This window comes from Methyloversatilis sp. RAC08, assembly GCF_001713355.1.
Lineage (GTDB): Bacteria > Pseudomonadota > Gammaproteobacteria > Burkholderiales > Rhodocyclaceae > Methyloversatilis.
In genome coordinates this window covers 2,149,273-2,206,943 of record NZ_CP016448.1, presented here as the reverse complement: position 1 = coordinate 2,206,943, position 57,671 = coordinate 2,149,273, and the positions used below count along the sequence as shown (strand labels likewise).

Below are 57,671 nucleotides of genomic sequence, written 5' to 3'. Positions count from 1 at the left end.
ATGGATGCCTGCGGCGCGTGCCTTCACGCCAAGCCTCTGCACCGCGGCGCTAACAGCGCCCTTATAGCCATCGTCAAGCATCCAGTCAGCGAATTCGTCGTGGATAAGGAAAACCATGGGCAAACGAGCGTCGGGGGCTGCCTTTGCGTTAAACGTGGCCAGGTCTCGCGCGCGAGCTTGGGCGAACGCCCTGTATCGGCTCTCCATCTCCTCGACCAGTGCTCCCAACACTTCTGTCGAGCGATCCTTGGTCGTGATGATCGCCTCGCGCATGTGCGGTAAGTCCTCCAACGCCGCATAGTCCACGCCCATCTTGGGATCAATGAGGATGATCTGGGCCAGCTCCTTCGGGTTGGTCGCGGCAATATCCAAAAGAATCGCTTGGATCAGCACCGACTTGCCGCTGCCCGTGGCCCCGGCCACCAGAGAATGCGGTTCATGCGAGGACAGGCCGCCGAACTCGCCGCCGAGATTCAAATAGAGCAGCGAGCCATTAATTTCTTGAAGCCCCAGGACGAAGGAAGTGTTGATGCCGGCCATGTTGCGGTTGAGCTGCCGCTTGGCCCATAAGTCCCAAAGCGACACCGCCTGCCTCTTGACCCCGGCAATCGTCACCACGATCTCGCCTGGCTTCGGCTGAACCGTCACCAGGTTGATGGCGTGGGTGGTCAGAAGTTGAGTGCGCTTGGCCTCAATGTCCTCGACCCTGAGACGATCAGAACCCGCCAGGCGTACCAAGCAGCCATTGGGCGTCTTGCGCGTGCCCAAGACCGCAGCCTGCAAGCCGTAGCTGTTCAATGCTGTCTTGAGCTTCTTGGTGGTCTCCTGCGCCCAAGCTTCGCGCTCGTCGTCCGCCACGGCCAAGCCCGCTTGCTTGGCGGCGATCAAAGCCGACAAATGCGCCCCCATCGCGACCGCGACTGGCGATGGCGCGACTACGGCAGCGCTTTCAGTGGCGGGCGCCGCGGAGGCGGTCTGCGCCGGAGCGGGCACTGGCTGGACCGACGGGGGCTGCTTAATCGGCTCAGGCGCGCCAGCGGCTTCCTGCGCCTGTTCCGGCTGCGGCCCGAGCTGCTCCATCATGGCGTGCCAAGCCACGCGCGCGGCCGGGCGGTTGAACGCGACGGACGTCCAAGGCTCTGAGCCGCCCAGCTGTGCCCGAGCGCCGGTTGCGCCTGTTCCCGCCGCATAGGCTTCCACCAGTTTGCGCAGTTCTGGCCGGTCAAACACCTCTTGCCAGGCTTGGACGCCATCCGTATTGTCGATCTCGATCTGCTCGGACGCCGATTGGGACTGGCCTGCTTCGGCCGAATGGACGAAGACCTGGGAATAGCCACGCAAGCCGATGTCCACGTCGCCTTCCCGCAGCTTCGAGCGTGCCCGCTCCAACAGGCCGGAGAGGCCTGGCGGAATCTCAGCGTCGATCAGCAAGTCGGCCAGGCGCGAGAGCCACACATCGCGGTCAAGGCGGCCAGGGTCGCCAAACAAGGCCGCCCGGAAGGTCGTCAACGTCGCCATGAGTTGCGCCTTCGATGAGCGCTTCGCATCAGCTAAGCCATCGGCGGCAACGTATTTGGATTCGACCACTGCGATGCGCAGCCGAATCCCGTCGTCCGCCTCTTCGACACAAAGGGCCAAGATGTCGGCGATGCGACTTTCGCGCTGGGCCAACCAATCGGCGTAGTCGTCCAGCAGAAAGAATACGCTGAACGATTGGCCCACGCAGGCCTGGGCTGCAAACTCCTCGGCAACCAGGTGGCAGCTGAGGACAAGCCCGAGCATTTCGCCGGCAGAGACGCCGCGCTTGGCGGCGCGCAGAACGATGTCGCCGGAGACGGACAAGGCATCCTTCTTCATCCGGGCGGCCACGGCATCAAGCTCATCGGAGCCAAGAGAGAGACCCAGCTCGCCGAGGCGTCGGCGAATCAGCACGCCGAGCAGGCGCAGCTCGGATGTCGAGCTCACGATCATGTTGCGGCCGTTGGTGGACGCTCGGCGATACCGGACCACCGTGATGCCGTTGTGCTGCAGTTGCCGCTTATCAAGCAGCTCATCATAGGTGGCGACCCACTCGGCCAACGCGTGCGCGTCGTTCATGGTGGAAGCCAGCGCCTCATGCTGCAACGAAATGCGGCGGGCGGGCAGGTAGCGTGCTCCAACCGGCGCATCGGCTTGGCGATGCACCGCCGCCACCGCGCCGACATAGGCCCATCCCGAAGCCGTCTGCCACGGGCAAGTCAGGAAGGTGGTTGATTTGAGCTCGTTTTCGCCGGATACGCTTCGATAGGACCAGCGCGATGGAGCGTGCTCCAGACTAGGCCGGTCGTTGGTCCAGTCCACGGAGAGCCACTCTTCAACCGCCGTGCGCGACACTACGTCATGCAAGAACGCGACGTCGAAGGGCTTGAAGCCGCCTTCGTCTTGCCCTGGCGTGGCCGACGCCGGAGTCACCGCGATGCGCAGCTTGGAGATGAAGTTGTCCGAGGTCTCGCTGACCACTGGCAGCTCCGGGTCGTCGCACGCCTTGTTGACCAGCTCGGCATAGACCCGGCGCAGCTTGGCCGAATCGCTGTGCCTGACCGACACATTGCATTGGAAGTCGTCCTCGGTTTGCAGGCTAGCAAGTTCGCGCACGGTGGCCAGCGGCAGCTCAGCCGCGTCGGCGTTGTAGAGCAAAACGCTGAGGTTAGCCGCCTCGTGGGGCTGCAGACCGATGTAGCGCTCCAAGAGCTCACGAGCCTGCTTGGCGGCGGCCGTCGGATCAACATCGGTCATTGAGTCCTCTTCGCCGCGGACCGGCCGCTCAAACAGGCTGTATCCGTTGACGGTGCTGCTCTCGGCGACAAGCAGCGGCTCGCTCCCGCGCTGCAGGACGGCGATCTCGGGATAAAACGGATGTGCGAGCTCCTCTGAGAACTCCCGGAAGAAGATGTCGCGGTGCCCAAAGAACACGCTGTCGTTGGTGAGCAAGTGGGTCACCAAACCCGCAACGCGGCGAGTCTTGACCGCCAGCGCCTTCATCCGCTCGGGATGCCAAGGCGGAATGATGAGCGACGGCTGCGCGCCCGAAATGCGGGCCGTGCCAATCGAGAGCACTTCGGCGACTAGCCTCGCGCGGCACACATCACCTCGTGCGTGCACCATTAGCGCGTTGAGGAGCGTCGAGAACGACTCAGCCTGCCGTAGGACGGATTCGCCTTGCAGGCCCGTGTCGATGAAGTCCTTCAAAGCCAAGATATAGTCAGCCTCGAACGCATCCCATGCAGCGCGCAACTCGTCGCGCTGCTCCATGGTCAGGCGTCCCTCATTAGCAAGCTCCTTCATCCGGTCCTTGATCTCGGCCCGCAAGCTGCGCAGCTTGTTGGCTGGGGGAATCAGCGAGCCGGCGTCGCGGGAGAACGTGGCCTCCAGCGTCCCAGTGTCGAGCAGCGAGACGCTTTGAACGCCGCCTTTCTTGCTGACCAGGCGGCGCGGAACTTCGGTGCAACCGACCGCACCCTTTTCCAGTAACCGCCGCATGTCCGAAACCAACGCCAAGCCAATGGATTCAGGCCGGTAGCTCCACACAAGCTGCGACTTGTCGATGACATTCTCGCGTTCGCCAATGCGCTGCACGAGCGCCACGTCGAACTTGATCTGCACCGCGTTTCGGGCCAGCGACGATACGGGCTTGAGCGTCGCGCCGCGAAGCTCCTTCTCCTTGGCGAAAAACTTCTCATAGTGGAACAGCGGGTCGGGAAGGTTGCCCACGCCCATGCCCTTGACCTCCCACTTCACCCGGGAGCCCATCAGCTCCTGGATGCCGCGATACATCGCCGAGAAATAGCACCCCACGTCATGATTGAAGCGAGTGCGCCACTCAGTCCGGCCCTTGTTCACCGTAAACCGCAGGAGCCGCTCGCCGGCCATATCGTCGGCGCCAGCCAAAAGGTGGTGAGCCACGCTCGCAAAGCCATCAAGAAAGTCATTGCACTCGATGGCCTTGCCGAAGATCGCCTTCTCCCAGCGGGAATGAAGCTGCCGCGATGGCTCCATGAAGCGGCGGTGCAGCTCGAAGAAGACCTTGTCGTCATCATTCCACTCGGAGCGCTTCTCTCGCGCCTTGAGATCTTCAAGGTGGCGCTTCCACTTTTCGTCAAGGGCTTCTGCGTCGTCGCAGTCATGCTCGAAAAACCGCAACGTGTGCTCGGCAAGACCTTGGAGCTTTTCCTTCGGCTTGTCGAAGATGTGGCACACACCATCGGTTTCCCATTCGAGCTCTGCCACGTCAGCAGCGGGCTGGTTCTCGCCCATAGGTGCGTTGATGAACGCCTCCAAAGCGACACGCGCGGCATCGGTGATGCTGGCCGCGTTGTCCTCCAAGCGCTGGCGCATTTCGTCGGGGTCCAGCGGCTGGCCGTTGGGCCGCAAGCGCAGCAGCAGCGGAGCGCGGTGGGCGAAGAGCTTCTCGAACGCCTTCTTCCATGGCTTGTAGGACGCACCGTAGGTTTTCGCGCTGGCGAAGAAAGCGGTGTCCCGAGGCAAGCCAACCTTCGGCAGCGACCAGCCAATAGCGTCGCGAATTGGCAGGCCGCGCGTCGCCGACATTGCTTCGGTTACGTGGGCGCAGAAATCGCCAAGCTGAACCAATGACAGGTCGTAGGCAGAGATCAGGCCTCTGAGGGCAGAGCGGAACACCTGCCGATCATCGGGAACCGGCGCCATTCCAGCGACATGGCATGTCGCATCGACCCATGCCTCTTCGTTCGCGCGCAGCTCCTTGGCCCCCAAAGCGGTAACGTGGCCCAAGGTGTCGGCCAGGTTATGCTCGTTGCCGTTGGCCGTGAGGATCGCCTCTTTGCTCGTCTGGGCGTTGTTGCGCACGAAGCCAGCGTTGTGCTGGATCAGAGCCTCGGGAGGCAAGCCCTGGCCCTCGACCAGCGCCTCGGGAATCATGAGATCAACGCGCGCGGCCAAGTCGTGGTTGGCAAGCACCGCGCGGACCACCGAGGCGACCTGGGAAGAAGACAGCTTGTCGAGGCGGAACAGCGCCGCCGAGTCGTGCGCCGAGCCGTCGGCCTCGCGAGCGTCACTGATGCGCTTAGCCAGTATGTCCGCGCCGACGCGCCCAATGATTCGATCGGTCAGCAATTTTCTTCCCCCTTGAACCCAAACGGGTTTTCCACGAACGAGCAGGAGTCGGACAGCCGCCGCACCAGCCCAAGCCCCACCAGCCGCGCTTCGAGGTTGGCGCGGTTCTCGCTGAGCACTTCCTGGTCCACCTTCTTGTCGGCGACCAGGCGCGAGCCCTCCGCGTCGCCAATGACGATCCCATAGCGGCGCTTGGCCTCGGTAAGGAACTCGTCGAACTGCATCCGGTCATCGACAATGGTGACCACCAGTGTCTTGATGAGCCGGTCATTTGGTGCATACCGCGTTCGCCGCGCAAGGCGACGGGAGCTCAGCCCAACGGCGCGCGACCACGACGCGTGAATCTTGTTAACGTGCTGCTCATGGCGCGAAATCGCCATCTCCACGAGCTTCTCGATAAGCTTGTCGCCAGACATGCACGTGTAGTCGGCTTCGTCGTCCGAATCGGCCGACGGCCACTGGAACAGCTCGCGCATGATGCTGGCCTGCGCCGCGTCGGGGTAATCCGATTTGGACGCAGCCTCCCACTCGGGCAGCAGGCGGGTTTGCTCGATGGACGCGCGAATAGCCTTGACCGAGAGCCCTTGGTTGAGCTGGTAGCTGTCCCCCGACAGGGCGCGAACCTTTGTGCGCTCTTTGGAGACGATCTCGCAGACGAACTCCACGGGTTCGGCGTCGCCGGCCTGCGTCTTAGCCTGCTCCAGGAAATACAACAGGAGATTGAGGCCCGCCGACGTGATCAAGTGCTCCAAGGCGTCATAGATGGGCATGTCCTTGGCCAAGATCGCCAACCAGTCCTCGCACAGCTGATCAAAGCGCGGATGGGACGCGTGGGGCAGGTAGCCAACATCACGCGAATTCGACGCCAACTGGGGCTCGCCCTGCATTGCCCGCACGAGGCGGTTCATCGGAGCGGAGCGGTTGAACAGGCGCTGCGAGAGCTGAGCTCCGAGCTGCGGGCCGCGGGCCGCGCGGCTGAGCATCAGGTAGAGCAATTCGCCCGTGCGGGCAAAGAACCGGCGGTCGTTACTCGCGCCGCCCGAGTCAATCCGCAAGTCCTCGAACAACGCGTCAGGACCGAAGGGAAAGACGAACTTAGAGCTCCAACGCTTGTTGCTGCGGGCCTCGAAGGCCGACGAGCGCAGCAGTTCGATGGCCTTGGCGAAGTCGTCAAAGCTGGAAAACGCCTTGCGCAGGTAGCCCATGTCGTGGTCGCCGAGCTTGGTGGCGTCCTGGGCGAACAACGCGCTCCACTCGCGCCACTTCTCGTCGTCGGGGATCGATCGCTCGCGGATGGCCTCGACAAAGGGGTTGTTGAACAGCAGACCGCGCAGGCGGATTTGATGCTGCGGCCGATATCGCACCTTGTCGCTCGGCGTGGCGACCAACGGGCCGTCAAGGTTTGAGCCCAGCACGCCCAAGAACTCGAGCACCGTCAAATGCGGCAACTGCTCGTCATAGAGGCGGTGACCCCAAATGTGCTCGTCGACAGCGAAATCGACCCGGTCAATGTCAATGCGCTGCCTCATTCGGAAATCCTCACGGTGATGGGCCGAGAGAACCCGTGGCCGCCCTGCTCGATGTCGATGAAGTTGAGCGTCAGCGAGCCGCTATCAGCCCCTGCCTCCTCGTCGTCGTCCTGCTGGCTCCGGTTACGGATGAGCTCGGCCTTGCGCAGCAGCTTGGCCTTGAACGCCAGCATGTCCTCCAAGCACTCATTGGAGAAGCTGCCCGGCAGCGCGCCCTCGGAGACCCGCGAGAGAAACTCAAAGCGCACGGGCGTGAGGTCGAAGGCCACGGAATCGACTGCGCCTTGGACCAGTGACACCTCCAGACAGGGACGGCCCGTCTTCGCCTCGAGCTTGACCGCCATGCCGACCCCATTGAGCCGGCGCGACGGAGCCTCGGTGTCGCACAGCACGCTTACGCGCGACTGGGTGAATCCGCCAGAGCTGGCGACGAAGATGCGGTCCACGTTGTCGACCAAGAGGCCTGTCATCACGCGATTGAGCCCGCGCACGAGTCGGCCGCGCGCGGTCTCGGCGACGGGCTTCTTGTCGAGCAGGGCCGCACGCATCTCCAAGTATTCGCCCGCGAAGCGAAACACCGTCATGGACCAGAAGGGATAGCCTTTCTCATCCGGCGGCAGCGTGAAAAACAATCTGCGGCGCTGCTCCTGCAACAGGTCCATGAAGCCGGCCGCGCCGCCGTCAATGCGGGCGGCCTCCTCGCCTTCGAGATACTTGTCTTGGGCGCTCAACAGCCTCGGCGTCGCCCCATAGACCGGATCGCTGCCGATCAAGCGGGCAAACGCCGGCGCGAGCTTCACGTCATCTTTGCCATAGACCAACAAGCCGTCCGCGCCATTGGTGGTTTCATCGCCCACGCCGAAGGCCGCCATCGCCTTGAACACCGGCCGTTCGCCAAGACGGCTCTTGGGCAGGTTCGCGCCGAAGGCATTGCTGTAGACACTCGCCCGGTCCACTGCCCCTTGCTCCTGAATCCACGCAACCTCGGCGCAGGACATCAAGCCGTCCTTTGCGTCGCGATGGCCCAAGATTATGTTGGCGCACAGCGCAAGCAAGTCCCGGACTGGCAAATGCTGCCCGTTGAGCCTGGCGATCTCGACGAGGTCGCCAAGGCGGCGCCCGAGCTGCGCGCCATCGCCGGTCCCGAGCAAACGCTGCCGATTCTCGAAGATCGGGCAGACCTTGCCACTGGACTTCAAAGAGCACCGATCGCAGTTGTTCCACTCGGCATGGTCGGCGACCGCCGCGACCACTTCCTCCAAAGCCATGCGCCCTACGCTGCGGCTTAGATCGAATACAGCGAGGCGATCTGGCTCCTGCGCCGCCTGCAAAAAGAACTCTTGAAGCGGCTTGCGCAAGGGATGATTGCGCCCTTGCCGGCGCCCGAGGTCGCGAAGCCGGTCGAGCACTTGGCCATGGTTGGCTGCCAAGATAACTATTTCACTGTCGTCGTCGCCGAGCACCGACTTTTCGAGGCGCGCCAAAGGGGCGTCGCTCTCTTCGCCATTGAACTCGCTGAGGTCCTTGATAAACACTGCCAAGCGGCCATCGACCAAGCGATACTCCTTGATGTTTCCCTTGGCGGCCCAAGCGCGAGAGTCACCTCCTATAGCTGTCCACAGCGCGCGACAATGATAGGTCTTGCCATCGCCGGCTGTGCCCGCGATCAAGACTGAGCCGGGTTTGCCCGAGGCGACATGCGCCTTCATCGGTTCTAGCATCGGCGTGCTCAGTGCGATAGGCTGCACCTTCGCTCGGCCCACAGCCCCAGCCACATATTCGTCATACATCGTCAGATTGTTGGGTGTTGGGCCATACGTGCGTAAGAAACGTACCCACGTACTTGATGGAGGCTGCATATACGGTTCAATGGACATGATTGGTTGATCTTGCAATTGTGGTTTATCCATGACAAGCGTTTTCGCAGTTTTGGCTGAGACCTTCCGTGCGCTGCGATCTTGTACTCGGCATCTCGGATGTTTTTTCATGCAAGCGCCGGGAGCTTGCTGAAATGGTTCACGTTCAACTTCATATACACCGCTTTGCATCTCGCGACCGATACGCGCGAGGTCTGACCCACCCTCAGTGACGGTGAATACGCTCATGGCGATACGCCGTTGTAACGACATTGCCTGAGTCGCTGATAACGACATAGACGTCAAGGTGGGACTCAATCGCCTTGGCCAGCGGCCCTGCGAAAGACTTAACTCGGCGACGCGCTCGCTTGTCGAGGTAAAGCTTACTTGTGCCGTTGCCCGCGGGCTCAGCTGTTCCGAACCGCAAGATCAACTCAACGATCAGGGCAGGGATGGCCCGCTGTTGCATCCTCACTGCAGCGTGATCGGAGTAGTTCATCGTCCGCTCCCTTTGTCATTTTTCACTTCAAAGAGAAAGTCTTCGAACTCCTCCATCGTATGCTTCAGCTTCTTGAACTTACTTGTCGTTGGCACCATTGCATCATCGACGAAGCAAGTTGCCCACATCAGCCCTGGTAGTTCGACGAGGTAAAGCCCGAGCCCATGTTTAGCCAATATCGCCTGCCGAAGGTAAAAGAACGGGTCATCACGCACTTCTTCCATCGCTTTCATGGGGCTCGTCGAGAAGGGCGCGCCGTAGTCATTCATTCCACCTGTAGTCGATGAGACGCCAAGTCTTTTCAGCATCCTGTCTTGCCCGCGGAACAGGATGAGCAATCGGCAGAAGAAAGCATCCCGAACCAGGTTGTGCCGCTTTACAGCTGCATTGAGCCGGTCGGCGGTTGTCTTCTGAATCTCGATGTTGACCGCCTTGAGCTCCATTTTTTCATTTTGGTAATTTTGAGCTCTATGGAGGGCCTCGCTGATGAAGCGATTTCCACGAACGCTTAGGCTCATACCCTCGAGATCATCCTCGAGATGTGGGATCTCGCGCGAAAGTACGTGATCGAGGAAGGGCGCGCGTTTTAAAAACAAGCCATCAGCCTGCGTTGAGAAGGCATCCCACAAGGGCACTGGGACGCGGAAGGTAACTTTCGTCTTAGTCATGTTCTTGATTCCAAGTGATTGAGCTGACACCCTCAAATTAGCAAAGCATTTTCTGTAAAGGAATTCCTTTATTTAAAGGGCGAGCGACAAAATAAGCACATTTGCGCGTCTAGCGTGCGTCACCGCTCTGCCACTACTTGAACTTGGCGTGCTTCAAGTCGGGTCTCTTTCGATCGGCTCCCCCCTTACGCGAACAGAGTGACCTGCTCCCGACTTTTCGGACCACTTGAAACTTGAGAGGATGGCTTCCGACTGCAGAGAGGAAGTCATGCGAAAGAGTCGTTTTTCGGAAGAGCAGATGGTCAAGATCCTTCGCGAAGCGGACAAGGCGCCGGTGGCGGAGGTGTCGAAGAAGCCCGGGGTCAGCGAGCAGACGATCTACACACGGAGAAAGGGCTTCGGCGCGATGACCGCCGACGAGGTCAAGGGTCTGCGTCAGCTCGAAGTGGAGAACGCGCGGCTCAAGAAGATGCTTGCTGGACGCGACCTTGAGATCGACGTGATGAAGGAGATCGCGTGAAATAAATGGTGAGCACCTGCGCCCGTCGGGCGCAGGTGCTGCTTGCAGAAGGTAAAGGACTATCGAGACGGCGTGCCTGCGCGCTGCTCAACGTATCGCGCTCCGGTCTGGGTTATGTGTCGCGGCTGGATGTTCGGGATCAGCCGGCGATTGAGCAAATGCAGAAGCTGGCGGGTCAGTACCCACGGTACGGATATCGGCGCATTCGTATCTTCCTGCGCCGTGCCGGACTCAGCCTGAGCATTGGCCGCCACCTGGCGGCTGTGGAACAAGGCGGGCTTCCAGGTGCAGCGTGCGCCCGCAGCAAACCATGCGTGGGCGTACGACCTTGTGTTCGACACTTGCGCCAACAGTCAGCAACTCAAGTGCCTGACGGTGATCGACGAGCGCACGCGGGAGGCACTGGCGATCGATGTGGCGGGCAGCATTCGTTCGGAGCGTGTGGTCGAGGTACTGAGCCGGTTGATCAGCGAACGCGGTGCGCCGAAGTTTCTGCGCTCGGACAACGGCCCGGAGTTCGTCTCGACCCGATTGTTGCAGTGGGCTGCAGGCGAGGGCTTGCAGATGGCGCTGTCGCAGCCGGGCAAACCTTGGCAGAACGGTACCGATGAGAGTTTCAACGGCAAGTTTCGCGACGAGTGCCTGTCGATGGAATACTTCCGAAACCGCACGGAAGCGCGGGTCGTGATCGAACAATGGCGGCGCCATTACAACGCAGTACGACCACACTCTGCACTGGGCTACCTGACCCCTGCGCAGTTCGTCTATTCCCTGTCAGGCAAGGACCACGAAGCTACTTCTTTCAAGTAATTCATGGTCCGAAGAATTGGGGCAGGTCACGGTGTCGCGAAAACAAGTGGCAGAGGATGAGGAATGCAAAAGGGGCACTTTATTCAAGTGCCCCTTTTTTGTTGCGTCTGACTTCCCGGGCAGCCCGGCAATGTTCGCTTTTGCAGCTCAATCACTCGACGAGATTGATGATCACTTTAGCCAGGTCCTTTACTGCCTGTTGATATCGCATGTTGTCTTGATCAACTTTCCCGACACCTTCGAGTTTGTAATCCGTACTGTTGGAACCTGTGTCTGCGTCGTAAAGATCAGAACCATCGCCGGCATAGCTGCCGTACGACTGAAGATACTCATCGTCATCAAATTCTTGCTCGACTGCCGACAGCTTTGCTTTTGCTTTTTTTACCATGATGAATCCTTTGCGCTGATAAGTTATGTTTTAAAGAACTTGAGGCCCATCTGCGGTTACAACCACCTCTGGCCAAGCCAGACGGCCATTTGGAAGTTTTACCGGGACAAACCCGTAATAGGACCCGCGTTCGCACAACCGACGCCTTACCGTTTGCGCCTTGACCTTGAATCTCTCCGAAAATTCGAAGGTGGCCAGCGGAAAATGTTTTGCGTGGCTTTCACTTTTTAAAACCATCATCTATCCCCCTAAAGGGTTGTTTATCGTGCTCTAAATGTAATCAAAGACTGACTAATGCACCATTATAAAAGTAATAATCCAGCGAAATATTTTTTCTTGACCGCGATTCCCTCTGATTTTAAAGGGGTTTACACACACAAAGAATGATGCTCTACTGCGGCCATTGTGAGGTCATGATGGCGCTGCGGAACATTCTTCTAGACAAGATCTTCGATGATCACGAGGTTTTTCGTGCGTATTCCGCCCAGGTTCAGCGCACTGAATTCCCGTGGTCTATGCAGTTTTCCATCGAATTCCTCCCTGGCCACGTATCGATCGTTCTTGATGCACTGAATGAATTTCGGGTGATCGTAGGCGACGCCCGTGTTAACGACATCTCCGCCTTCATCTTTTGGGCCTACGGTGCGTACGGACCATCCGTTTTCATGTTTATCAAGGACTTGGATGAGGCAAGGACTGCGGCGCTCACGGAACGGTGTCGACATTTCCGCTATCTGGCTGCGTATTCCTGTAACGCTTGTGGAAGTCCTCTGGAGAGGGAGAACAACAAATTCTGCGAGGAGCATTCTTATCTTGAGGGGTTAAAGGTTGCGGCATGGTTTGATGCAACCGATCCTCAATCTTCAAGTGCCATCCCTCTTTTTTCTTCCAGCGATTGTGTTGATTCTTTCGTTGGTGACGTTTCGTCTCTTTCGACGGAAGAGGGGGATGCCCAGCATCCGCCTGACGTCGAAGAAGCAGGCTTGGCCGTTATGAAGCGCGAAGAACTTGTTGATGTGTGGGAAGAGAAGGGTGTTGAGCTTTTGGAGATGCGGGTCAGTGGACGAGACTATGACGCGAAGGTGCGCATTCGTGGCATCGTTGTCGGGTTGAAGGCGCACAGTTCAAAAAAGCCCCTGAGACAGTTTTCAGGTGTCATTCACGGTCTTTTTACTGAATTAAGAGCCTTATTTCCAAATTTCACTTCAGTCACTGATTACATCGAAGGCCAGTGCGCGCTGTCCTTGGCGACTGGACGAGCCATTGCGCTGGATCCGGTTCTGATCCATAGCCGGCCGGGCCTGGGAAAGACGCTGTATCTGCAACATTTGGCAGACGGATTACGTCTTGCTCCCGTGCTGTTGGTGGACATGGCCAGCGCACAAAGCGGTGCCGCCCTCGCCGGGAGTGAGACTTTCTGGGCGAACTCTCACGAAGGCCGGCTTTTCTGGCACCTCGTCACTTCCCCGGTCGCCAACCCCGCTGTGGTGCTGGAAGAGATCGACAAAGTGAGCAGTATTAGTGGCGGACGCGGAGAAAAGGCTGCGCTTGGGGCGCTGCACCTGTTGCTTGAACGAAGTACTGCCAGACGTTTCTGTGATCTGTCGCTCCCCGAGTTGCTTCTTGATGCGAGCCGCGTCCTGTGGTTTGCGACCTGCAACCACATCGAACTCGTTCCCGACCCCATCCGGCAGCGATTCGTCACCTTCGAGATCCCGAGTCCGAAAGAGAATGAAGGCCGGCAAATTGCAACCCACGTGTTCGCTCACTTTCTCGACGAGCGTGGCTTGACCGACGTGCTGGATCGACACCTGAGCGACGAAGTGTTGACGGTTCTTTCAGCCTTACCGCCGCGCGAAATGAGAAAGCGGCTCACATCTGCCGCGGGTCGGGCGGTACTGACGGGGCGTAGTCACCTGATCGCCGAAGATCTGCTCGGGCGGGATCTTTGCGCTGACACTGCAACACTCGCCATTCACTGACGAGCATGAATATCGTCCTCGTCAAAAAGTTGATTAACCGCTACCCGCTCCTTTTCCGGGAGATCAGAGAGCAGGCAGAGCATGAGTGGCGATGGCATCTGGACTGCGGTAACGGGTGGTTCGATCTGGTCGATCAGGCATGCACGGGCATCGAAGCCGAGTGCCTTTACGCGATGGAGATTCGAAAAGCGCCGGTAGGGAACATCCCACTTTTGAAGGGCGTCACGCAAAAATTCTGGCAACTCAAGTTCCGAATCGGCATGAGTACGGAACACTCTCGACGCGTAGTGGAAATCGCCCGAAAGGAGTCGTCCTTTGTCTGCGAGCACTGTGGAGCGCCCACGTTGCACCATCAAACGTGCTGGACGACGCTCTGTGACTGGTGTCGAAGGGTAGGCGGCTCATCGGTATGCGGCCAATGAACGACCGTTTCTCCGAAAATCCGATTTTTGAGCGCAAAAACCCGAAAATTCTGGGTCTATTCGCATGAAATCGAGATCCATCCTCCTTTTTGGGGATGTTCATGGGCGGTTTGACCAAGCCATCCATGAAGCGCTGGCGCGTCGTCCCGCTGGTGTCGTCTTTCTGGGCGACATCGAACCCACGAGGAGCATGTGCGAGATCCTTGCTCCACTGAAGGAAGAGGGCATTCAAACCTGGTGGATACGCGGCAACCACGACACAGAACTCGTCACCACGTGGCTCAACCTCCTCACCGCGCTGGATGAAAACCTCGATCAGCGCGTGGTTGAAATGAAAGGCATCCGACTCGCGGGCTTCGGGGGTGTTTTCCGAAAAACCGTCTGGTCGCCGGATTTGCAGCAATTCGACGGCAAAACAGCGAGTTTTAAGAGCTTTAAAGAGTTTGCCACGCAACGAATCCTCGCCACACCCAACCCGGCCCGGTTCAAAGAGCAGGGGATCACCGCTGAACAAGCCGTCGCTTCCCTTGACGATCCCTTATTCCACGCAAACGTGCTCTTTGGTTCGGAAATCCTCCATTTATCAAGCATCTTTCCGGAAGATTTCGAACGAATGGCCAACTTGCAGACGGATGTGCTGATTACCCACGAGGCGCCGAGTTGCCACCCCTACGGTCACATCGGTATCGATCACCTTGCCCGGGCCATGGGCGCAAAACTCGTCGTCCACGGCCACCACCACGACAGCCTGGACTACAGCGCTGAGCAGAAACGGATGGGATTCGCATGCGTGGGCGTGGGCTTTAGAGGCATCGCAGAACTCGACCTCGACAGCCTGGAGGTCCGCGTGGTCCGACAAGGTGAGTACGACGTGGAGCGCGCGGGTCGGATGCGGTCATCCCTCATGAACACGGATGATGAACTATGAGGCCCGGTGCTTACCCCACCTTGAAGCCTTCAAGCGTGCCAGAGAGAACACTTCCTTACGACGCATTCGCGCCCCTGCCGGCTTTCCCGCATGACGGACAGAGGTATCCAAAAATGAACAAGGATGCCAGAGGAAAAGAACTCCAAAATTTGACACGATGGATTTCTAAAGATAACCAAGAGGCCTTAATTCAAAACATTATTCGCACCCCCTTTAAAGTGCGAATAATGTGGAAGCTCGTGGTTTTTTTCGAGATTCCGCGACGCCCTTCAGGGGGAGAATTTACAGCGCTGAATTGCGCTGTAAATTCGGGGGCATACAAGGCCTCTTCTATAATCAAGAAATCTCAATTCAGCAGTGAGTTCCCGATAAATCAAGCATTCGTGCAGGCAAGATACCCTCACTACGGCAAGGCAGCCCTGATTCTAAACAAGGCATCTCACAGCAGAACGGGCATCCCATCATTTCTGCCGGACCACAGATATGCCCCAAGGACACCCAAACTCAAGAGGAAAGCCTTCGATTACCAAGACATCGCAGCGACCATCGCAGGCGTGGTGATGACCGAAGTCCATCACCACGCTGAGGACGCTCGCTTCAAAGGCCAAATCGACAAACCTTCAATGGCTGGAAAAAAGAAAAGCCATCAGCCCCTAATCTTCAAGAGCCCACGATCAAGACGATGAATTTATTTGGGCAGCGAACTCACCATCAAGTGATCACGGAATGCCTGGCGGCGACAGGTGAATCCATGCTAGTTGTCGAACTCTCCCTGCTTAACGGCCTGAGTCGCGATGAAGTCGAGGTTGCCACTGAAGAGTTGGTTCGAAGGGGACAGATCGAACGCTGCCGCGGTCGCGGCCGGCGTGTTCGTCTGGTTCGCAAACCATGTGGCTTTGAGGGATTACTTCCCGAAAATCACTGCGAACCGACCATTTGGACGAGAGAAAAGCAATCTTATGGGGCTATCCAGGAAAAACTGCAGCGTGAATGGATGCCAGCACTTGGATTCTCAGATGTCCAGGTGGCGAACACCGCCCATCAAGGCCGACGCGACACCGGCGGAATCTGGTCGAGACAGGATCTGTTGGGAAGCGGCACGTATCCGGCCTTGAGGCGAGGAAAACCAACGCGCCATGTGGTGACCTTTGAAGTAAAGCTTGCCGACCAATTCGACGTGCGTGCAATCCACGAGGCCCACGCACAGCGCATTCACCTTGATGCCTGTGCTGCGTTCGTTTTGGTTGTCGTCACTCAGAACGGAATCTCGGAAGCACTCATTAAACATTCCATCAGGGTGCTGCGGCACGCGAAGGAGACGAATGTAGGTCTTGTACTCCTTGTTTCGACGCCCACGGATCTGATCTGGCAACCGCTGCAGATGCCCCGGGAGTGGAGCGGTCTCGGGAATGGCGCGTAGTCGCGGTTGGAAAATAGGGTCGAAGAGGGAGGTCCTGCAGGACCTGCCTCCGGTTGATCGCACGATCACGCGGAAACAGCGAACTCGGAAAACCTGCGATCGGACAGTCTGTTTCAGGAGATGCAGCTTTTTTGCCATGAAGCGAACCGCCTCTATCCGCGCCACCGATTATGGGCAAATGAAGGAAAAGAGAAGGAATTCCTCATGACCGGCTTTCGAAAACGGTATGGCGAACAGTTTCAGGGTCCCAATTATTTGGGCACGAGCATCCCTTCAGGGTGGAACCACGTGGTCGAGCGAGCGCTTGAGCGTGTACGTGAGGCGCTGACGCCGGAGGAGATGGCAGCGTTCCACTGGGTGCAGATCAAGGAAAAATTCGGCCGCCTCTGTATGTACTGGAATAGCGCCGTCGTGTCGGTATCGCTGATGAGCGGGGACGGGGTGCGCAGGGTTGCCATCGATACCTCAGTAGAGGATGACCAGACAGATGATGACTCGGAGGAGTCGGAGGACGTTGAGGATGCGTCCGCGGACGGCAAACGCATGCTTGCTGTTCTGCGAGAAAAGATTGATGCGATTGTTCAGATTGCCGCGAGCGAGGCGAGGCGAACCTGCCAGTGCTGCGGAGAGCCCGGACGTCTGTATTACGGGGGTTGCTGGGCGACCTTATGCGACGAGCACGCCGAGGAGCGGGAGTTTCCACCGGTGTATGGTGAGTGGCTCGACGCTCATGATCATCAGCGCATGGGTAAGGATCGGATAAGCGAGCGCGTCATATATTTTCGAGGCGTTGAGCTTTTTTCCTGGCGGATCAGTGGCGCAGGCCCCGAGGATTTCGTGCCGATCGAAGACGTGCCTGAATGGCTGTCGGATCTTGCGCGCGGAGGGAATTTGCCGGTAGCGACATTTCTCGGAAAACCCGCGTACCTAGCTGATGACATTCGCCGTCTTGTACATGCCCACTCAAACGATCTACGAAGCCAAACGGAGATGAAGCTTCCCGAAGGCGCCCGTATCAATCCGGAGCAGGCCTTCCGTTATGAGATCGCGCGCAAGACCGGAGAGCGCCGGCCCAAGATTGAACACATGGTCGACGCTTCGACCAGCGACCTTGCAATTGCCGGCGTCCGCACGGCAGACGGCGAATATCGGGTTTTCAAGCAGGAGGGGATCGCCGTCTCTGAGGTGACTTCCTGTCCCGAGGATTTTCTAGAGCGGCGGGCAGAAGATTTTGAGAAGGCAGCTGAGACGTTGCGGGTCATGCTTGGTAAAGTCGAGCGAGATTAGCTTTTGAAGAACGCGAGCTTTAAGCAGATTTATGGTGTGGAAAAGCTTGGGCTGGAACTTTTAACGTTAATCCATAACCTTAACGTTAGCTCGATCGTGCTGCATTGACCGAACGAACCCAGCCATCCATCTCCAGACAATTCCGTTGACTCGCTCTTAAAACTTTTTCATTGCATAAAAAATGATACCCAAAACTGTTGCGCAGGTAACGGCCAAAAAATGCTCTTCAATCCGGGTTGCCACATACCACCCAAAAGCGGCGGCAATAATTCCGGATGCGATGAGGTCACGTGTGTAAATCCAGAGCCCAATTAAAAGCGCCCCGGCTAAAAACACCAAAATGTGAGAGGTTGGCGTGTGAGTACCGCTTTGTGTGTTTGTCTCCATGACGTTCCCTGATTGCTTGTGAAGCCGTAGGATTCAATCATACTGTATCCGCGGAATATAATCAGATATGCTGTGATCGCTTCATTCAGTGATCTCACTTAATGGCATTCGAGCTAAGGAAAAATACCCTTTAACGAGCCGCGCTAAAGTGCATGGAAAGCGGCCGGAAGTTAATGCGTTATCTAATCACGGAGTTGCGCCGTGAAAGTATCGAACGATACAGCGTTCAGCCCAAGCATTACTCGGAAGTATTAATCCAAGCGGCGATCGTGCGCCGCGTGAAAACTGGGAGGTGCCCGGAGAAAATCGTAGCAAATTATTTTCTCTAATTTGACAGACGAAAAGCACGGGATATATTTTGAGAGCCTATATAACAGGAGATCAAAATGACTTCGCCATCGACGAAAAATTTATACAAAAACATATTTCTCAGGGTCATCAGAGGCAATCGGAGTGTCGCCGATGTGCTGAAAAAAGCCGGGAATACGAAATCACAAGCACGTGGTTCAACAACAGGGCGGCGGTCCTGTATTGGAGCCGACATGAAGCTCATGTTTTAAAAGGTGAACTAAACTCATCTGAGATACCTGATGAGATTCGATCCCTGCCTGCTGATTTTTTACGGCAGATGCACCAAATATTTAACGACGCACCTCCACTTCCAAAAAAAGACAGGCGGGCAAGACATAGCAAACGTCGGGACCTTAAATATGCACCGTCGGGTTGGCGTGAGTCGCTTCTAAAGGAGCCAAGTCTTAGAAAGCACAAACTATCTTTTGCTTTGAGCGCCGTCACTGGATGTCGGCCAGGTGAGCTAGTCGAAAACTTCAAGATAACACTCACAAAATCGGAAATTGAATTTGAAATCTCTGGGCTCAAGGTAACAGAGTATTCCGGGCAACCTTATCGAAAAATCGCCTACTCGCTTCCAAGGCCTCCAAATCTATTTTTAGATATGATTATTTCAGTAGTCAAAGGTGTTTTAAGGGGCGCTGAGGGCGTGGTAGAAATCAAGTCATGCAGTGCGAAGAAATATAGCGCTGCCATAACGTGTGCCTCGTTGCGTTTAGGTTGGGGAGGGAAGCGCGGGCTGTCTGCTTATTGCTTAAGACACGCGTTTTCAAGTGACTTGAAAGCTGCCGGTAAGTCACGACAGGACATTGCGAAAGCGCTTGGACATTCCTCCGAGAAAACTCAAAGTTGCTATGGACAAGCACGAATGTCGTCAGGCGGCGGCGTAGTGCCCGATCGGATTGATGCTGAAAGAAGCGTGAAGCCGCTCGCTTCTGATGTAGCGACTCGCTTAGGCGGCGGAAAACCTGTACTTCGGGTTAGGCGGTGATCAAACACCTGTGCTTACTTTGGACGCGGGCGCAGGAACCGGTGTCTGCTTAAAAAACCGCGTCCGGCTTCACGTGGCTCACACCCCATAAACCCTTTGAACTGATGCAGGAGTTCGTCATGAGTTTACTGAAATTAGGATTGTGTGACCGATTCCTTGTTTGAGATGCGCAGATTGGCCATTCGTTTGGGATTTGAACTTCCCGACGGTGAGCATCGCCTCATACACAAGATATCCCTATTGACGATTTCAAGTGTCGAACTGTGCATGCCAGATTTCGAGACCGCCTTCTTGGAACGTGTGCCAATTCAGCTTCGGAAGGTTCGCAATTGCCTGCTTAATCTTCTCACCTTGCGTGCCGGGGACCGGTTGCACATCGAACGCATCGCCCGTGATGTGGCGCGAAAAGTTGCGTTGCTGAGCCGCGGTCCACGAGCTCATGACGCTTTGAAGGCCTGCTGCGATCGCGGCGGCGGTCGTAGTAGTAGGATTTTCATCCACCCACTTCTGCAAGGCGGCGCTCTGAGGGGAAGCCTTGTATGTCTGTTCAATCCATTTGCGGTTCGTCACGATGTTTGGCGCCATCGCTGAGGCCTGCCGCTCGATGCTGCGTCTGCCGCTCGTGAACTTCACGTCGTTCGGGAACTGTTCCTGTAACTTCTTGGCCCCCGCTTTTGCGGAAGAGGCAAGGTCGAGGTCATCGATGGAAAGAAACGCCTCGGGCGCGAACTCTTTAAACTCAGTGTAGAAGCAAACGTGCCCCTGCCGCTCATCTGCGAGCCGTGTCCTCGCTGGGCCAGAGAATTCCAGCTCCAGTCGCGCGCCCGATTCGAGTGACAACAAGATCCGCGTGAGGTCGGTACCCTGTGGGAAAGCAGCCGTGTGGGCCTCCACCACGCGAAGCACGTCTGAGAGTTCGTGCGCGAGCGTCCTACTGCTCGCAGGTGCAGCAGTACCTCGGGGTGGCGTCTTAGACGCTATTGCCATTTGATTACCTCCTCTAATTTAGATTAATTGCGTTGCCCCTGTCGTAGCCGTCAGCTATCTGTTGCAGGTCAAGGCACTGTCTCTCAGGCCAAAATGTCAAGCTTGGTTTTCGGCCCTAGAATCCGCAGTAAATGACGTTAGCACTAAGCCGGCTCGGTCGCTACCGTAGTGTGTGGCGACGTTGTTGGGAAGCACAGAGCGCATATTCGGTTGCTCCATTATTTCGCAGGTTGCCCAGCATCGGCGGCATCGTTCCAATCAGTCTTCACAAAGGACTTCACAAACAGCGGCGACATCAGCCTGGCCGTAAGCCCAAAGTCGTACAGCCTTGGCGCCTTGTAAAGGGCGCTGCCAAAAGCATCGATGAAGTTGCCCCTTTTCGGTGGACACCCGAACCTTATGGGAGAAGGAGTCCGAGATGCGGAAGACAAGAGCGCCGTACCCGGCGGAATTTCGCCAACAGATCATCGAACTTGCGCAGGCCGGTCGCCATCCGGCCGAGTTGTCGCGTGAGTTCGCCCCGACCAGCCAGACGATCATCAACTGGGTCGCCCAGACGGCGCAAGACGCCGGCAAGCCACTGCCCGACAAGGACGGGCTGAGCAGCGCCGAACGGGACGAACTGAGTCGGCTGCGCCGGGAGAATCGCCAGATCAAGATGGAGCGCTACATCCTGGCAAAGGCTACGGCCTGATTCGCCAGAAAGAGCGATGTGGGTTCTCCGAACTCTTCGAACTCTAGATGGCGAACCAGGCCGACTTTCCCGTACGCACGATGTGCCGCGTCCTGCGTATCTCTGCCAGCGGCTTTTACGCCTGGAGCACTCGGGCGCCGAGTGCGCGACGCATGGCCAACGCCTTGCTGACCGAGCGTATCCGGGCGATCCACAGCGCCTCGGATTCAACCTGCGGACGCCCGCGCGTGCGCGCCGAGCTGCTTGAACAGGGTGAGCGGGTGAGCCAAAAGCGCATTGCACGACTCATGCGCGTGGCGGGTTTGCGAGGCGTGAGCCGCAGGCGCGGCTTTACGGTCACCACACGGCGGGATCCGGACCGTAGTCCGGCACCCGATCTGGTCAAGCGGCAGTTCGTGGCGGATGCACCGAACCAGCTGTGGGTGGCCGACATGACCTATGTACCGACCTGGCAGGGCTTCATCTATCTGGCGACCGTCATCGATGTGTGGAGCCGGAGCGTCGTCGGCGGGTCGATCGGCGAACACATGCGCGCCGAACTCGTGCTTGGCGCGCTGGAGATGGCGCAGGGCAGCCGCAAGCCCGAGAGCGTCATCCATCACAGCGATCAGGGGAGCCAGTACGCATCGCTGGCATTCGGCAAGCGCTGTCGCGAGATGGGCGTGCGCCCATCGATGGGCACGGTTGGTGACGCCTACGACAACGCAATGGCCGATAGCTTCTTTGCCAGCCTGGAGTGTGAGCTGATCGACCGCAAGACCTTCCGGACCAAGACCGAAGCGCGTCTGGCCGTCTTCACATGGATTGAGGGCTGGTACAACCCGCGCCGGCGACATTCGGCGCTGGGCTATCTCTCACCGATGAACTATGAGGAGTAACACCGCGCGGCTCAAGCGAATCACGACAAACCCGGGTTACCCACCGGGCCGCTCGCCCCCGGCCTGCATGGGGCCGGCGGCGGCCCCGGAGATAACACTGCTATCGAGTACGATCACACGGCTTGATTCTCACGCTACAAACCGTCCACCGGATGGGGGCAACTCCAGTCCTGTGCGTGGCGAAACAGGGCGCGGGAGTGGAAGCCGCAAGTGCATGCGGCCGCCAGTCTTGGGACAGTTCTGCTCGCGCTGCGCAAGGCGATTGGCAGTCATCAATGCGCGGATCCATCCAGCCAAAAAGCATAAAACAGCGCCAGTAGTTACGAGGCCTTTGTGGTTGCCAGTCGGGAAAAATCAGTCTCGCTATCTTGTCGTCCACCTAACTCATCCCGCATTCTAGATTTCGTTATGAAAAATAAATGTAAGGTTCGAAAACATAGCCAAAAGTTTAATTCTTGTGTTTTCGAACTCACTGCTCGCAAGGAATCTATCCGTTTGTTCGGCGACGCATGCGAATGTACGTGGATGCGCGGATAAATGTGAACCGCTCTAAGCGCACCATCATCGATGCTGGTGCAGCACCTGTAGGCTTTATATTCTCGAGTCAGCGCCGTTCGTAGGCAGTACTCGGCGCATACAAGCTTGGCGGCTCCGGTGCCTCTTCTGCGATCGAGTGCTTGCATGGCTCGGCGACGACCGTTTCGCCTGACCAGCGTGTCCTCGTGAGAACTTTACTACGCCCACGTGTCATTAGAAAGGCATAAAACTAACAGAAGAGCGGTGAGGTGGCGCTTTGTAGAGTGGCTTCAATAACGTCCAGTCTTGAGCAAGCAACTATGCGGAATAGATCACTCTATGAGAATAAGGTTTAAGTTACCAAAATCGAATAAATAGCGCATAATTTCGATGTCGATTACTGGTTACACCTTAACCAGACTTTGGCCGGAGGCATCGTTCTACCAAGTGAACGGAAGTTTAAGTTTACCGACGGCACGTTCATGTCAGGAGACACAGCCACGCCGGACGCTAAGCATCTAGAGCCGTCGCACAGGAGTGCAACATGTCGAAGAGATTCGCCATTTGGGTGTTGTGGGCTTGTCTAACCGGATGCGCCAGCGTCTCTAACGAGTACGTTGTTAAGCTTTCAGACATGGAGACGGTTGTCTATAAGCCGGGGACGACGTTTTTACGCGAATCGGATGGTGCGGACGTAGTGCAGCTACGGATTCCTTGGCTAAAGGTCGACGGATGTTCGTCTCAGAGAATCGACTATTCGGTCAGTATTCTTCCTTCGGCAGCGATCCCAACAGATGGGCGAGTTGAGGAAACCATTTCCTGGCAGGTCGCAAGCAATCCATTCTTTGGCACAACGGTACGCTTCAATTCGACCTCGCTGGACCAGCTTCAGAAGTCCGAGAGAACGTTGGCAGTTCTTCAGAAGGGAGTGGCGGCGCCTGAGCCGGGATGTCGGATAAGCCTGGGGGGAGACGTTCCCGCCTCGACCCACGTCATTGTCGGCACAGACGATAAACGGGCCCGCTCATTGCTGGACCTGTTGATCGCGGAGATGCTTCCCACAAGTGCCAGCGGGTCGTGGGTTGACCAGTATGACTTCGATGCAGCAACCAGATCCATGAACATCCTTCCGGGCATGCGTGTTCGGGTCCATCATGAGATTCCGATTACTGCAGACCCGGACAGCAGCGCAGACGTCGCGCACCCGGGCACGCTTTCGGCTCCAGTGTATTTCGAGCTGAGCGGTTCCGATGCGAGTGCGCCGGGTTCGGGCAGATGGTCCACGTCGCTAGGCAAGCTGGGATTCGATGCGGCGCAGGGTGCGCGGCGTGCCGGTGCTCGTGGGGAAAGTAACGCAGCGAGTTGCACTTTCGCTGCCTGCACAGCATCAACACTGCTGTTGCAATCCGCCAGCGGTTTGCCGGACCTTGGCTCGGACTCTCGCTATTGGCGGCTGTTTGTTCCCACAGCACTCAACCCCTCAATTGTCGTTGCTCCGGATGAACACACAAACGTTGCAAGCGTGTCCGAGAGGTTCTTCCGGCGCGAAGCGGGCTACCCCGGCTTCACACTGGTGGGTGCGATAGGCGCAGACGGCCTTGAGCGGCTGCTGCGACAGTTGGAAAGCAATGGAAGCTACCCTGATCTGGACACCGCCTGCGAGATGTTCAGCGCCGACCTCAAGTGCCTCCTCTTCAGATTCCGCGGCCTCTTGGTGCCCGAGATTCCGGTCACTGTGAACGGCCAGCCGGTCTGGGTGGAGGTCGGCACGTCGGTGTTCGACCTTGTGCAGCGCAACTCCTCAAAGCGTCTTCAGGGGCTTCTATCCTCACCATTGGCGCGCGCCGAGAGCCAGGGCGCGCGTGACTCCATCGAAGCCGACCTGCTTTCCGAGCGGCGAAATCACGTTCTAAGGGGCGCCCTAAGGGGTTTGAAGGTCCTCAGGCGCTTCGATGCAGAGCTCGTACAACTGCGCGTCGCAGACGGCTCTGATACCTCGCTCATGGGCGTAGTGCTTCAAATGGGAGATGAAATTTCATGGTCACGTTAACCCGCCTTCCTGGCTCGACCTTCCATGAAACCTTCCCAGCGGCAGACGCCCGCACGCGTTTCTGCTACTGGGCGCCGCAGGCGGCGCCGGGCCCAGTCTCGCTCGAAGATGCTTGGTCCGCCGGCGGCGTCTTCCTGGTAGCCGAAGGTCAGGAGACGCCGGCTGACATCCAGTCCTTCCTGGAGTCAGTGTGGCGTCTATGGGGCGGCTCGGGTTTAAAGCTCATCGCTTGGAAGAAGGGGATGCAGTCGCCGCCCCCGTACCTGCGTTTCAAGGCGGATTCAGCATTTGCCGATGGCAATTGGGGCAGCGGCTTGCTCCTGCATACGATCGGTTCCTCGGCTTCTGACGAAACCGAATTGATCCTTAGGCCGGTTCAGCGTCCAGTCTTCTCCGTGCAGCCGACGGCGTCCGGATTCCGGTTCACGTCGGCGGACCAGAGCCAACCTCCGTTTGATGTTTTTATTGGCGGATTTCGGATCAAACTCAGTTGGGACACTTCTGGCGGCATGCCTTCGGTCCTCCAGTTGGCAGTGACCGATAAGTCGGATGCGAGCGGATCGTGGCGGTTCGAAGTCAACCAATCGGCTAGCCGCAAGTTCTTGGAAGCCGCACCGCCCATGATTAAATACATGGAGTCGGGCAAGCGTGCGCAGGTGTTCCCGTGTTTCGATATGCAAGCTAGCGAAGCCGCTTTGGGCTCGACGGGCATCGAAGCCTTTGTGCACCCTTACGTTCTCGACGCCACGCATACTCGGTTCCAATTTAAGTCCCGTGTCGATCTCATGGCGCAGTTCCTCGATACGGCGGGTCGGCAACTCAAGTTGAGTACAACCAACGACGCGATGTTCAGACTGCTCGCCAACCCGAAAAACTCTGGCCCGCGCATGCACATGAGTCCCGCTGGGACGTTTGAAGTCGCGTTCCAAAAGACCACTCGCGCGGTCGCGAGCGGATTGGGTGTGGATGCGATGGAGGTTCTAACCGGAATGGCCGGCACCGACTTTGTCCTGTTCGGCGACGGAACTAGCGACCTTCCGACGAAAATCAAATTTATCAGTGGATCGCCTGCGTTTCTGCCAGTGGGCCAAACCCAACTCACACACAACGCGCTCACCGCCTGGGTGTTGCCAATAAGTGCGAAGGCATCTCCCTTCCAGTATGCGGGTCAGCCCGAAGAAGCACCGCTTTTTGCACTTAAAACAGTTCACAGGGGTATCAATTCATTCAATGGTCTGAGGGACGCGCCGGGCATGCAGTTCGACCCCGCGCCGACATCCGTCCGAGCGCACAGCGACAAGTCAGCCATGCCGTGGCTACCGGTGCGAAACCTGACCTCCGGCGAATTGGGTGCTGCACGCAGGCTCGAGAAGCAGAGCCTAATCCAGACCAGGCGCGGTATAGCAGCAGATGCTCGGGCTCAATCATTTCTTTCGATAAAAGACGGCCCGCCTAAATCGCGATGGGTAGTCATGCCCCAAGGCTTCTCGGTCGCGCTTGACGAAGACAATCGCTGGATGAAGGTGGCTTTTGCTGTCTCAACAGGAGACATTGAAGCTTCATTAGTACTTGAAAGGCCTAAACAGATCCTGCGGTGGCCGGTTGAAGAATCTCTTTCGCGAGCGTCCTCCTTTCTGGTGGCGACCCGATTTCCGGACAGCATGCCCGTGCATGGCAGTGTCAGCCCGGAATCTTCCATGAAGGTGCAACTCAGCGTCGCCCGATGGAAGGTAGGGGTGGACGTAGGCCAGACCGATTCAAGTATCAGCCAAGCTGCAGTAGGCGCTCCGATACTGGTAGTCAAACTGGGTAGCGGAAAGTCTCTCGTTGACCAGATATCTACCCCCATGGACTGGAGCCTGGCTGAAGTTCTCAATGCGGACACGGCAATTGCTCAACGTGAACTTAAGGCTTCCGTTGCGCGGCTGAAGAGGCTCGCCGATGGATTTACGCCACTGGCCAAGGGTGATCTTAAGATCACGCAACAGGCTAAGGAGGCTTATCAAAGGCTGCACGAAAAACTTACGGATCCCGACTGGAACGGGGTGATCGTCTTCAATGCACTGAGCAACGCGAACGAGCTGCCGGATGATCTGGCCGCCATCGGCGCAGGTTTACCCCCGAATAAGAAGTTTTGGGTGCCATGCCTCGGCGTGGATCTCTCGAAGGTCAGTGAAAACGCTGGACGTAGTGGCTCGACTACACCCTCGCAGGTTCCCGCGGCCTTTGTGGGCATCCACTATTTTGACCCGGATAACCTCGATACTGAACCACGCGATTTTGGCCTGAAACTGAAAAATCTTGATGTCACTGTCCATAACTCTGCGATTCAACTGTTTGTTGCAAAGGCGCAGTTGCGGGTCAGTGCATTGCTTGGGGCAGAAGCCAGCGACACGGATGCGGGGGGGGAGAAGAATCGGCTAGTCCGCATCGAAGGCAGCTACCAGGGAAGATCGGCAGAAGGGAAGGATCAGTATCTGATCCGAGCACTTGGCGCACAAGTTATCACGATGGCAAGCCAAGAGGTCATTGAGCGGATCCGCATTACGCGGCTTGAACTGGCTTCGCGCAAGATCGGAGCAACGGTATTCGGCAGGATCGGCATCTGGGGCGAGATCACATTCGGGCATTCGATTGAAGAAGTATCCGGTGCCAAAGCCGTGAGTTTCGACAATCTGTCGATCAACATGACGAAGAATGGTGATGCCAACGCATCTTTTGGTTTCGATGCTGGTCATATTGCAGTTGATTGGCGAAAGCCTTCATCCGGCGCTGGCTGGTTAAAAAATTTTCCCATCAAGCTTTCGGGGTTGCGCTGGGGGGGCGGCGACTTCTCAGTGCCGGAAGTTGATTGGCCGAAGGCGCCGCACCTTGAACTGCCGGATCTGGGCTTCACCAACTTCGACCTTAAAGGATTGATGCCCTCGCTGGAAACGGGTGGAGGCTTCGATTTCGGTCTGGAATTCGACGTCGACATGGGTAGCCTTGGCGCACTAACTGACGCGTCGAAGCTCCTTCGGGCAAAGGTGCTGGTCGGCTGGTTTGACTTTCGCCGCCTGTTGCAAGGCGGCGTCCCGCCTTTTTCGCTCGGTTTCAAGTTTGTTGGGGGGGCAGGCCCTCTGGACATCGGAATCCAGGGGATCCTCAGGCTCAGAGCGAAGAAAGTAATCCTGAAGCAGTACTCAGACAGGAACCTGTTGGGGATAGGATTCGAAGAGCCGCAACTGGATGCTTTCGGCTATCAGATACCAGAACAACCCGCGGGCCTTTTGATGGCCGCAGTAGTTGAGATGGGTTCCGGCTCGTTAAACAGCATGCCCACATGGGTTGTCGCACTCACTGAGGAGAGCAACGCCGGGCCGGTGTCACTGGACTACCTTGCGCTTGGGCAGAACGTTCTGCTTGTCGATCCGGGCCAGATTGCGAAGATCACTTCTGTCAGCGATGCAGTCACCAAGTCGAAAGAGTGGCTGGAAGAGAAGTACAAGAGCGAGCGCCTTGACGAGTTGCGGCCCGACCTGCCGACCGGGAAGTGGAACCTGATAGCGAGCGGGAAAATTAAGCAAGACATTGCTGCATTCAAGCTGGCGTTTCTCGACGACATTCCACTTTACGGCCTGCGAGTCGATGCGCCACTGAAGGCGCCGTGGTTCGCACTCGACATCCTTTACAAGAAGCTAGAGGATGATCTCGGAGTCTTTGCAGTTGAAGTGGACATGAAGGGGCTTCGGACGATCGAACTTGGCGCGGGCAGCCTGACGCTTCCGGTTTTAGGTTTTGAGAAATACTCGATCGGCGACTGGCGCTATAACTTCGCATTCCAGGGAAACGACTTCAGTAAAGCCGGAACTCTGCAGATGCTTCCATTCCTGGGCTCTGCCTCCCTTAGCCTTGGCTTGCTATCGGGACGCTCCAGCCAGTTTCTTGCCGCCGGTGCAACCGGCGAGCTCCTGGAATTGTACCGGCGGCTGGACCTAAAACCCGTGTACGAACTGCAGGTCGCGTTTCGCATTGGGCTAGGCAAAGAGATTCGAGAAGGTATCTTTTCCGCTGGGGCATCGCTCACCGTCTACGGCATCCTTCAGGGTGCGCTGGCAAGAATCAATGCGACTTCCGCGGCTGGATCCCCATACCTTAAGATAGCTGGCTCAGTTGGCATCCTGCTCGAAGTATTCGGTGAGGTCAATTTCGCAGTGGTTAGCGCGGCGGTTTACATCCGGGCTTGGATTGAGACGGGCATCATCGCCGAAACGTGGGAACAGATCGCCATATACGCGGAAGCCGGCGTTAGTGTGTATGTCCGCTTCGTAGTGGCGCGATTCCGCATTTTCGGCCGCAGGATTGAGATCGCCATCCACTTCAGCTTCGCTAGGAGGTTGAGGATCGGTACGACGTTGCCTTACCGGCTCGGGGGCGATAAGCCACAAGACGCTCTGATTTTCAGCGAGCCGCCAGTCAAGCCTCCGGAACTATGGCCTGATCCGATTAGCTGGGTTCCTGAACGCGTAGTTGCGCACAAGCTTTCGATCCCTCTCGCCGTGAGCATTGATGCGCACCTTGACGACGCGGGCCATCCGGTGCTCAGCCCAGTGCTGGCATTCGTCAATCCCAATCCGCAAGGCTTGCCGGCTACGTCTGGGGATTCGATACGTGACCTAGTCATTGCAGGATTACGCTGGGCGGTGCGGTTAAGTATTGGCATGTCCGGCCACGACCCAACCGACATCGAACAGAAGAAGTTGCGCCATCTGCTACGGCAAATGCGCAGTCCCGATGGGCTAAGTGCGTCTCGGTGGCGCGTGCTGTTGCCGGACATGAGCATGTCGAAGCCGCTGGAAGAAGGTTCGATCCGCAGCTTTCTTAAGCTAAACACTGTCTTCACGCTGAGGTTTCCCGAGACCGCTAAGCAGGAGTTGCTCGCGCGTCTGTCCTTGCAGTCGGACCGTGAACTCCAGAGCGACAATCCTCTGCACGGGATTCCTATGCCTTGGCTGAAGGAGATTCGGATTTTAAGCAATCCGGGAACAAGGCTGATCCGGGATTATGCCGATCCGGCATACCTAACTTTCAACGAGGACTGGGAGCAAAAGGTTCGAACGGCTCTTGCCGAGGCCCGGCCGGATCTTGATGCATTGGATTCGTCGCAGAGCGATCACATAGTCGGTCCGACCAAGCGTGCGCTTATCGACATCTTTCTCGAAGACTGGTTTGTTGCGGTGGTCGAAGGAGCCGTTCATCAGGCGCTCCGCATCATGGAATCGAAAAAGAAAGAGTGGATGAGCTTTGCAGACCTCCTGGCCGCAATGGAGGCGGTACCTCCGGGCGGCGTCGCATCTCCTGCGGTCGAAGTGGCGCAGCAAGCTGCAGCTGTCCTGTGCCACGCGCAGCGAGTTCCGGATTTGCTCAACCGCTGGGGTTCACTGAGTGCCACGGCTGGGCTTGATATTCGTTGGGATCCAAATGGAGTCCATGCCGGCGACACATCCCTTGTCGCGGATCCCACCGGTGCGGAGTGGATTGTTGCCCCCGTGGAATTGCCATTTGACAACATCAACGGCGCAGTGGCGGAGGCGGTACTCCGCGAAGCGGCCGAAAAAGTGGCTGCAGCTGGCGTTAACTTACGCGTCACTGAGATCCGCGTTAAGCGGTTGCGTACCGTGACTTTTACTTGTGGGCTGGCCTTCGTCGGACGCGATGCTGTCAACCGGATGGGGACAATGTTTGAAGTGCCCGGTGCGTTGCGGCAGGAGCAGATGAAATTGCACACACCGGGTGTGCCACCAAGCGGCAGCGTCGCGCTCAGGTTCGAAGGACTCGGTTCGTCGGACGAGACAAAAAATCTTGTCGAGGAGAGTCCCCGCAGTGCGCATGTTGACCTAACGCACGCAGCCGGGATGTACTTCGGCGGAACGTTTCAGTTCAAGGTGCGACGCCTCTTCAACCAGGCACCGTCGAGTATCTCTGTTTTCGGGACTGGAGCCACGCCGCCAAGCGCGATTCGCGGCGTCTATGGACTTTCCGGAGGTGGTGAATCCGCGAGGTTGGTACTTCAGTCTTGGAGCGACAAATTGGCCGACATTGCCCCGGCCCAGTTCGCTGTCCTCTGGAACCCTTCTCCGGAAGGTGTAGCAAATTCGGCAGACCCCCGCACGCTTCTTCGTCTCACTGACCGTGGCGTTCGCTTCTTCGCGACTAATTTGTCGAGTGAGGCCAATCCCGACTTGCGGGCCGCAGCTAACGGTGAGTCTATGATCGCCGACATCACGAGGCCAACTGATGTACGAGCGTTCCTGTGGAAGGCGACGCTTATCAACAGCGACGGCTTCTATATCCAAATTGACGAATCCGTGAATGCCCAACTCGTCGCGGAGATTGAGGCTCAACTCGACAGGAAGGAGTCCGTCGATATCCCGCTCGTATGGCGGCGCCCGGCCTTCCCGAACGCGGCGCAAGAGGGGCGGATACACCCCTACGAAACTTTTCTTTTTTCCGATACGACCCAGTTGCCGCTGCAGCCCACCGTAGTCGTGGCGCTGCAGGACCGGTATGAGCTAGCAAATGGCGTGCCGATAGGCTTTGCAAAGCTCGTCGTTCGGCGGCCGAATCCGCACTATGGCGGACTGGAAGCGGCCGCTGCGGAATTCATCTCGAGGTACGCATTCCTCGAGTGGGGCATTAACGGAGGAGCGTCGCCCCATATGGTCGTTCTGGACGCCGACCATAGCTCGGCACTTGCTGTAGATCGGCCGCCGAATGAGACGACCGAGATTCTATCGACACAGGAGCCCGAGGCATTCTTTCACACAGCGCTGTTGCCCCTTATGCAGTTTGCCAGCGCGAACCGCAAGCAGGACGGGTTGCTGAAGGACCCCAGAGATCGAAATCCCTACGCAGCCGTGGGTGCGAATTTGCAGCGCGTTTTGAGGTTCTCTCTGCGCGATGAGACCGGACATCGCTTTCCGTTTGACGTCCGCGAGGAATATCCGGATGACATTGTCCACCAATATACGGACCCGCTGCAGAGGATCGACTCGTATCCGGGTGTATCGCTTCAGTGGAGAGGCGCGCGCAGCGGCGCAAACTGCAAATTTGAAATTTTGCTCAATTGGTCAATGCCGGTCGACGCGCTCCGCAAGCTTTCCGCAGATACCCGGGAGCAATACGTTCAGTTGTTCAGCCGGCTGAAGTGGATTGTGCAAGGTCCCGGTGCGTTTGCCGCCGCGCGCGTGCGAGTTGGCGACACTCCACTGGCCCTGTCGGCGCCGCCTCCTGATGTCGCGTCAGCATTGGCCGCCTTCGCCCACGATGTGGCCGAACAACTGAAGGTACGGATGCCTCCCGCAAAACCGGATCCCGTTTTGGTATCGGCGACGTTGAACCTTACCGTCGCCCCTGCTGAGGTACAGCGCGTGCTGCGCGCCGGCGCAGACATCCAACTCATTCGCGTGGAGATCGTCTTAAGTCGAGAGGAATCGTTATGCGATGCTGAGCTTCTGAGAGACGATCCGTCACTCCAGACCTCAGTGTCGAACGCACTCGCTGCCGTAGGCGATGGTTCCTCCAGTGAATGGACAGCTATGGCCGATAGTCTGGAGCGAGCGTTAGCGGTAGACAATTTACCGGTAGGCATCTTACTTAAGTTGCAGGAACGCACGATCGACCAAAGTTGCTGGCTTGCTAGGCCCGAAATTCTCCGAGAGCCGCTTACTGCCAAGCGGGAGATCGTGTCGTTCTCGCCGAGGCCGCTAGCGATGCAGTTCCGCTCCGGCGAGGCGCAACTACTCGACCCGGAGGGCCTACCGCCGCTAAAGCCCCTTGCGAAGTCCGTGAGCGAATTAGACATGGACGATATGTCTCGGAGCAGCTTCGAACTCATAGAGGCCATGCTCGCACCTGCAGTCGCCTCGCGAATGTGCGTGGCGTCACCGACGAGCTTTGACAGACTAATCTCGGCGAAACGCCGCATTGGGACGTGGTTCTCTGAACAACTCCGGCCAGTGGAGTACTCACATTTTGGGGTGGCGCCAGCCGAAGCTATCAAGAAGAAGCTGAGGGACCTAGCTTCTGCAGATCTTCGAAACGTCTATCGCATTGGCGCAGTCTGCGACGTGCGGCGAGTGGGCGCAACCGGACCGTCTTATCATTCACGCATTTTTGGCGAACTGGAGGTAGTACAACCGCGTACAAATGCCTTCAAGTTCTCGAAGTTCAGAGTTCAGACCAACGATGCATCGTCGCCGCTGGTGGTTTTCTGGAACGGAACGCGCCGTGTCGCTAGTGTGGAAGGCAAAGCACTTAGATTTTCGCCGCAGTATGTCGAGACGAAATGGCCAGGTGGTTTTGGGGACTACATACCTTCTCGGTGGTTTGAAATACTCAGCACAGGAGCCACTGCAGCGAAAACCGTTTCGCTTCCTGGGGAAGTTGCTATTCCACTTCCACTTCGTGAATTGCCCAAACCGCCCCATTTGTATGGGCACGATGCCACGGCGTTGAACGGGCAACCCACTTCGCTCCGGCAGGCGCGCGCGTGGAATTATCGACTCCACGCGGCGGTACCCGGCGAAGAGCAGGATCGCGTCAAGTTCGCGGTGCGCTATCAGACTCCGAGCGGGGAAACAGCGCTCAATGCACCTGTAAGGGGTCTTTTCGACGCGCTGGTAACGCTTCAGCACTACTCGGCCTCGCTCATGACAGCCATGTCTGAAGTAGCAAAGTGGGACATGATCGGACCAGGCACCGAAGTGCGGCTGCAGTGCGAACGCATGGCCCGGTTTGTGGAAGACCTCGCCGACGCTTTCGCATCCTACGTACGTATCGAGACCTTGGACGCGCTCGCTGAACAGCCGGTCGACAGCTTTGTTTCCTACGTGACGCGCTCAGACGCGAGAACCGGGCACTCGCGAGATGGCAAGGCCGAAAAGGACTCTTTGCAGCTTGAATGCATAACCGCGGCTTTGGGCAACCCTCAACGACGAGCTTTCGTTGAGCTAACCGATGTTACCAAAGCGGAGCAAAGCGGTCTTCCGGCCGACGTTTTACCTGTGACCCAAACACCTATCGTGGGACCGGCGCCAGGAAGTAAAGGAAGGTTTGAATACTATGATCAAGCGCAGGCCGTGCAGGGAATGGCCTCGCTGTCCGGCCGTCGCCTCACGCTGAGCGCACTGGACATCTTCCAACACGCGACCGCGATGCCGGAAGTTTCGGCAACGCGGAACGAAATGCTTGGTAGCGTAACGGTTTCGCGTGAGTTTGTCTTCGCCACCAGCGTATCGAAGTGCACGCGCTTAATACCCCGCCTACATGTAAGAAATCGGATCCAATTAAGCGATCGCCGCACTCTAAAGGACCATTTTCGGGCGATAGGACGAGAACTCCTTGAGGGAGCAGAACAACCACTTTCCTTAGACGCAGTTGCGACGTTACGGGTGCCATTCCGGCAGGATGGCACTGACACATTTGCATACCCCCTCGGAGCAATGAAGGGAATCAGCGCCTTATCGCATGAGTGGGAAGCGGTCTTTGAGATGTGGTCGGGTCGCGTACAGTCTGAAGTGCTTTCCAAAAGTCATAACGCGACCCCAGCGGGTATAGGAATTGCTATTTCCGTCTATGCAGACGGATACGGAGGTAGCTTGCCGGTTCTCATCCTTGATGAGGTCTGGGTGCCTTGGAGTTCGCTCATTGCTTCGGCCCCTGCGCTAGGATTCGCGCCGCCGCGCGTGTCGCGCTCGCAGGAACTCGCCGCAGTGCTCTATCGCGCGACGAAAGACCTTGCTCCCTTATCGGGCGGTCGGCATGAGCAGGTCTTCCAAGTGCGCGAGAAAGTTGCCGAACTTATTCGGTCCGGCGTACCGACCTTGAATGATTTAAGGATGGGACCGCTCCCGAGCCTCAGTGACCTCAGAGACGAATTTCTACAAAGAGCGTGGCGTGAATGCGTGGAGATCGCCCACAACCGTGCAGAGTTTTGCGCGCTCAAGGGACAGAACGCAGCTTTTTGGTCGATAGAACCAGTGAATGTCTCTTGCGACGGAACTCTCGCGGCCTCTCTGTCAAGTGGCGCCGAAGCGCTGACTGGGAGAGCGCCACAACTGCAGGTAATCAAGGAAAGTGAGACGGTCATGATGCTTGCCAGCAGCGATGCTGAAGTTTTCGCAGGAGCGGTCACTCTCTATGTCGTGTACAACCCTGCCTGAAAGTAGTGCGTCTCCGTTCGGCGCCACCTGTGTAGCAAGTGAAGCGCCCCGGATTTGAACTGACCCCCAGAAGTTGGACGGTTGCCATGCCGCCAACTAGGCGGTGTTTCTCAGCCGATAACCCACCGGGCTAAGCCCTTTCAGTCTGAGCTCTATTCGCTCGTGGTTGTAATAGCGGACGTAATCATCTACGCCCGCTTCAAGCGCTTCTAGGCTATTGGGTGCTTCAAGGTTGAAATTCTCGGCCTTCAGCGTGCCGAAGAAGCTCTCAATTGCCGCGTTGTCAAGGCAGTTGCCCTTACGGCTCATGCTTTGTTTGACTCCACGCTGCGCGAGGATTTCTCGATAAGGCTTCATCTTGTAGTGCCAGCCTTGGTCTGAGTGGACGATCAGTTCCGCGGTACAGGCGATCTGCGAAAGCGCTGCCCGAAGCGTGCTGGGAACCAGCTCGAAGACGGGACGCCTTGCCATTTGGTGCGCGATGATCTCGCCGTTGTAGAGGTCCATACAGGCTGATAGATAGAGTTTGTGGCCCTTCACATTGAACTCGGTTACATCCGTCACCCATTTCTGGTTTGGCGATGCCGCAAAAAAGTCGCGCTTCAGAACGTTCGGTACGTGCGCATCGCTAATGCCTGGGACGTTTCGGGAGCGCTTCTTCGCCTGTATCCGTAGCGGCCCTTGTGCTCGTCATAGACAGCGCGGATCCTGGGCTCCATGGCGCTCTGCTGGTTCCCGCGCTGGGCTGCGCAGTGGTAATTGAACGTACTGCGCGCCAGGCCTGCTATCTGCAGCAGGTCCGCCAATTTATGGTGACGCCTCAACCCGGCAATCAGACGCGCTTTGTCGGCGCAACTGATCCTTTCGACCGGATCAAGGCTTGCAATTTTTTTAGGTAGGCCATCTCAGCGCGTAGTTGCTCGTTCTCTTCGCGCAGCGCCTGCACCGAATCGGTGGTGGATATGCTTGGTGGCGCTGGGCAGTGTTGGTCTTTCTTCATACTGGGGTGCCCTTGCTCTCTATTCCAGAGGGCTTCAACGCCGCCTTCATCGAGCTTGCGTCGCCAGACCACGACTTGGTTGGGATTACGGATGTCATAGATCGCGGCAACCTGGCGGCTCGATAGCTGTTCGCGGTCCTGGTGGGACAGTACCTTTAGCTTGAACTGCGCACTGTACGTGCTGCGCTTGGGTCGCAAACCGTCAATGCCGTGCAGGCGGTAGTGGCTCACCCACGTGCGGATCTTCTCCTCAGACACTGACCACTGCCGCGCCAGCAGTTTCGCTCCGCCGTCTCCAGCCAAAAAGCTCTTGACCACCTTGAGCTTGAACTCTGTTTGATACCTTTTCATGAAACCCCCTCGAAGTTTGTCCAACTTCTGGGGGTCAGTTCAAACCCGGGGCGCTTCACTGGAGCCGACCTGCACGGCTCTGCACATTGCCCCGTCGGCTTATCGTCGTTACGTGGTGCGACGCAGAACGCAGTCATGCTGAGCGCGAGAGCGAAACGGGACAAAGCCCAGCAGCCCAGGATCGAATGGGTCTGGAATGCCAATCTTAAGGCCCATTGCGCAGACAAGACCAGGAAGCAGATGAACCGCGAGAGCGTGGAGGTATCTCGCTGTGGGGGCGAACGCGTAATTCGTCGGCTGGGCCGGCGTGGGGCGTCATGCGCGACGCCATTCCAACCAGCCGTCGGCGACGAGTTTGTGCAGTTCGTCAGGTACAGACGCAGAAATACTCTGCGCAAGCTGTAAAAATTCCAGCGTGGGCAAAAAATCCAGCGCATGAGAAGTCAAAAGTGCACAACACTCCTCACTTACCTCAATCGACTTCGACGCACGGTAGATACGAGACTCGCGCCCGTTGTGCCCAACGAATCCGCCCGTGATACAGTCGGAAGCAAGTCTAATCTCGGTGCATTTCCACTTTTCCTCATCCCACCTACGCGCTCTTCGCAAGTACAGATTTTCAATTATAAGTGCGTCGATGGCCGCATTTTTTATGAAGAATCTTAAAGCTTCCTCCGGGGTTTCAACAATCGGTTCATCGGGTCCATTTAGGGAGGTATTGACAAGCATGGCGTGACCCGTGAGTTGCTCAAACGCCAGCAGTAGTTCTCGAAGTGCTGCGTCTGAATGCGTATCCAACGTTTGCGCTCGAGTCGAGTGATCCGGATGCTCCAACGCCAATAGTACTGACCGCTGCTCCGGCTTAACCTTATGCACGAAGCTCATGAACGGGCTTGCTGGAGGCCCTTCAAAGTAATCAGCAAAGCGCTCTTCAAGAACGACTGGGGCAACCGGGCGCCAATGCTGTCGCCCCTTAAGTTGATTGAGCCGGTTCTTGGTTTCTGCATCCAATGGTGAAGCTAGCAGACTTCTTCCTCCCAATGCACGGGGTCCGAACTCGGACCGACCCGAACAACGGGCAACAATGTGACCCGAGCGTAGATCACTTGCTACTCGTGGAACCGATAGTGTTTCGATCATAACTAGTGGCGCAAACGATTCAGCCGATTTACGTATCGACGACGCAGCGTATACGGGCCCAAGCCTGTCGGAGCTACTTCGCGCACCTCTCAAGTCGACCCCCAGGGACGCTTGACCATACATTGCACAGCCGACAGCAATACCGGCGTCTCCGGGCGCGCTTGGAACGGAGATGTGTTCGAACAAGCCTGAATACGCGAGTCTGCTGTTAGTATTAATGTTGAGAAATAGCCCTCCCGATACGGCCAAGCGCTTGGCACCAGTTAAACGGTAGGCTCGGCGTGCATAGGCAAGGATGGACTCCTCTGTACACCGTTGCACCACCGAAGCAAATGCGGCTGCACCCTCAAAGTTCAATGGCGACAGGAACGCCTTGCTTTGCCATCCATTGAGCCAAGCAACAGAGTGCTCATGCACTTGGCAAATTTCGTCGATAGAAAGGCTAACTGCGTTTTTGGTGACCGCGCCATACGACGCGAGCGCCATCAATTGCCCGTAGCAATTCGGCTTGGCAAACACCGATTGCGAGGCATTGTCATAAAGGCTGGCAGGACTAAAAACGAAGCAGTCGGGCTCGCTGTGTGGAATGGCGAATTCTCGATCAACAAGAAACGGGCGGCCTCCTTCCCATTTGTAAATGGACAAACATTCTGTTCTAACAGGACTTGCCTCGCGCAAAACTCTTAAAGTTGCAACCAGTTCGCTAAATGACATCTCGTAGTCTTTACCGTCGTGCGTAGTCGAGCCAGCAAGATCAGTAACAAGGATCGCACAATCATCACCATTCAAATATGGCGCGACACAATAGGCGTGCGCCAGATGATGCGAAATTGCAAAGTGCCGTGAATCCGTTGGAGTGAATCTCGAGAAGTCGGGAGAAACAAGTTCTTTACCAAACCCGATGCCGCCTGGCGCCGCAGATTGGTGGCTACTGACAATACGCTGAACGTCGTCGATAGATACACCTGCCGCCTGTAGAACCTCATGAATAGGCAGCCGATTTGACAGGCACTCTTGTCCATCATGCTTCCGTCTAGTGACGCGTTCCTGCTGGATCGCAGCCACTAAATGGCCGTCGATAGCCACTGCACAGGCAGCGTCGTGACCGACGTGAATCCCAAGCGATATAGCCTTCGAATTGCTCACGGCAACTCATATGAGAAGCCTACCGTCAGAATACTGACCTTCTCTCCACGTGCCATATCTTCTCGAGCATGCACCACGCTGCCAGCGTTGAGTATGAGAACTTCGCCGGGCACAAGCAGCACGCGATTGGGCACAACATCGTTTTCATATATGAGAAGATGGGAGGGTTCGCCGCTTACAGGAAGCACGTGCTCAAGCATCACGATAACGTTTATCTCATAGACTTCCGTGTCGATGTGCGGATCGAGTCCATGCCCTTCCCCATCATAGTAAATATAACTCGCTACACCGGTTGGCATAACGCCGGGAAAGAGACTTTGTACGAATCGCTTAAGTTCGCTGTCCATAGCAAACCTGTCAGCAATTCTGCCACCGCGGCCCAAAAGGTAGCGATCAGTAGGCTTCGCAACTTCTCGAGTCGTCCGACTCTCCCCCTGTAACGCCGCGAGCGTGTGGTCCGTGATCGCCTGCGGTCTCCCGCGCCATGCGGACCCGTTAAGGCGCATTTCGTTTAGGCACCGAAGAACAGTCTTGAATGCCGCGGTACATGTCTCGCTGCGCGGACGCGCACCTCTCGGCGCAAGACCTCCAGCGGCCATACAAAGAAGCAGCTTGTAATTCTCAAATTCTTCGGGCGAAAGGTCTGCTCTCAACTTAGTGAAATGACTCGCCAAAGTCGATTCGACACTCATGTAGCCCTCGTATTGAAGACGCAGCCTTCAACAGCCGAAGTCCAGGCTGCTATGTTCATTTTGAGTAGCCGACCGCAGGCTACTTCTTTTCAAGTCCAAGCTTCTTGGAAAGATTAGCGTACGCCTTTTTCATTTTGATCGTTGAGTGAACGGACTTCGGCTTCATGAACACAATGTCCCCGTCGCCCTCCTCATGGGCTTGTACGAGCTTAGTGTAAATCGCTGCCGATTCTACGATCTCGCTTAGCACCTGCATCTCCTCAGGAGTGAGCGTCTTCGTCATCTTCGCAAGCTTTTTGATCAGCGTGGGCGTCGCTGCCTCGAGAGCAGAGAGGTCTTTGGGTGCGGTTGCCAAGGTTAGTCCTCCATAAAATGAAGATACAACTTATCACTCAAGAATGATAAGGCGACAAATCAAAAGCTATGCGTATATAGTACTTCAAAAGAATGTTAGCGTATGCGGATGCGCTTTGCCACCTGAATTTTTACGGTGCGCAGTGGCGTACTTCAGACCGCGACGCTGCTCCGTTACGATGCGTGTAAAGGTCTAGGATTGATGCAAGTAACCCCCTCTGACGAGCCGCTCACGTACCTTGAGCGGCAGGGCGTACACCATGCTGCGGAACTATTCGCCGTCTTGCAGGACGCAGCGATGTACAGGTACGTCGTCGATACGCCTCCCGAATCACTCGAGTGGTTTGTTAAGCGACTTCAGTTTCTTGAGATAGGCAAATCACCCGACGGGACCGAGCTGTGGCTAAACTGGGTGGTACGCCATCGCTGCGGACAGCTAGTTGGCTATGTTCAAGCCACTGTCACCCGAGATCTTTGGGCAGATATTGCTTACATGTTCAACAGCGAATTCTGGGGCCACAACGTGGCGTATCTGGCGTGCCTTGAAATGTTTGATCTGCTCCGAACAGAATATTCGGTATGTACCGTGTATGCAGTAACCAGCGCAGAAAACTCACGATCCAAACGGCTGCTCGTACGTCTCCAGTTTGAAGAGACAGTTCGCGCGGATTATCCAGGAGAGCCAGTAAGCTCGTCTGAAACGGTCTGGCGCAAGAAACTACTTAGAGAAACCCGGATTTAATTTCGCCTCTTTTGAGTGCCCATGTGATCCCGAGTCTTGCAACTACCTCGATGAAAAAGCAAACCAGCTTCGCCGACATGGAGTACTCGGCTCTTCAGATGCCGACGCGTCGGGAGAAATGTCTGATTGACCTGGATCGACCGTGCCGTGGTCCGCTCTTGTCGGGTTGATCGAACAGCACTACTACCGCGGCGATCGGGGTCGCCTACCGGTCGGGCTGGAAACGATGCTGCGGGTGTTCTTATGCCAGAACTGTCTAGGCCTGTCGGTTGAAGGCGCTGGGGACGCGATTGTCGACAGCATCGCGGTACGCCGTGTCGTGGGCATCGATCTGATCGAAAGACAGCCACCGGACGAGACCACGTTGCTGAAGTTTCGCCGGTTGCTCGAAAGCGTTGGCCTGCCCGCGAGCATCTTTGCGTTGATCCGCGAGCACCTGGGTCAGCAGGGTCTGATCCTGCGCGAGGGCACGATTGTGGATGCCACCTTGATCGTTGCTTCGCCGTCGACGAAGAACACCGAACACGAGTTCAACGCGGACATGTATCAGACGAAGAAGGGCAACCAGTGGTACTTCGGCATGACAAGCCGAAGGCGAAGGACGCCCGCAGGGCGGTCCCGCGCAGCGGGATGCGGTCACGAGCGTAGCGAAGCCGCACAGGTGGCGCGTATCGACGTCGATGCGCAGACAGGCTTCGCTCATTCAATGGTCACCACAGCCGCGAACGAATCGGACGTGAGCCAGACGCAAAAACTGCTACACGGAGAAGATAAGCATGTGCATGCCGACGCGGGTTACCAGCGCGCGAAGAAACGCGAAGCGCTCAAAGAGACAGAGACAGCACCGCCGAATTCGTGATCGCGCGCAGGCGCTCGACCTACAAGAAGCGCAATGAGGCTGACCCGGTGCGCAAGCCGCTCGAGCAAGTGGAGCACACCAAGGCGAGCATCCGCGCGAAGGTCGAACACGTGTTTCACGTGGTGAAGAATCTGTTCCGCCACCGCAAGTGCCGCTAAAAGGTTTCGGCAAAGAACACGGCGCAATTGCAGTTGCTGACTGCGATCGCGATGGCGATGGCGATGGCGATGGCGATGGCCAGTCTGGTGCTGTCGCAACGAACGCTGTGCGCACCGCACGGGAAAGTTGCGTCTTGAGGCTGCGAAACTCGAGGCGATAACCGCACAACAGACCTCATATCAATGATTCCGGGGTGAAAATTGGCGAAACACGACGTCGTGAAGACGCGAATTTCGCAATCGTGACGTTCGGTAGAGAAAATCCCGGAAGGGTTGCTTTCATAAGCGGTTCCGTGAAGTAGCTTGAAGGAGAGCAACTCCAATTCACAGCCACGCTCAACCGTCTGCTTCTTGCCTCAACGATTTCGCTCTGCGCTTTCAAAACCCAGCTGGACCAGCATGTCCCGATTTTTCTCAACCTCTGCACGAACGCTTTCGAGCGTGCCGCTGCGATAGCTGAAATTGCCGCAACGAGCGTTGTAGTCATTGACCACAGCGTTAAACGTGTCGACGGCTCTTTGCGAATATCGGTTCGCTCGTTCATGCCAAGCGGCAATCCGTATGCCCTCCGACAGGCAGTAGCGTATCTGTGCTGGGTCCAGTACGAGCCCTTTGCCGATCGGAGGAACACGCTCTACCAACAAGGTTCTCGAAACTTTGGTTTCGGGAGGCGTGTTGCCTCCAACGACCGGTTCGAGCGGAGGCAGCGGTGTCGGCGCAGGCGGGATCGCAGTCGCCTGTATGGGCACGGTCGGCGCAGGCGAGGCAGGCGCGCTCGATGCGAGGCCTGACTTCGACGACGTAGCGTCACGGTCGCCTAGCGGTACAAAAAGGAGGCCGACGCAGAGGCTGATGATCAGCCAGCCCTTGCCGTTGAAGGCGTATCTCCAGGTTGCGATCGGCTGTCCGATGTAGAGGGCGCGAGACGACCGGCTTGTCGCCTCCAGATCGGTCACCATGCCCTCGATTGCTGCGAATCCTCTTTTTTTTCCGTTGTCTCGCGTCACGATCCGTCAGCCCCTTATCGAGTCGCTGAGTTTCAGGCAACGTCTTGTCAAGCAGCTGCGCACGATGTGCTCCAGCAGATGAACATTCCATGTGCTGACGTAGCACGCCGACCCTCTGACATTGCTTTTGTTGCTCTGGCCGATCAAGAAGCAGCCGTCCTTTCGACCGACGCCGACTTCATCCCAACCGACGCGAACCCGGTCGTTCAGCCCAAAAAAGTTTTCCCTCACCAGCGTTACGGCGTCGTCCTCGATCGTGATGTTCTCGAAATGGAAGGATGTCCCCTGCGCAAGCGCCGAAATCATGTCGGAAATCAGCCCGACACAAACTGCCCGCCACAGTCGCTCGATGAACACATCGGCGACTGCCTGATCGAATAACTTGACGGTTTGCTCCGAGAAATTGTCGCCAAAACCGATGATGTACCGGATAACGCCAGTTCCCACCGGCGCATGCCGCATTTCGCCACAGCGCACCCGGGTGATCGTCTCGAGCGGGAAGGTTTCGCCGTTCCAGACCACGCCCTCCGGCGAGATGCCCAACTCCCGCCTGAACATTGGAAAACCAATCTTCGCGCGAAAGTTGATGCGATGCGGGTCGTTCGTTTCGTCAAACGCGCCTATTGCCTTGGAGTCTTCTTCCAGCAATTCCATCAGGTGGGTGAGTTCGGCAAACAGTTCCCGCAGAAATTCAATCATCCTGCGAAGATGATTGCGCATTCCGTGCGTGTTGTTCAGTTCGACGCTGAGGTTTCTGAGATCGTTGCCAACCTTCATGCTCATCGGATGCGCCGTTCCGCGAGATTTGGCACTGATCTGGATCGGTTGCGCGACCCTGACCCACTTGCGCACGACCGTCTCAAGCTTCGCCGTGGTCAGTACGAGTGCCGTCTCGCCGAGCGGCGCCATCTCTCGGGCGGCATTGAGCAGTGTTGTAATGTTGTCGAGTTCCTTGTGGAGGAACCCCTGCACCTCGACTTCGTAGCTATCCACCAGATCCTCGATCAATGTCGAGCCTTGCTTCTCGCCGTTGCGGGTGGCTCTCTTGACCGCCCCGGTCATGGTGTCGATGAGTCTTGTCGGGTACATGGAGTCCAGAAGATTCTTCAGCGCCAATCGATATGTTCGACGACGCTCGGCAAGTTCCTCCTCGACAAGGTCCATCCCGCGCACCTCGGGGAACCCGGCGATCACCCTGTCGGCATTCACATCGCGAAGGACTGCTTCAGGCTCGATGCTGTCGACAAGATCGGCAAAATCGCTCATGAATTCGGCCACGGATGCAGCGGGTTCGTCCGCAGGAACGCGCTCGCACGCATCTGACATCAGATTGGCGAGGGCCAGGCTGGACAGGCCCGGCTCAGCCAGAACCGCCTGCGGAGAATCCGCAAGCATCTGCAGGACTTTTTCAACGGTGGCCGGGGCAACTCCGGGCAGCCACGCCATTTCGCAGGAAAGCCGAGTCCGCGGATGGGTCAGGTCGGCGCGGGCCGTCGAGCACAGGTTGCCCTCCAGGTGCAGAGCGCGTTCCTCCGCGCGCTCGACGATCTTGCGGCGATCGTCCTGAGGGGTCACGCCCAGAATGCTGAACGGGTTCGCGTGTAGCCCGGTGTTGATCTGGTTCATGCCGATGCCGACCGTTGGCAAATGAGGTTAGGCGTCAGAGAGAAGGGCGTGGATTCCAATACTCAAAATCCCAAGCGATGCATGCACCCCGCTGCTGCGCGAGCTTCTGCTGAGCGCATACGGGCGCCCGCAAGTCCGGACCCACAACGCACCGTTCCCTCGGCTGGCAAATTTCGCAATACGCCAAATCGGTACCCCTTACACAAATCCTATGCGCGGGCCGGCGTTGTCCCCGTCTCTCGACGGCGTTGCATCGAGTGCCGCGAGCAGAAAATCCTGAGCCAGCGCGTCGCGTCCCGCGCGGGCAGACAGTCGGGCGCCTTCGCGAACGACGAAGGTGACATCGGAAAGCGGGCGCCCCGCCAATCTCAGGGACAACGGCACCGGATCGATGGTCTCGTCCTTCGGTAGCGTCACCAGCAGCTTGTTGAGCAGCGCAAGCACTTCATCCTCTTTCGCGTAATCCACCTTGATGACATGGTCGAAGCGCCCGCGCCGCATGATCGCGGAATCGATCATGTCAAGCCGATTGGTCATCGCGATGATCAGGACTTCATTTCGGGCGGCTTCAGGGATGCGGCGCAGGAACTCGGCAAGTTCCTCGACCCGGTGGTGGCCACCTCCGCCACCGCTTTCCCGGTCGGCGAGGAAAGCCTCCATTTCGTCAATGACCAGTACGCACGGGGCGATCTGCATCGCCTTCGCGAACACGTCGGAGATCTTGCGGCTGGTTTCGTGGATGAAGGCGCTTGCCACGGCGGAAGCATCGATCTGGATAGCCGGCCAGCCAAGAAACTCGATCAGCTGCTCGACCGCATAAGTCTTGCCGCATCCGGGCGGCCCATGCAGAACGATCGCTGATGGAAAACCCACGCCGAGCGCCTTGTAGCGCGCCTGATTGCGAACGATGTCGACGACGTGCTCGTTGAAGAAAGCTTCGAGTTCAGGGCGGCCCGGAAGCTCGAAGGCCTTGTCCGAGGCGACACCGCCGCCCTGCCGCGCGCTTGCTGAAGGCGTGCGTGCGTCGCTCAGCGGCACGCCATCCTGGTCCGAGGCCTGCGCTGCGCGAAAGCCAAAAGTCGAGGAACCCTCGGAAGCACCCATTCCTGCACTGTCCACAACGTCCAACAGATCCTGAGCGCCTAACCATGTCAGCATCTGCTGAAGCCTGCGGAATGACCTCACTGACACGCCGGCACCGCCGGTTAGCCACTGGCCAAGAACAACGTCGTCACCCGCGGGCGCAGTGCCGCCGAAGGTCGGCAGCAGGCGCGCGAGCTTTGCGACATAGATTGCATCCTGCAGGGGCGTGTGGGGGTCAATCGCGCGGGTTTGCCGCAGCGCTGCCGCAAATGCCAGTGCCTCGTTCTTGTTGTTTGGCGAACGACAATCCGACAGCGGCGCAAGCATCTGGTCAGAGGCGCAAAACAACTCCCGGAAAGAATCGGATCCAAATGAAAAGACGGGGAATTCGGCTTCGCCGGTCAGTCCGGCTGCAGCCCACTTTGCGAAGAGATCCTCTGTGACGATCAGTGCCTTGCCGCCATCGCGGGCGTCGAGGATTTGCCAGTGGGCGTCGGCGTGAAGCGGCCGACCGCACCGCGTGCCGTCCGGCAGAGCGAATCCGATCGGAAGCCAGCTATCGGGCGTCATGCTCAACTCACCACGATGTTGGAACTGGCGATTATGTCGTCCTCGCCCGAGGTGCCCACGCGAATCGAATCTAGTCGGGCGACGACCTGCCGGAGCTTGTTGATATCGTTGGCTTTCAAAGCCAGTTGCCCCATCTGGCACAGCTGTTCGTGTTCAACTGTGTCGGGAAACAGAAACACGTTCCTGGAAAGCTGCTGGAACCGGTCGATGACAAACCAGTCCTGACGCCAGAGAATCAGAAAGCTCTTGCCGTTCAGCTCCGACAGATGCAGATCAAAGTCCCCACGGTTGTTGTCGATCGCACGCTGCGCTGCCTTGAACAGATTTTCGAAGTCCACGGTTTCCGAAGGGCGGGCCATAAGACGGAATCGCAGCTCGAAGTTTTCAATTGCCTTGTCGAGTTCCATCTGCCGAATGACCTTGATGTGTTCCTTGCGCACCAGCGCCAGTAGTTTCTTCGCCTCCTGAATGTCATCCATCGCCTGTTTGGCCGTTTCGGGGTCGCCTTCGAGGTCTTTGGCGACCGACGCGCGCCTCAGGCGCTCGCGCGCCTGAGCGATCCTGGGGTCGTCGATCTTCGATTCAACCTCGTCCAGCCGGTTGCCGATTTGCTCCAGTTCCTCCGTCAGGCGTTCGGTCGCCTTGGAATAGTCGATCTGTCCTTCCTGCCTGGAATAGAAATTTCGGCCGCTGGAGAATGAGTTGCCGATCGAAGGCACCGTGACTTCCAGAACGATGTTGCCCGAATCGAGCACCTCGTATGCGCACTGGAGTTCCGCACCCTTGGCGATCACGCCAGCGGAAAAATCCGATCCTCTGATTTCGAACATGCCGATGAAGCGGTTGTCGGAGACTGGGTCTTCGATCGAACCTTCCCAAAGTTTGAACTTGATCGAACCTCCCGCGCCCGCGATCAGCGATTCCTCCGCCTTGAAAGTCTTCTTGCCGATTTTGGGCAGCTGGTCGCCATCGCGAACCAGGTAGTCAAGGATCATTCGACCGCCAACCTTTTCCCGCGCCTCGACCCCGATTGAATGAGAGGCGGGAATCGCATCAATCTGCGCAGCGGTTCGCGAGATAACGATTCGGTCCTTCATCAACTTGACCGGCCCACCGGCGGCATCGAACACGAACACCTTGAACAGATTCTCGCCGGGCTTGGCCAGGGGAACGTCCACACTCGCGCCATCCGTCAGCGCGACGCGGCCGGAAGACCATCCGGTGTCGAGGCTGTCGACCTGGAACTCGACCCCGTCATCGACCTTGCTGCCGATTCTGGCGACCACCTTTGCCTTCGAATCGGGTGTGCGCGCCTGATAGTTGAAGGCGAGATCCAGCCCGCCACCTGTCGATAGCGCACCGCGCCCGCTCTTGCGCCCACGGTTCTGGCTCGACCAATCAATGGATTCGGCAAAAACGGCTGCACCTTCAGCCACCGCAGTCATCGGGTTTACGTCGGTGGATGCGGCTATACCCAGTTCGACTGCGACCTTGTCTCGCAAGGGCTTGTATTGGGTTGGGCCGCCAACGAACACGACGCGGCCGATGTCACCGGCGTTCAGTCCGGCCTTCTCGATGGTTTCGCGGGCCGCTGCGATGGACTCTTCGATCTTCGCTGAAATCAGTTCGTCGTAACGCAGGCGGCTTAAAGAAATGTCGAGGTAGATGTCGACGCCCGCCTCGTCGCGAACACGAAGTTCGCTGTCGTCGAGCGTGACGACAGCTTCGTCGCTTGACGAGAGCTCGATCTTTGCCTTTTCTGCCGCCCACGTCGCCATATGACGCAGCGTGGTGTAGCGCGCGTCTGAGTAGAAGTCTGCCGGCAGATCGAAGTTTTCAAGTAGCCAAGGCTTTACGACGCTGTCGAGCAGGATGCGGTCGAAATCGCGTCCCCCGCACATGGCAATTCCGCCGTGGGCCAGCAGACTCACCCGCCCATTGATGCTCTCGGCGATGGCGATGTCGAGGGTGCCGCCACCCAGGTCATAAATCAGGAACGTGCCGTCGTCCTTGCGAAGGCGCATCACGCTCATGACGGCTGCGACGGGCTCCTGCATGAGCGCAACCTTGCCCATGCCAGCCATTTCGGCAGCCGCCATCGTGGCGTCCTTCTGCATCTGGTTGAAGGCGGCGGGCACCGTAATCACGGTGCCGATGTCCGGGTCGTTGCGCACATCCTCTGGCAGATAGCCAAACAGCACCCGCAGAATCTCTGCGCTGCACTCCTCGGGGGTCAGTGTCAGATCGACCGCCGGCAGCTTGACCGGCGTGCTGGTGCCCATCAGCCGCTTGAACAGGGTTGCAGCGTTCTCCGGGTTGCGCGCCGCATTGTCGTAGGCGCGCCTGCCGACATACTTGTTGCCGCGCCTGTCGATGAATATCGCGGAGGGCGTGACATCGTTCTGGTCGGGACTTTTGAACAGGCGCACGATCTCGCCGTCGTAGGCGCTCACTGCACTGTTGGTTGTTCCGAGGTCGATTCCGATGTAGTGCTTCATGGCTGGGCAACTCTCGCAAGCATGACGGTTCCGCCGCGCACCAGTCCTTCGGGCCCCATGACCACCGGCTCGACCATCTGGTCGACCATCAGTACATCGTCCGGCCCGAAGTCTGCGATGTTCAAGGCGGAGACCGCCATGCCCGGATCGTAGGGCTGGCCTTCGAGGCTGACGATGCGCAGGCCGAACGTCTCGAGTCCGTCATCGATCTTCTTGGCGAAATAGCGGGCCTGATTGGTGTATCGCCCCGCTTCCCATGGATCGAGTTTGTCAAGCAGGCGGGCGAACACCCTGGCGAAACGCCAGCCTTCGACGGAAACGTCGATCAAGGTCTTTCGTTCGGGATGTTCGCCTTGGTCGCCCTGCATGCTTTCCATGCCTTCTCCTTACCCGCCGAGGTCGTCGAATGGACGTGCACATCTGCTCGTCGGTCGCCGTGAATAGGAGCTGACAGGCTCTGCAGCAACTACCCATTTCGACTCTACCAGAATCACGCGAAACGCCCCATCTCGAACCAGTTCTCAGCGGCGAGACTCACCGTGGCAGGGATTGCGAAAGTGCCCGCGCTCCACATCAATCCGGATGCAATCGTCGATCTGTCGATAGATCGCGGAGTTCGGGAAGTCGCGCAGCGGATTCACCGGTCGAAGATCATCGATCGGCCGTAAGGATGCCCAGAAACTCAAGATATCGACTGCCCGCGCGCCCGAAATCATCCCGGAAGCGGGGACGTCCACTGAGAATGGCGCGAATGCGTACGAGGGCTTAGCAGGCTGGTGAGAAACCCCGCCCCTTTTTTCCAGGCGCGGGTTTTGCGGCAGACTTCCCCCTCGAATCGTCCTTCTACTTTTCCAGATTTTCTATGCGCGGCCAAGAGAATCCCCAGACGTCGATGTTCAGCTACGTGAGTCTTGAGCAACGTGTTCCGAAGGACCATCCGCTGCGCGCCCTGCGTGCGCTGGTCGACGGCATCCTCGCGAACATGAGTGCGTTGTTCGACGAACGCTATTCGCATACCGGCCGCCCGTCTATCCCGCCCGAGCAGTTGCTGCGCGCTTTGCTCCTGCAGATCCTTTTCACCATTCGCAGCGAGCGCCAGCTCGTCGAACAACTCGACTACAACCTGCTGTTTCGCTGGTTCGTCGGCCTGGGCATGGACGATGTGGTGTGGGATCGCACGGTGTTCAGCATCAACCGCGACCGGCTGCTCGACGACGACATTGCCCGCCCGTTCTTCCGCCGCGTGCTGCATCTGGCGCAGTGGCAGGGTTTTGTGTCGGATGAGCACTTCAGCGTCGACGGCACGATGATCGAGGCCTGGGCCAGCCACAAGAGCTTCGTGCCCAAGGACGGCAGCGGCCCGGACAAACCAGCGGGGCGCAACCCCGAGACGAATTTCAAGGGTGAGAAGCGCAGCAACGCCACGCACCACAGCACAACCGACCCGCAGGCGCGGCTGTACAAGAAAGGTGAATTCACCGAGGCGAAGTTGCGCTACATGACGCACGCGCTGTCGGAGAACCGCAACGGACTCGTCGTCGATGTCGAGAGCACGCAGGCCACCGGTCGCGCGGAGTGGGAAGCGGCGATCCGGATGGTGGATCGCAGCGTGCGCAAACCGGGCGCCACGGTCGGTGCCGACAAGGGCTACGACACCGCCGAATTCGTCGGCGAACTTGAGCGTCGCGGGATCCGCGCGCATGTGGCTCGAAAGGTCACCGGCAGCGCGGTCGACGGACGTACCGCGCGCGGCAAGGGTTATGCGATGAGCCTGAGGCGTCGGAAGATGATCGAAGAAGCCTTCGGCTGGATCAAGACGGTGGGCGGTCTGCGCAAGACGCGGCACAAGGGACTGGAGAAGCTGTCGGGGCAGGCGCTGTTTGCGTTCGCGGCCTACAACCTGACCAGACTGCTGAATCTGATGCGGCAGGTGGCCGCGTAAGGACAAGTACGTCCGCCGCTTGGCGAGCGGCGGAATGCAGGGGTGAAAGAACCCTGAATCAAGAGCCACGGCGCACTTCCGGTGCCGGAAAAAATGAACGGAAGGCCGTGATCCGGAAGGATTCAAGGGTTTCTCACCAGCCTGTTAGGGTCCGGGACAAGCGTGGATGAGTCTGCATCAGGCTCGGCGTCTCGAGTCGCGAACAGGCTAGGGCGGCTTTTTCGTCATGTTGCACGACGGAAACCGACTGCACACCAGTTCAAGAAACTCTTGTTCGCTCAGGATCGGAAACATGCCCATATTGCTGTGGGTCCGCGCATGATCCCATTCACATAAATACGCATGCTCCTTAAGATCGAAGGCTTCGAAGGTGAAATACCTGCTTGATGGTGAAAGCGTTCCGTCATAGGCGGCGTTGTCGTCGAGGCGACGACACAACGCGACATAGTAGGTTTCTCCACCCACGCGGGGTTGGGGTGTGCGGAGCACCGATATCGCAAATTCTCCGTATATGACCTTTCTGCAGCTGACCGACCCGAGCATGGATCGGATGTACGCGATCTCAGACCTGGTGTGGCTTGCTGATCCCGGCTTGAACATGCCATGACTCTGGCAGACACCAAAACTTTTGGACCACATATGAAGAAAGGCCATCCCGCTCTGTTCGTAAGGGATGAGCGCGCTGATCAATTCCGGGTGGCGAGTGAAAAGTGCGTCGGGGAGAGTGATGTGCTCGAACGCATAGACCAAAGGCCGCGCCAGACTTCCGGCCAGTGGCCCGGTGTCGCGAATCCACTCGTAGGGCTCGGTGATTGATTCGGGTTGACTACTGGATTCCGACGCGAACATGGTTTCTCCTGTTCGAGACAACGAGCCGCCGAAGCGGCTCTTTTTACGAAGGGCCGGGGACAGGTGATGCCCGCAACGTCCACGCTACTCAGTATTTCATATTGCTACCCGACGGTCGTGCGTGCTTCTCGCGCGAACGATCCGATCCAATCCGCCAACGCTTCATCATCTGCGGATTCCCGGAGAATCAACCGCAAACAGATACAAGAGTAGGCATCGCACGTTTCGCCGAGATTTCTCGACATAGCCTCAGCGCAGAAGTCACGGAGGTGACAACCCTTTCAAGAAATGGAACGGTCATGCGCAACCCGAATGCGCTACCGGGAAATGAACGTTCGACTGACATCGTCTTGCCAGTCAGAGATTGATCCCTGCAAGGCAACGATCGACCTTTCCGACATCGTGGGCATGAGTGCCGAGTGTTGAGTCACCCGTTAAGTTGGACTCTCAGAGCTTTGATTGATGTTCGGGATGCAGCGAGTCTGTGGGGCGTGATTGAATTGGCGCAGTAGTGCGCGCCACTGACATCGTCGAGCGAAGCCGATGAGGCGGCGCGCCACACAGAATTCGCAATCGAATAGCGGATCACGTTCCGGTCGGGCGTGACAGGCTTTAATTCAGTCGGACTTGATTATGCCTTTTTTTGGCTGAAATTGACATTCTTAGTTTGCCGCATACATTTCCTGAGTAGTACAACTTATGGAGATGGTAATGACGCAACCTGCAAAAAAACCATAGAACAGTATGAGAAAGTCTTCATCCGCCTGATAAATGGGTGTTCTAGCGCAAATGAGGTACTCGCGAAAGCAAGGCAAACAACCAAGAACAATACATGGTTCTGTTACAAGGCGGCAGTGCTGTTCTGGAGCGATTACAGACAACATGTCGCCGATAACGGACTTGATCCGTCGCGCGTACCCGCGGAGATCCAAGCGCTGTCACCGAGTTTTTTAAGTGATTTACAACAACTGTTTCAGGCGGCGCCGCCAATTCCCAAAGAAACTCGAAAACCACGTCACAGTAAGCGCAAGGATATGCGGGGTGCGCCATCCAACTGGCGTGAATTGCTCTGGGATGAATCAGGCTTGAAGGAATACAGACTGCACTACGCCCTGAGCGCCGTTACGGGATGTCGGCCTGGCGAATTCGACGAGGGTTTTTTGGTAAAGGTCATAAAGGACTATATTTTATTTGGAATAAAAGGACTCAAAGTAAGGGCGTCTTCAGGACAGCCTGCCAGGGTGTTGATCTATAAACTCGTAGGAGCAAGGGGCCTATTTCTCTCTGAAATCGTCTCGACGGTCAAAGCTCTGCCGAAAAACAATCAAGGTTTTGTGACGATTGAACCAATAAATACCAAGGCTTACAGCGCCGCCATTAAACGAGCTTCTCTACGTTTGGGGTTGGGGGGAAAGACTGGGCTCAGTGCTTACAATTTGAGGCATTCTTTTGCAAGTGACCTCAAGGCTGCAGGAAAGACACCTGAGGAAATCGCGAGAGCTCTGGGACATGCGTCCACAAAAACTCAAAGCTGCTACGGGCACGCAGGAATGTCAAAAGGAGGTGGCGTTGTACCAGTGTTGATCCAGGCCCCCAAGGCCGTGAAATTGCACCCGATTAGCAACGGCAAAAACTACCCTAATCGGAAACAATCCCGACACATCGGTACGCCCTAACAACGATGTAGATCGACGTCCTGCTCGCCTGTTCCGATTGCCCGATCGACTCCCTTTTTCGAAAGCTGGGTCTGGGGGTAATTCGGGGCAGTGATTGCCTGACCTGTATCTTGATCAGGTGATCCGCTGCGTGTCGTAGCTATCCGTCGGACTGCGTTCATTACGCATCATGCTGCTCGGTGCGATCCTCGCCTCTACGGAAACGGACTCGAAATGAACATCGAAAAGATCATGCGGGACTTACGCCCCTTCCTCTTGGAAATCATTCACACTTCTTCGACGCGCACTTCCTAAAAACCCTGGTCGTCATCGCTTTCTTTCGTCATCCTTCCTGAGAGAGAATGACTTAGCCCCATGCCGCACCTTTATTTGACTTCGTTTTTTTGTGGCTTCAATGAATTTCATTTTGAAATGATATATTGATATAATTAAATTTATAATCGATTAAAAATATTCCGTGCACATTTCACGAACTTTGGCTCCATGGCCCTTGTGCACATGCCTTTCGAGTCATATATTTCGGATAGAGCAATTTCGCTCTATTAAATACGAAAGAAATTATGAAAGATATTGAAAAGTTTATGTTGGAATGCGAATCCACTGGCGTCGAATTTTCCATTCAGACCTTGGCACATAGGTATTTTGATAAAGACTTTATCATTGCACGTAATGCCTATCAGGATCTTCGTCGATTGTTTATAGACGAACATGGAGTGGAAGCTTGGGCTAGCTTCTACGCACGCGCGTCGCTGCTTTCGCAACACCCGAACTTCGCTTCTATGGACCTTGACGATATTTTGGACGATGAGGCCTTGAAATTGCGACTTGCTCGTGAAGTTGAGTTCCGGCGCCTCTTGGCGGGGGTCCAAAATGTAAAACCGTTTCCAGTGATCCGGATCTAACGGAAAAAGCCCGGGCAACCGGGCTTTTTAATTGCTGTTGGCACAGCACCCTTCGTTGCGCTGTTCGCTGACATTCAGAATTCTCGGTACTACTCGATCAAACGGCGTTGCGTAACCAGGCGAGTAGGACTGAGGGCACCTCGGCAGGCAATTCCAGGCCGGCGCACGGACGGCGGATCAGCGATACGGAGAGGCGAACGGGTGCGTTTCATGATGCCGGCCACCCTGCCACGCGGGCCAGTGCGCTGTTTGAAGTCATGCCGGGTGAGCCGACGGGTGTCTACCAAGTACGCCAGAAAGCCGATCGGAACGAGTAATTCGATTGGAGAATGCTTTTTTAAGGGGCTCGACCAACATGGCCAGCACCTAAAGGCTATCCGCATCGGCACTGTCGTCTTCTACGTTTCACAGGTGTTCGATTTCGCCTAAAGACTGAAAATGCATGGCGGCGGTCCGGATGATTTTCAGTTTCGTATCCTTGGTCTTATGCCGTCGCTGCCTCGATTCATGGTAGTCGGCGAGGGAGCCGTCGACACGGCTCACTCTGACATCCGCCATACAGCGGACCACTCGCCTATCCAGCCACCAAAAATGGCGTTATGTCACGGATGAGTGGGCATCTTGGGACGGCTGTTCCTCCGACTGCGTGATGCCGGCCTCTTGCAACATCCATTGCTCGATCTTGATGTGCCAAACGCGCAGGAGATCGAGCGACCGGCGAAGGTAGTGCTTTTCGGCGATCGCAGACGGCTTGTGGCCCATGATTTGCGCGCTTACGCCGCTCGGTGCGTCCACCCACTCGGACAGCGTGCCGAAAGACCGGCGCAGACCATGCAGCGTCAGTGGTGGCAGGCCGCCGGCGACCAAGGCCTTGTTATGTGCGATGCGTGGCTCCCGCAGTCGACCAGATGCCGCAGTCGGACTGCTGAACACCCACTCGCGTACGCGCTCGGTAATCTGCTCGGCTTTTTCCTTGTCCGCACCAAACAGTTTGCCCGCTCGGTTTGCGTCCGCATCGTGACGGTTCTTCAGATCCTGCAGCAGGCTCTCGACGTACGGTGTGAGCGGGATAACGCGGTGGCCCTCCACCTTGTCCTTGATGGTGAGGCTCTTCCATCGGAAGTCGACATCCACCCAGCGCAGGCCCGCGATTTCTTCGCGACGAGCACCGGTAAGCAGCAGTACCTGCAAATAGACGGCATGCACGGGGTTGGGCAGCGCACGAACTTTTTCGAACCACAGCGAAAGTTGTTCCCTTTGCAGGCAGTCGTCCTTCGCCGCTTTCTTCGGAAGTTCGTCGCGCGCGGTACGGGTTTTGCACGCGTCTGCATGTACCAGTGGTGCAAACTCCTTCCTGCTCAGGCACCAGTTGATGAATGCTCGCAACAGCCGAAACGCCAATGCGGTGGAGGTGGGCCGCTTCTTCACCTCTTCCTTCAGCCAGTCTCGCACTGCTTCCGCGTCGATGCTCTCCAACGGCCGCGACAGCAGTGCGCGCAGGATGCCTGGCTGGGTGGTATCACCCTCGCCCTTCTTCCGCCCGCGGGTCTTCGGCTTTCCGCCCTCGGAGACCATGCTTTGATGGTCTGCAAGCGTACGCGCACCCCACTTTGAGCGCCGCGCCTCAACGTATTCCGCCCACGCATCAAGCGCATGGGACTTGACTCGTTTTTCCCGCTCACGCTGCGCTTCGATGGATGCAAGTTTTTCGGCACGTTCCTGGCGAGGATCGACTTTCCTGTTGACCAGGGTCTGCAGCCTGCAGGCCTCGGCGCGCGCATCTTCGATCTTCCATGCCGCCGCGTCGCCGATAGTCAGGCGAATGGTCTGACCATGAAGTTTGGCCTCGAAGACGAAAGACTTTGCGCCCGCAGTAGCACGCACCGCAAGACGCGGGGCCTCGGTATCCCAGAGGAAGCTCTGCTTTACATCCTTCGGGCAGGTGAATCGGCGGATGCGTTCGGCAGTCAGTCGTTCGCGTTGCATGAGCTCTCCTGTGGCTACACACGGTAGGCCTTGTAGCCAACGTGTAGCGGCATTCTAGCAATCCGACTGAACGCAAATCAACAAGCTTTTACGCGAATTTGTTTAATAACAACGACTTATAATGTATGATAAATGAAAATCAACGCGAAGAAACCCTAATTTTTGCGGACTCTTAATCCGTAGGTCGAGTGTTCGAGCCACTCACAACCCACCAAATTAAGTAGTTGAAAACAAAGGCCTTCCGATGAAGGCCTTTGTCGTTTACGTCCCCAGGACGTGCTCTGGTAGCAAAAATGGTAGCGATGCACGCATGACGGGCATCCAGCCAGACCACCACCACCAGAATGCGTCGAGCCGGGCGAAAGACGACCGCGCCGACGGGATAAATGCCGGGGCTGTTGATTTCTGGGCGTGCCAGCTCATTCCGACCCTTCCAGCAGGCGGCTCAGACCGCCGCGCACAGATACCGCATCGGCGGCGGACAGCCTGCCAAGTTCGCCGCGCACAAGTCGATGATCGAGCGTAAACAGTTTGAAGCGCACCAGCGACGGTGCGGGCAGGCCAGCAGTGCCCGGGTCGGCAATCGGGCAGTCGAGCGGCCACGGTGCGTTGCCCTGCGACGTGATCATCGCCATAACCGAGTGACCGGCCGGGGTGTTGAATGCGGCGGAGTCGGACAGCACGAGCGCCGGGCGGTTTTTGGTGGCGTTGCGGTCGGTGAAAGGAAACGGCACGCGCACCACCGTGAAGCGCTCAAAGCTCACGGTAGGCTTCCTCGTCGGCGCTGCCCGCCCACTCCGAAAGCGTGCCTTCGACCGCGCGCAGGTACTCCAGATCGAGCGCCTGCACACGGCGCACCGTAGCCGTGCCGTCGGCACGGACTTCCCAGGCGATCAGATCGCCCGGCGCAACATGCAGCGCAGTGCGTACGTCCTGCGGAATGGTGGTTTGACCCTTGGCGGTAATTTTGGCGACAGCAAACATGGTGTCCTCCCCGGTAAGGAACGCATTACGTTCTTACCATACAGGGTGCATTACTCGGTATCAAGATCAGTTCGGCAGCTTTGACCTGCCGATGAAGCCGGCAAAGTCACTGGTAACGGGCGGCGTCTGCGCGGCAGAAGCGTTGAGAGGCCCACAAAGAGCAGATGAAGGTGTTTGATGGAAGCGACTGCAAGCGACCTCCCTTCCGATCCGAACCCGGCTTTGCTTCCTTCCACCCGCGTTCAGGGGTGGTTGCCACAAGAAGCATTTGACCGCCTGCATCCGCGACGCGGTTGATGCACTGGACCCGAACAGTTTCACGCGGGTTTTGGATCAAGTGGGCGAGTTCGGCTGAAAATCCTGATGATCGTGAGGATTCTCGGTGACAACGCCTTTTTTCTTTCAGAATCCTCATGATCGTAAGGATTTCTGGCCCGCACGGCATGCGCGTCGGCGTGTCCGAAGCCGACACCGAAACCAAACTTCGGCAAGCCCACCCCCTGCCTGTCCGAAATCCGCGAAAGCGTCTTTCGTTCAAACGTTTGCATTGAAGACGCCCGGCCCGATTCTTCAGGAAAACACCCCTGTGTTCCTGAGCACAGCACAACACGGGCCGACCCGCCATCCGGTGCAACAGCCTCTGGCCAACGGATGCGTCCTGAGAACCGCGGCGGCGCCTTGCCCTGCTCGCTACGACCTGGACCCCATGGCCTCAATGCTCCCCCGCATGCGGCACCTTCAACCCCACCGCGACCACGTTGCCGGCGGCGTCCATGCGGCGCACGGTGAGCTGGATGGCGCCGACGCTGACGCGGTCGCCGACGACGGCGCCGCGGCCGAGGCGGAACAGCATCAGCGTCTTCAGGTCGAGTTCGGCATCTTCGGCCGACAATTCGAAGCCGTAGTTCAGCGCAAGGTCGCCGGCGCGGCAGCTGGGGTCGACGACGAATTCGCCGAAGAAACCCGCGTGCGCACTCAGGCCGCCGGACACGGCGCCGAAGGCGCGGGCGATCGGTTCGGCGAGCGCCTCCGGGGCCGCGAACCACACGGCGTCTCCTTCGGCCAGCCGCGACGCGGGCTGCAGGCGCACCAGGCGCTGCGCGCGCGTGACGGCGACGCAGCGCACTTCGCCGGGTTCGCCGAAGTCGGCTGCAATGTCGTCCGGGTGACGTCCTTCTGCCGACGATCCGGCGCCGACGAGATATTCGAGCAGCTCCAGCGCGGCGTCGCCCCCGACCCACACTTCGCGCCGGTCCACCGGTTCGTCGCGCGGCGGCACCTCTACGCCGAGCACGCGCGCGGCCGAGGGCACGGTGGCACCCTGCACCAGCAGCGACAGCAGCACGACGGCGAAGGCGACGTCGAACAGCAGCAGTGAGTCGGGCACGCCCATCATGACCGGCACGATGGCCAGCACGATGGGCACTGCGCCGCGCAGTCCGACCCACGATATGTAGGCCACCTCGCGCGGCCGGTAGCGAAAGGGCAGCAGTCCGGTGGCGACCGCGAACGGGCGCGCAACCAGGATCAGGAACACCGCCATGGCCAGCGCTTCCCACGCGTGGTCGAGCAGGTGCGATGGCGTCACCAGCAGGCCGAGCACGACGAACA

36 protein-coding genes and 3 pseudogenes (2 of these 39 only partly in view) are annotated in these 57,671 nt (G+C 57.5%); 15 read left to right on the top strand and 24 right to left on the bottom strand.

What is annotated here, in order from left to right; translation table 11 throughout:
• The 5 genes in view from BSY238_RS10245 to BSY238_RS10225 are tightly spaced (each overlapping or abutting the next) and all read right to left on the bottom strand, a layout consistent with a single transcriptional unit that may run on beyond the window.
• Nucleotides 1-5,130: the 5' portion of an FtsK/SpoIIIE domain-containing protein gene (locus BSY238_RS10245; protein ID WP_069039052.1), read on the bottom strand. The gene continues 276 nt to the left of window position 1, outside the view; 5,130 of the gene's 5,406 nt are visible here — the first part of the coding sequence; the start codon lies at nt 5,128-5,130; the stop codon falls past the left edge of the window.
• Nucleotides 5,124-6,659 (bottom strand): hypothetical protein, encoded by a 1,536-nt coding sequence (locus BSY238_RS10240; protein ID WP_069039051.1) that lies wholly within the window; start codon nt 6,657-6,659, stop codon nt 5,124-5,126. The genes BSY238_RS10245 and BSY238_RS10240 overlap by 7 nt, the downstream gene beginning before the upstream one ends.
• Nucleotides 6,656-8,764: a hypothetical protein gene (locus tag BSY238_RS10235; protein WP_223300087.1), complete on the bottom strand. Its 2,109-nt coding sequence runs from the start codon at nt 8,762-8,764 to the stop codon at nt 6,656-6,658. The genes BSY238_RS10240 and BSY238_RS10235 overlap by 4 nt, the downstream gene beginning before the upstream one ends.
• On the bottom strand, nt 8,742-9,014 hold the full coding sequence (locus BSY238_RS10230) for a hypothetical protein (RefSeq protein WP_069039049.1): 273 nt from the start codon (nt 9,012-9,014) through the stop codon (nt 8,742-8,744). Before BSY238_RS10230 ends, BSY238_RS10235 begins: the two co-directional genes overlap by 23 nt.
• Complete coding sequence (locus BSY238_RS10225; RefSeq protein ID WP_069039048.1) at nt 9,011-9,682, bottom strand: hypothetical protein; 672 nt, start codon at nt 9,680-9,682, stop codon at nt 9,011-9,013. The genes BSY238_RS10230 and BSY238_RS10225 overlap by 4 nt, the downstream gene beginning before the upstream one ends.
• 268 nt (nt 9,683-9,950) lie before the next feature.
• On the opposite strand from BSY238_RS10225, the pseudogene BSY238_RS10215 reads away from it, so the two are divergent.
• Nucleotides 9,951-11,012: pseudogene (locus BSY238_RS10215) on the top strand (IS3 family transposase).
• Between the two features lie 151 nt (nt 11,013-11,163).
• Here BSY238_RS10215 and BSY238_RS18105 read toward each other — a convergent pair.
• Nucleotides 11,164-11,400: a hypothetical protein gene (locus BSY238_RS18105; protein ID WP_083224012.1), complete on the bottom strand. Its 237-nt coding sequence runs from the start codon at nt 11,398-11,400 to the stop codon at nt 11,164-11,166.
• A 413-nt stretch (nt 11,401-11,813) separates the two neighbouring features.
• On the opposite strand from BSY238_RS18105, the gene BSY238_RS10205 reads away from it, so the two are divergent.
• A complete protein-coding gene (locus tag BSY238_RS10205) occupies nt 11,814-13,382 on the top strand; it encodes an AAA family ATPase (protein ID WP_190295006.1) in 1,569 nt (522 codons plus the stop codon).
• Here BSY238_RS10205 and BSY238_RS18385 read toward each other — a convergent pair.
• Nucleotides 13,376-13,711 carry a hypothetical protein gene (locus tag BSY238_RS18385; protein WP_150123933.1) on the bottom strand — a complete coding sequence of 112 codons (336 nt, stop codon included), beginning with the start codon at nt 13,709-13,711 and terminating at the stop codon, nt 13,376-13,378. The two genes, BSY238_RS10205 and BSY238_RS18385, sit on opposite strands and share 7 nt — an antisense overlap.
• A gap of 157 nt (nt 13,712-13,868) precedes the next feature.
• Between BSY238_RS18385 and BSY238_RS10195 the strand changes: the two genes are divergently transcribed.
• The 4 genes from BSY238_RS10195 to BSY238_RS10185 all read left to right on the top strand — a co-directional run bounded on the left by BSY238_RS10195 (nt 13,869) and on the right by BSY238_RS10185 (nt 17,439).
• Nucleotides 13,869-14,732 carry a metallophosphoesterase family protein gene (locus BSY238_RS10195; RefSeq protein WP_069039044.1) on the top strand — a complete coding sequence of 288 codons (864 nt, stop codon included), beginning with the start codon at nt 13,869-13,871 and terminating at the stop codon, nt 14,730-14,732.
• Between the two features lie 113 nt (nt 14,733-14,845).
• Nucleotides 14,846-15,418, top strand: a complete 573-nt coding sequence (locus BSY238_RS18380) for a hypothetical protein (RefSeq protein WP_150123932.1) — start codon at nt 14,846-14,848, stop codon at nt 15,416-15,418.
• A gap of 65 nt (nt 15,419-15,483) precedes the next feature.
• Nucleotides 15,484-16,152, top strand: a complete 669-nt coding sequence (locus BSY238_RS18375) for a hypothetical protein (protein ID WP_150123931.1) — start codon at nt 15,484-15,486, stop codon at nt 16,150-16,152.
• A gap of 204 nt (nt 16,153-16,356) precedes the next feature.
• Nucleotides 16,357-17,439, top strand: coding sequence for a hypothetical protein (locus tag BSY238_RS10185; protein WP_150123930.1), 1,083 nt, complete (start codon nt 16,357-16,359; stop codon nt 17,437-17,439).
• Nucleotides 17,440-17,595: 156 nt separating this feature from the next.
• Here the strand turns inward: BSY238_RS10185 and BSY238_RS18370 are convergent, their stop codons facing one another.
• The gene (locus BSY238_RS18370) at nt 17,596-17,826 is read right to left on the bottom strand and encodes a hypothetical protein (protein ID WP_150123929.1); all 231 of its coding nucleotides are present in this window, start codon (nt 17,824-17,826) and stop codon (nt 17,596-17,598) included.
• A gap of 358 nt (nt 17,827-18,184) precedes the next feature.
• Here BSY238_RS18370 and BSY238_RS18365 point away from each other — a divergent pair, with 358 nt between their 5' ends.
• Nucleotides 18,185-19,168 carry a site-specific integrase gene (locus BSY238_RS18365; protein WP_150123928.1) on the top strand — a complete coding sequence of 328 codons (984 nt, stop codon included), beginning with the start codon at nt 18,185-18,187 and terminating at the stop codon, nt 19,166-19,168.
• Between the two features lie 249 nt (nt 19,169-19,417).
• Here the strand turns inward: BSY238_RS18365 and BSY238_RS10180 are convergent, their stop codons facing one another.
• Nucleotides 19,418-20,074 carry a hypothetical protein gene (locus BSY238_RS10180; protein WP_150123927.1) on the bottom strand — a complete coding sequence of 219 codons (657 nt, stop codon included), beginning with the start codon at nt 20,072-20,074 and terminating at the stop codon, nt 19,418-19,420.
• Between the two features lie 499 nt (nt 20,075-20,573).
• Here BSY238_RS10180 and BSY238_RS10170 point away from each other — a divergent pair.
• The 3 genes and pseudogenes from BSY238_RS10170 (at nt 20,574) to BSY238_RS10160 (ending at nt 34,495) form a co-directional block, all read left to right on the top strand.
• Nucleotides 20,574-21,727 (top strand): annotated as a pseudogene (locus BSY238_RS10170) (IS3 family transposase).
• Nucleotides 21,728-22,787: 1,060 nt separating this feature from the next.
• Nucleotides 22,788-24,293 carry a hypothetical protein gene (locus BSY238_RS10165; RefSeq protein ID WP_150123926.1) on the top strand — a complete coding sequence of 502 codons (1,506 nt, stop codon included), beginning with the start codon at nt 22,788-22,790 and terminating at the stop codon, nt 24,291-24,293.
• Nucleotides 24,281-34,495 (top strand): hypothetical protein, encoded by a 10,215-nt coding sequence (locus BSY238_RS10160; RefSeq protein ID WP_069039037.1) that lies wholly within the window; start codon nt 24,281-24,283, stop codon nt 34,493-34,495. The genes BSY238_RS10165 and BSY238_RS10160 overlap by 13 nt, the downstream gene beginning before the upstream one ends.
• A 96-nt stretch (nt 34,496-34,591) precedes the next feature.
• Here BSY238_RS10160 and BSY238_RS19060 read toward each other — a convergent pair whose 3' ends face one another.
• From BSY238_RS19060 to BSY238_RS10140, 5 genes are all read right to left on the bottom strand, one after another.
• Nucleotides 34,592-35,101, bottom strand: coding sequence for an IS3 family transposase (locus BSY238_RS19060; protein ID WP_442922963.1), 510 nt, complete (start codon nt 35,099-35,101; stop codon nt 34,592-34,594).
• Between the two features lie 226 nt (nt 35,102-35,327).
• Nucleotides 35,328-35,846, bottom strand: a complete 519-nt coding sequence (locus BSY238_RS19055; protein ID WP_069039036.1) for a helix-turn-helix domain-containing protein — start codon at nt 35,844-35,846, stop codon at nt 35,328-35,330.
• A gap of 315 nt (nt 35,847-36,161) precedes the next feature.
• Entirely contained in the window at nt 36,162-38,132 is a 1,971-nt protein-coding gene (locus tag BSY238_RS18090; protein WP_083224011.1) for a carbamoyltransferase C-terminal domain-containing protein, read from the bottom strand.
• Nucleotides 38,129-38,479, bottom strand: a complete 351-nt coding sequence (locus BSY238_RS18360) for a hypothetical protein (protein WP_150123925.1) — start codon at nt 38,477-38,479, stop codon at nt 38,129-38,131. The genes BSY238_RS18090 and BSY238_RS18360 overlap by 4 nt, the downstream gene beginning before the upstream one ends.
• A gap of 424 nt (nt 38,480-38,903) precedes the next feature.
• Nucleotides 38,904-39,179, bottom strand: coding sequence for a hypothetical protein (locus BSY238_RS10140; protein WP_069039034.1), 276 nt, complete (start codon nt 39,177-39,179; stop codon nt 38,904-38,906).
• A 201-nt stretch (nt 39,180-39,380) separates the two neighbouring features.
• On the opposite strand from BSY238_RS10140, the gene BSY238_RS18085 reads away from it, so the two are divergent.
• Together BSY238_RS18085 and BSY238_RS10135 are read left to right on the top strand one after the other, a co-directional pair.
• A complete protein-coding gene (locus tag BSY238_RS18085) occupies nt 39,381-39,920 on the top strand; it encodes a GNAT family N-acetyltransferase (protein ID WP_083224010.1) in 540 nt (179 codons plus the stop codon).
• Between the two features lie 50 nt (nt 39,921-39,970).
• A pseudogene (locus tag BSY238_RS10135) lies at nt 39,971-41,075 on the top strand (IS5 family transposase).
• Between the two features lie 218 nt (nt 41,076-41,293).
• Here BSY238_RS10135 and BSY238_RS18355 read toward each other — a convergent pair.
• The 5 genes from BSY238_RS18355 to BSY238_RS10115 form a co-directional block, all read right to left on the bottom strand.
• Entirely contained in the window at nt 41,294-41,896 is a 603-nt protein-coding gene (locus BSY238_RS18355) for a hypothetical protein (RefSeq protein WP_150123924.1), read from the bottom strand.
• Between the two features lie 54 nt (nt 41,897-41,950).
• Nucleotides 41,951-43,570 (bottom strand): hypothetical protein, encoded by a 1,620-nt coding sequence (locus BSY238_RS10130; RefSeq protein ID WP_069039033.1) that lies wholly within the window; start codon nt 43,568-43,570, stop codon nt 41,951-41,953.
• Nucleotides 43,571-43,768: 198 nt separating this feature from the next.
• Nucleotides 43,769-45,223: an ATP-binding protein gene (locus BSY238_RS10125; protein ID WP_069039032.1), complete on the bottom strand. Its 1,455-nt coding sequence runs from the start codon at nt 45,221-45,223 to the stop codon at nt 43,769-43,771.
• Between the two features lie 2 nt (nt 45,224-45,225).
• Entirely contained in the window at nt 45,226-47,721 is a 2,496-nt protein-coding gene (locus BSY238_RS10120; RefSeq protein ID WP_069039031.1) for an Hsp70 family protein, read from the bottom strand.
• The gene (locus BSY238_RS10115; RefSeq protein ID WP_069039030.1) at nt 47,718-48,098 is read right to left on the bottom strand and encodes a hypothetical protein; all 381 of its coding nucleotides are present in this window, start codon (nt 48,096-48,098) and stop codon (nt 47,718-47,720) included. Before BSY238_RS10115 ends, BSY238_RS10120 begins: the two co-directional genes overlap by 4 nt.
• A 485-nt stretch (nt 48,099-48,583) precedes the next feature.
• Between BSY238_RS10115 and BSY238_RS10110 the strand changes: the two genes are divergently transcribed.
• Nucleotides 48,584-49,663 carry an IS5 family transposase gene (locus BSY238_RS10110; RefSeq protein WP_069037790.1) on the top strand — a complete coding sequence of 360 codons (1,080 nt, stop codon included), beginning with the start codon at nt 48,584-48,586 and terminating at the stop codon, nt 49,661-49,663.
• A 207-nt stretch (nt 49,664-49,870) separates the two neighbouring features.
• On the opposite strand, the gene BSY238_RS10105 is transcribed toward BSY238_RS10110, so the two are convergent.
• On the bottom strand, nt 49,871-50,512 hold the full coding sequence (locus BSY238_RS10105) for a hypothetical protein (protein WP_069039029.1): 642 nt from the start codon (nt 50,510-50,512) through the stop codon (nt 49,871-49,873).
• Nucleotides 50,513-51,114: 602 nt separating this feature from the next.
• Here BSY238_RS10105 and BSY238_RS18350 point away from each other — a divergent pair.
• Together BSY238_RS18350 and BSY238_RS10100 are read left to right on the top strand one after the other, a co-directional pair.
• Nucleotides 51,115-52,188 carry a site-specific integrase gene (locus tag BSY238_RS18350; RefSeq protein WP_150123923.1) on the top strand — a complete coding sequence of 358 codons (1,074 nt, stop codon included), beginning with the start codon at nt 51,115-51,117 and terminating at the stop codon, nt 52,186-52,188.
• Between the two features lie 560 nt (nt 52,189-52,748).
• Nucleotides 52,749-53,090, top strand: a complete 342-nt coding sequence (locus tag BSY238_RS10100) for a hypothetical protein (protein ID WP_069039028.1) — start codon at nt 52,749-52,751, stop codon at nt 53,088-53,090.
• 597 nt (nt 53,091-53,687) lie between these two features.
• Here the strand turns inward: BSY238_RS10100 and BSY238_RS10095 are convergent.
• The 4 genes from BSY238_RS10095 to BSY238_RS10080 form a co-directional block, all read right to left on the bottom strand.
• Nucleotides 53,688-55,076: a tyrosine-type recombinase/integrase gene (locus BSY238_RS10095; protein WP_069039027.1), complete on the bottom strand. Its 1,389-nt coding sequence runs from the start codon at nt 55,074-55,076 to the stop codon at nt 53,688-53,690.
• Between the two features lie 419 nt (nt 55,077-55,495).
• Nucleotides 55,496-55,840 (bottom strand): type II toxin-antitoxin system PemK/MazF family toxin, encoded by a 345-nt coding sequence (locus tag BSY238_RS10090; protein ID WP_069039026.1) that lies wholly within the window; start codon nt 55,838-55,840, stop codon nt 55,496-55,498.
• Nucleotides 55,830-56,060, bottom strand: coding sequence for an AbrB/MazE/SpoVT family DNA-binding domain-containing protein (locus BSY238_RS10085; protein WP_069039025.1), 231 nt, complete (start codon nt 56,058-56,060; stop codon nt 55,830-55,832). The genes BSY238_RS10090 and BSY238_RS10085 overlap by 11 nt, the downstream gene beginning before the upstream one ends.
• Before the next feature lie 712 nt (nt 56,061-56,772).
• Nucleotides 56,773-57,671, bottom strand: the 3' portion of a protein-coding gene (locus BSY238_RS10080; protein ID WP_069039024.1) for a potassium/proton antiporter. It continues 844 nt past the right edge of the window; the window shows 899 of its 1,743 coding nt (coding positions 845-1,743); its start codon lies off the right edge, out of view; its stop codon occupies nt 56,773-56,775.

Bases quoted from the DNA above. Each gene is read 5' to 3' on its own strand.
- BSY238_RS10185 (WP_150123930.1), top strand. From the start codon at position 16,357: ATGACCGGCTTTCGAAAACGGTATGGCGAACAGTTTCAGGGTCCCAAT.
- BSY238_RS10165 (WP_150123926.1), top strand. From the start codon at position 22,788: ATGTCGAAGAGATTCGCCATTTGGGTGTTGTGGGCTTGTCTAACCGGA.
- BSY238_RS10130 (WP_069039033.1), bottom strand. From the start codon at position 43,570: ATGAACCAGATCAACACCGGGCTACACGCGAACCCGTTCAGCATTCTG.
- BSY238_RS10205 (WP_190295006.1), top strand. From the start codon at position 11,814: ATGATGGCGCTGCGGAACATTCTTCTAGACAAGATCTTCGATGATCAC.
- BSY238_RS10115 (WP_069039030.1), bottom strand. From the start codon at position 48,098: ATGGAAAGCATGCAGGGCGACCAAGGCGAACATCCCGAACGAAAGACC.
- BSY238_RS10105 (WP_069039029.1), bottom strand. From the start codon at position 50,512: ATGTTCGCGTCGGAATCCAGTAGTCAACCCGAATCAATCACCGAGCCC.
- BSY238_RS10240 (WP_069039051.1), bottom strand. From the start codon at position 6,659: ATGAGGCAGCGCATTGACATTGACCGGGTCGATTTCGCTGTCGACGAG.
- BSY238_RS19055 (WP_069039036.1), bottom strand. From the start codon at position 35,846: ATGAAAAGGTATCAAACAGAGTTCAAGCTCAAGGTGGTCAAGAGCTTT.
- BSY238_RS10160 (WP_069039037.1), top strand. From the start codon at position 24,281: ATGGTCACGTTAACCCGCCTTCCTGGCTCGACCTTCCATGAAACCTTC.
- BSY238_RS18105 (WP_083224012.1), bottom strand. From the start codon at position 11,400: ATGGTAAAAAAAGCAAAAGCAAAGCTGTCGGCAGTCGAGCAAGAATTT.
- BSY238_RS18360 (WP_150123925.1), bottom strand. From the start codon at position 38,479: ATGGACAGCGAACTTAAGCGATTCGTACAAAGTCTCTTTCCCGGCGTT.
- BSY238_RS10225 (WP_069039048.1), bottom strand. From the start codon at position 9,682: ATGACTAAGACGAAAGTTACCTTCCGCGTCCCAGTGCCCTTGTGGGAT.
- BSY238_RS18355 (WP_150123924.1), bottom strand. From the start codon at position 41,896: ATGGTGACCGATCTGGAGGCGACAAGCCGGTCGTCTCGCGCCCTCTAC.
- BSY238_RS10230 (WP_069039049.1), bottom strand. From the start codon at position 9,014: ATGAACTACTCCGATCACGCTGCAGTGAGGATGCAACAGCGGGCCATC.
- BSY238_RS10120 (WP_069039031.1), bottom strand. From the start codon at position 47,721: ATGAAGCACTACATCGGAATCGACCTCGGAACAACCAACAGTGCAGTG.
- BSY238_RS10125 (WP_069039032.1), bottom strand. From the start codon at position 45,223: ATGACGCCCGATAGCTGGCTTCCGATCGGATTCGCTCTGCCGGACGGC.
- BSY238_RS10110 (WP_069037790.1), top strand. From the start codon at position 48,584: ATGCGCGGCCAAGAGAATCCCCAGACGTCGATGTTCAGCTACGTGAGT.
- BSY238_RS10235 (WP_223300087.1), bottom strand. From the start codon at position 8,764: ATGAGCGTATTCACCGTCACTGAGGGTGGGTCAGACCTCGCGCGTATC.
- BSY238_RS18085 (WP_083224010.1), top strand. From the start codon at position 39,381: ATGCAAGTAACCCCCTCTGACGAGCCGCTCACGTACCTTGAGCGGCAG.
- BSY238_RS10100 (WP_069039028.1), top strand. From the start codon at position 52,749: ATGAAAGATATTGAAAAGTTTATGTTGGAATGCGAATCCACTGGCGTC.
- BSY238_RS10195 (WP_069039044.1), top strand. From the start codon at position 13,869: ATGAAATCGAGATCCATCCTCCTTTTTGGGGATGTTCATGGGCGGTTT.
- BSY238_RS10095 (WP_069039027.1), bottom strand. From the start codon at position 55,076: ATGCAACGCGAACGACTGACTGCCGAACGCATCCGCCGATTCACCTGC.
- BSY238_RS18380 (WP_150123932.1), top strand. From the start codon at position 14,846: ATGAACAAGGATGCCAGAGGAAAAGAACTCCAAAATTTGACACGATGG.
- BSY238_RS18370 (WP_150123929.1), bottom strand. From the start codon at position 17,826: ATGGAGACAAACACACAAAGCGGTACTCACACGCCAACCTCTCACATT.
- BSY238_RS18375 (WP_150123931.1), top strand. From the start codon at position 15,484: ATGCTAGTTGTCGAACTCTCCCTGCTTAACGGCCTGAGTCGCGATGAA.
- BSY238_RS10085 (WP_069039025.1), bottom strand. From the start codon at position 56,060: ATGTTTGCTGTCGCCAAAATTACCGCCAAGGGTCAAACCACCATTCCG.